Source organism: Paraburkholderia sp. (genome assembly GCF_036488795.1).
Lineage (GTDB): Bacteria > Pseudomonadota > Gammaproteobacteria > Burkholderiales > Burkholderiaceae > Paraburkholderia.
In genome coordinates this window covers 1-54,983 of sequence record NZ_DASXHA010000171.1, presented here as the reverse complement: position 1 = coordinate 54,983, position 54,983 = coordinate 1, and the positions used below count along the sequence as shown (strand labels likewise).

Sequence of the window (54,983 nt, the reverse complement as noted above, 5' to 3'; positions counted from 1 at the left end):
TTGTGTTCCATGCTGGCCTCCGTGCCGGAAATCGCCGGGTGCGGCCCCTGTCCGCACCGTGCGGCTCTGGCAGTCATGCTAACCCGCGTCTGATTCCTCGCGGTGGGCCAGCCTCTGCCTCACGGAGTCATACTGTCTAGTGAGGCATGCGAATGAGACTCGTGTCGCACGACACCGGCTAGCGCTTACGCGGACGTCCTGTCGTGCCGCGCACGATCAGATCGGTTGGCACGATGTTCTGCGAACTCACCGGGCGCCCTTCGATGCACGCCAGCAAATACTCCGCGCTGCGTGCACCGATTTCATCTGCGGCAAGGCGCATCGTGGTCAGCGGCGGCGTGGTAAAGCTGGAAAATTCAATGTCGTTGATGCCCGCGATGGACAACTCGCCCGGCACGTCGATGCCCGACTCGCGCGCTTGCGCCAGCGCGCCGATCGCGAGCAGGTCGGTGCCGCAGATCACGGCGGTTGGACGGTCGGGGCCGTTCATCAGCGCCTTCATCGCCATCTGACCTTCAATGATCTTGTGCGGCATTTCGATCAGATGCTCATGGCGCAACTGCAGCCCGCGCGACTGCAACGCCGCCCGTACGCCGACGATACGATCCGCGGCGCGGTCGCTGTGCTGGGTCATTTGCGTAATCATACCGAAGCGCACATGCCCGAGATCGAGCAGATACTCGGCAAGCCGCCTTCCCACCGCCACGTTGTCGAAGCCCACATATGGATGATCGTGATCGACCGTCCAGCCGTTGACGAGCGGAATCTGTTCTTTTGCGATCAGCTCATAGAGTGCCGGCGAATGGCTGCGACCCACCAGCATCAGCCCGGCGATGCCGTCGGCGATCAGCGCGCGCACCTGCTTGAGCTCATCGTCCTGGTCGTAGTACGAGCATCCGAGCAGCAACGTATAGCCCGCCTCGCCGATGCGCTTTTGCAATGCGAATACGCCGATGGCGAAGTTCTGGTTTTCCAGCGACGGAATCACCGCGCCGATGGTCTTCGAGCGTTGCGAAGCCAGTGCGCGTGCGGCGGCATGCGGCGTGTAACCCAGTTCCTGTGCGATCTCGCGCACGCGGCTTTGCAATGCGGGGGCGACCGTTGCCTTGCCGTTCAACACGCGCGAAACGGTCGCCGTCGATACCCCGGCGGCACGCGCAACATCCATCACGGAAATTGCATTCGATTTGCGACGCGGCGCTCTTTTCTTTGTCTCTGTGCTCAACTTGCACCCTGCCCGGTGTCGAGGCGCACCATCGCGCCATCCCTGTGCCGCATTCTATAACGTGCGGCTGGCAGCGATGGCGATAACCGGGTCAGGGTGGTGGCTAGTCGATCCGCCCGGGTGCGCCGTCGAACTCCACGAGACAGCCGAAGCCGCCGTGAAAGAGTGCTTCGCGCGCGTCTTCGATCTGCCCGCTTGCCGCGATTTTTGCGGCAGACAGTTCGGCATCGTCTTCTGGCGCATAGCCGAGCCGGCGCACGTTCGCATTGTCCCAGCGGTTGCGCGCATTGCCCGATACGCCGTACACGATCAGGAAGTGGTAGTCGGGATAGTCGATACAGCGCTTCGTCAGCTGCACCATGTCGCGATGGCTGATCCACGTGAACAGGTGGCGTGGCGCGGTGGGCTGATTGTCCGGACGGAACGAGCCGATCCGCATACATGCGACCGACATGCCGTGCTTGTCCGCATACATGCGTCCAAGCGCTTCGCCGAACACTTTCGATACGCCATAGCGGCTATCGGGACGTGGTGCGACGGTATCGTCGATCATGCGGTCGCGGCGATGAAAACCCACCGCATGATTCGAACTGGCGAACACCACGCGTTTGACGCCGGCCTGCCGCGCCGCTTCGAACACGTTGTAGCAGCCTTCGATATTCATATCGCGGATCTTTTCCCAGCAGTCCTCATCAGGAATGCCGGCCAGATGCACGACGACGTCCACCCCTTGCATCACCGGCACGAGCGCTTCGAGCTTCGTGATATCGGCGCTGACGACTTCTTCATTGTCACCCGCGGGAGCTTGCGGCGCGATGTCCGCAAGACGCAACTGATACTGGCCGCGCAAACCGGCACGCAACACGCGGCCAATCTGGCCAGCCGCACCGGTGATCAAAACCCGTTTCATTCGATGTCTCCATTCCCTGTGAATGAGGCAAACGTCGCCGCAGCGGCTGAGCGCTGGTGATACGCGTTCAGATAGGCGTCGCGCGAGGGCACCAGATGCGCACGGCACAGCGCGATCAAACCCTCGCGATCGCCGCGCCGCAAAGCGTCGATCATCTGATGATGTTCGGCGCGCGCTTTCTCCAGGTGCGGCGGAAATACGATGGATACCGAGCGGATTGCGTGCGTGCGCCGCTCGTATTCGTGAATCGCATCGACGAGCACCTGGCTGCCCGACAAGGCGAAAAACGCGCGGTGAAATGCCATGTTGACGCGAAACACCCGGCGCAAATCGCCCTCTGCCGCGGCGGCGTCGTGCTGTGCCTGCAGCGCTTCGAGTTCATCAAGGCGCGCCGCGTCGACAGGAAACACGATGCGGTTCGCCGCGTCGGTCTCCAGCAACTCGCGCAATGCATACAGTTCCGCCACTTCGCGCGCGCTGAACGACTTCACCAGTGCGCCCACATGCCGGCGGCGTTCGATCAGCCCACGCCGTTCGACTTCGCTCAGCACCTGTCGCGCCACGTGACGCTTCAGGCCGAATCGCTCGCACAGGTCGTCTTCAACCAGCCGTTCGCGCGGATGCAACAGGCCGAGCACGATCTGCTCTTCGAGCTGATCGGCGACGCGCCGCATCGTTTCGTCGGTGTTGCGGTCGCGCACGATGGGCGCGGCTGCGCTTGCGCGCCGCTGCGCCGCGCCGCTTTCGACGGCGGTGGGCGTGGCCATTTTCGCGCGTGCGCCTGTAGTGCGTTTCGAAGTGACGGCGTTGCTCATACCGTAGGGGTCCACACGGATCGGGAAGCCACGGAGCGTAGCATCACGGCTTGTTTCCAGGTACCGTGGCAACCGTTCGGGATGCCTTCAGGAAATCGAAGTCACATCCTTCGTCGGCCTGCGTGATGGTGGTCAGGAACAGCTTTCGATAACCGCGCGCTTCCGGATCCGCGACGCGCGGCGGCACGGCCGCAAGACGTGTGGCGATTTCCGCGTCGCTCACCAGCAGTTCGATCGACCGCTTCGCCACGCTCAAGCGAATCCGGTCGCCGGTACGCACGATCGCGAGCGGCCCGCCGATCGCCGATTCCGGCGTCACGTGCAGCACGATCGTGCCGGCCGCCGTCCCGCTCATCCGGCCGTCGGAGATGCGCACCATGTCTTTCACGCCCAGCCGTCCGAGCTTGCGCGGAATCGGGATGTAGCCCGCCTCCGGCATGCCCGGCGCGCCGACCGGTCCGATCTGCTTGAGCACGAGCACGTCATGCGCTTCGACGTCCAGATCCGGATCGTCGATGCGACGGGCGAGGTCCTCCGCATTTTCGAACACCACCGCGCGGCCTTCGTGCTCCATCAAGTCGGGGTTCGCCGCCGACTGTTTGATGATCGCGCCGCCCGGCGCGAGGTTGCCGTGCAGCACCGCAATGCCGCCTTGCGGGAAGATCGGCTTGTTGAAGGGGCGCACGACTTCTTGCGGGAAGCTCGACGGCGCAGCGTCGAGTTCTTCGCCGAGGGTGCGGCCCGTGACGGTCAGTGCATCCAGATGCAACAGGTCCTTCATTTCGCGCATCACGGTGGTGAGGCCGCCCGCGCGATGCAGGTCTTCCATATAGTGCTGCCCCGAAGGTTTCAGATCGACCAGCACCGGCGTCTCGCGCGCCATGCGGTCGAGCGCGTCGAGATCGATCTTGATGCCGAGGCGCCCGGCGATAGCGGTCAGATGGATGATGCCGTTGGTCGAGCCGCCAATGGCGAGCAGTACGCGTAGCGCGTTTTCGATTGCCTTCGGCGTGAGTATTTTGGCAGGCGTCAGGTTCGCGCCGATCATCGCCACCGCCTGGGCGCCGGTGCGCTCGGCAATACGGATGCGGTCCGCGCTGACGGCCGGCGGCGAGGCGCCGCCCGGCAACATGATGCCCATCGCTTCGGCGATGCACGCCATCGTGCTCGCCGTGCCCATCACCGAGCACGTGCCGACCGTCGCGACCAGCTGGTTGTTCACCGCGTCGATTTCATCCGCGTCGATCTGGTCGCCGCGAAAGCTCGCCCAGAAGCGGCGGCAATCGGTGCACGCGCCGACCCGCTCGCCGCGATGCGAGCCGGTCAGCATGGCGCCGGTCACGAGCTGGATGGCGGGCACGCCGGCCGCCGCGGCGCCCATCAGCTGCGCGGGCACCGTCTTGTCGCAACCGCCGATCAGAACCACCGCGTCCATCGGCTGCGCGCGGATCATCTCCTCTGTGTCCATGGACATGAGGTTGCGCAGATACATGCTGGTGGGATGCGAGAAGCTTTCCGCAATCGAGATGGTCGGGAATTCGACCGGCAAGCCGCCCGCCAGCATCACGCCGCGCTTGATTGCTTCGACCAGTTGCGGCGCGTTGCCGTGACACGGGTTGTATGCGCTGCCGGTGTTGGCAATCGCAACGATGGGCCGCGACAACGCGTCGTCGGTATAGCCCGCGCCTTTGATGAACGCCTTGCGCAGGAACAGCGAAAAGCCTGCGTCCCCGTAATTCGTCAGACCCTTGCGTAAGCCGCGCTGCGAAGCGTCGCCCGGCTGGTCGTCCCGCTGGTCGTCATTGAGCTTGTCTGCCATTGTGATGCCCTCGGCTGGATTATCGATAATGTTGACGATGATTCTATCGGGACTTATAGTGCTCCGCAAGTAAGCGCTTTCCATAAATTTACGCTGCATCTCCCCTTCTCTCTTTTTTAAGCGGATGTCCCGATGAAAAAACGCGTTGTCGCCTATCGCAAGCTGCCTGCGGCGGCTCTCCGAATCCTCGAAGCCGCATGCGACGTGACCTTCGCCGACGCCGATGCCCAGCGCGACGCTTTCCTCGCCGCGCTCGCCGGCGCGCATGGCACGATCGGCAACAAGCTGAAGCTGACCCGCGACCTGCTCGACGCTGCGCCCAACCTCGAAGTGGTGTCGACCATCTCCGCGGGCTACGACGATTTCGACGTGCCCGAACTCACGCGCCGCGGCATCGTCCTGTGCAATACGCCCGACGAAGTCACCGAAACGACCGCCGATCTGATGTTCGCGTTGATCCTCGCTGCCGCGCGCCGCATCGCGGAGCTGGACGCCTCGACTCGCCGCGGCGAATGGCAGGCATCGTCGGGACCCGCGCAATTCGGTGTCGACGTGCATCACAAGACGCTCGGCATCGTGGGCCTCGGGCGCATCGGCGCCGCCGTGGCCCGGCGTGCGGCGCACGGCTTCGGCATGAACGTGCTGTATGCAAACCGCTCGCGCAATCCCGCGGCGGAAGAGGCGTTCGGCGCGCAGTGGCGGACCTTGCCCGCCTTGCTCGCCGAAGCGGACTTCGTGTGTATCCTGGTGCCGCTTTCGCCTGCGACTGAAAAGCTTATCGGCGCGGCCGAACTGCGTCTGATGAAGTCGAGCGCAATTCTCGTCAACTGCGCGCGTGGACAGATCGTGGATGAAGCCGCGCTGATCGAGGCGTTACGCGAAGGCCGTATTCTCGGCGCCGGTCTCGACGTGTTCGAACGCGAACCGCTGGCTGCGGATTCACCGCTGCTCACGCTGCCGAATGTGGTGATCGTGCCGCATATCGGTTCGGCGACGGCTCAAACGCGTGAAGCGATGGCGCGCCGCGCGGCGCAAAATCTGGCCGACGCGCTGCAAGGGCAGCTGAGCGAAACGTGTGTGAATCCGGCGGCCGTCGACGCGCGGGCGTTGCCGTAGTCTGATGTGAACCGCGTAAGCGCGTCGTCTTTAAAGCATGGTCCTGGCGTTAAAAGCGGCGCGCCTCGTTCAACCCGAAGCGGCCGCTTCACTTGCTCAATTCGGCGAATGCGCCGCTACCACCGGGCTCGCCTGCGGCCGGCTGTTGATGAACGCCAGCATCGCCAGCACGCCCGCGAAATCAATCAGCGCACCGAACATGAACGCGCTGTGATAACCGCCAAAGTACTGGATCAGGAAACCAGTCAGCGCAGGCCCGATAATCCCCGACAGATTGCTGAGAAAGTGGATGAAACCACCTACACCGCCCTGGCGGTGCAGCGGCAGGATCTCGTGCTGAATGGCCCAGATCGACTGGCACGATCCGGTCAGGAACAATAGCGCGGCGGCAATCAGCGCCACGGCTGCCGTCAACGAACCCGCCGACGTAATGCTCAGCACCGCGACACCTGACAGCGCCAGCGGAATCGTGGCGACCAGCTTGCGCGCCTTGATCGGATCGTCCATGCGCTTGTAGACGAAATCGCCCAGCAGGCCGCCGCCGAAATAACCAATCGCGCCGCAGACCCACGGAATCGACGTGATGATGCTCATCGACCTGAGGTCGAGATGCATCACGTTGGTCAGATAACTCGGCAGCCATGAGATGAACACGTACTGCGTGTAGTTCACCGCGAACAGACCCGCGCCGAGGGCGAGCGTGCTCGGGCGGCGCAGATACGAACCGAGCGTCATGCCGTCGTCTTCGACGTTGCGCGCTTCCGCAATGGCGCGGCTGTCGTTGATCAGTTTCGCCTCGCCCGCGCCGACGCGACGGTTTTCGGAGGGTTTGTCGGTGGCGAAGAAGCGCCAGCTCAGCAACCACAGGAAACCCAGCACCGCGATCACGATAAACGATGCGCGCCAGCCGAAGCCAAGCGCGATCAGTCCGACCACCGGTCCCGCGATCGCATTGCCGAGCGTCTGGCCGGAGAAGGTGAAGCCGATCATCGTCGCGGTTTCATGGCGGGGAAACCAGTTCGAAATCGTACGATTGGTATTCGAACTCATCGGCCCTTCGCCGATGCCGAAGAACACGCGGCACATCAGCAGCGAAACGAACCCGGTGGCTGTCGCGGTCAGCCCGCAAAACAGCGACCAGAGTCCCATCGACCACGTAAACACGCGCAGTGTGCCGAACTTGTCCGCAAAGTAGCCGCCCAGAAACGAGAAAATCGAGTAGCCGATGAAGAAGCTGCTGAAGATGACGCCGAGCTGCGACGGCGAGAGCGCCAGCGTTTTGCCGACGATCGGCGCAACAATACCGAGCGCCGCCCGGTCCATGTAATTGATCGCACCGGCGACGAATAGCAGACCGGCGACCACATAACGATATTTACCGGAGTTCATGTGTCTCCAACCATGGGTATCTGATTGCGATGAGGGGCCGCATCTTCTGGTGGATGCGTGCGTCGAAAAGCCTGGTCCTGCGTGGTACTTCTGCGGCACCAAAGCGCCGCCGCCCCGTCAACTCATGATGCCGATTTGCCAGGGCACGAACTCGTGGTCGCCCAGTCCGAGCAACTCGCTCTTCGTGCGCTCGCCCGACGCCACTTTCAGCAGCGCCTCGAAAATCGCCTCGCCGGTGCTGTCGATCGAAGCGACGCCGTCGAGAATGCCGCCGCAATTCAGGTCCATGTCTTCGGTGAGGCGCTCGTACATGGGCGTGTTCGTCGCAAGCTTGAGCGACGGCACCGGTTTCGCGCCGAACATCGAACCGCGCCCGGTGGTAAAGGCAATCAGATTCGCGCCGCCGGCAATCTGCCCCGTCGCGGACACCGGATCGAAGCCCGGGGTGTCCATGAACACGAGGCCGTGCGCTTTGACGGGTTCGGCGTAGCGGTAGACTTCCATCAGAGGACCCGTGCCGCCTTTCATCGACGAGCCGATCGATTTTTCGAAGATGTTGGCGAGACCGCCCACCTGATTGCCCGGACTCACCTTGCCGTTGATCTGCACGTCGCGGTTCACCGAATACTCGTCCTTCCACCAGCGGATGCGCTCGATCAGTTTTTCTCCTATCGCGCGGCTTGCCGCGCGACGCGTCAACGTGTGTTCGACACCGTAAATCTCCGGGGTCTCCGACAGGATGGCGGTGCCGCCGTGGCGAACCAGGCGGTCCATTGCCGCGCCAAGCGAAGGGTTCGCGGTAATCGACGAGAAGCCGTCCGAGCCGCCGCATTGGAGCCCGACTTTCAGATGACTCGCGTCGACCGTGGTGCGCTGGATGCGATTGGCTTGCGGCAACAACGCCTTGACGGCTTCAATGCCCGCTTCGATGGTTTTGCGCGTGCCGCCGCTCTGCTGCATCGTAAACGTGTGCAGACGCGCGCTGCGCTCGAGCCGCTCATCGGCGAGCAGTTCGTGCAACTGGTTGCGCTCGCAACCTAGTCCGACAATCAGTGCCGCCGCGAGATTCGGATGGCGTGCGTAACCGGCCATGGTGCGGCGTAGCAGCGCCATCGGCTCGCCGCTCATTTCCATACCGCAGCCAATCGAATGACTGAATGCGACGACGCCGTCTACATTGGGATAATCGGCGAGCCGCTCCGGGGTGAACCACTCGGCGATCTTGTGCACGACGGTGGCCGAACAGTTCACCGTCGACAGAATGCCGATGTAGTTGCGCGTTCCGACTTCACCGTCGGCGCGCACGATGCCCTGAAAAGTCGCACGCTGCGCCTGCGGCAAGAACTCGACCGGCTGATAGTCGACGGCGAACGCGTAGTCGCGATCGAATTCGCGAAACTCCATGTTGTGATCGTGCACCATCGTGCCCGGCGCAATCTCGCAGGCGGCAAAACCGATCACGACGTTGTATTTGCGGACCGCCTCGCCGCGCGCGATCCGGCGTGCCGCAAGCTTGTACCCCGCCGGCACCTGGCTGCGGCTGACCAGATCTTCAGACGGCACCGGCGTGCCGATCGACATCTCGACGCGCGCGATCACGACGTTGTCGGCGGGATGCAGCCGGATCACCGGCCCACTGATGGTCTTGCTGGACAGCTCAATCATGAATTCACAGCCTCGTTGAGTCGCACACGGGCGCCGCAGCGCACCGCGAACTCACGTGTTTTAAGTAATCGCTTTCTCTGATGAATGAAATCGCCCAGCCGGGTCAAGGGAGAGCGTCATAATTTGAGGCACTGTATGGGAAAGTCTGCCGGAACACAAGAGAAAGCGCTTACTCGTTTTGCCGTATACTGGGCTGATTCCGTGACCTCGCAAGACGTCCACCCCACCCCAGCACCGGAGACAGACTTATGTGGCAGCAGGCTGAGCGCTATCCCGATCCGCGCATCATTTCGCTCGATCCTTCCTTCGATAAATACCGCGTCGCCTTTTCGGCGGTCGAGCGTCTCGCCACCGGGTATCGCTGGACCGAGGGTCCGGTCTGGTTTGGCGACGGCCGCTATCTGCTGTGGAGCGACATCCCGAATAACCAGATGCTGAAGTGGGAAGAAGAGACGGGCGCAGTCAGCGTATTTCGCAAACCGTCCAACTTCGCAAACGGCAATACCCGCGACCGTCAGGGGCGCCTCGTCACCTGCGAGCATGGCCGGCGCGTCACGCGCACGGAGTATGACGGCAGCATTACCGTATTGATGGATTCGTTCGAGGGCAAGCGCCTGAATTCGCCCAACGACCTGGTGGTGAAATCAGACGGGTCAATCTGGTTCACGGACCCGCCGATGGGGATCGCCGGACATTACGAAGGCATCAAGGCGGAGCAGGAACTGCCTCACTCGGTGTACCGGATCGACGGCGTCACCGGTGAGGCGTCAGTCGTGACGCGCGATCTGAAAGGTCCCAACGGTCTGTGCTTTTCGCCGGACGAACGGCTGCTATACATCATCGAGTCGCGCGCCGTGCCCGAGCGGCTGATTCACGTCTACGAAATGGAGGCGGACGGGCGGCGGATCGGCGGCGGGCGGGTTTTCTTCAATGCCGGGGTGGGCACGATCGACGGCATGCGCGCGGATATCGACGGCAACCTCTGGTGCGGCTGGGGCATGGGCAGCGACGAACTGGACGGCGTCATGGTCATTTCGCCCGCCGGCAAGATGATTGGCCGCATCGCGCTACCGGAGCGTTGCGCGAATCTGTGTTTCGGCGGCCGCGCCCGCAACCGCCTGTTTATGGCTTCGTCGCAATCCATTTACGCCGTGCACGTGAACACCCAAGGTGCGGTGGGCGGTTAAGCGCATCCCCGCCCACGAGCTGAACCCTGATGCGATGCCGGAGTCTAGGTCTCGGCTCCGGCATGGGGCGCCATGGGCTGCGGCTGGCACGCGGCACCGGCTGCAGGGTCTTTCTTTTCGCTCTTGCGATACCAGCTCGGAATCGTCGCGCCAAACAGCGCGCCAATGGTTGCACTCATCAGGACCGGCGGCCAGAGATTGGGGATCGCGCCTCCCGGGTGAAGCGCCATCTGGTCGGGTAGCAGCAACTGCCTGACGAACCCGCCCGCAGCCGCCATCAACAGCGCGAGCAAGGCGCTTTCGAGCGGGCGCAGCCAGCTCGGCTCGACGCGCTGGCGCAAAAAGTCGTCGCACTCGAATGCCAGGGCCGCCGACAACACCATCGACAGGATCAACCACTTGCACTGCGCCGCGAACGGCAGAAACGGGCCGCTGTCGAGCAGCGCCACCTGCCGGTACACATAGAACGCGTACATCACGGGCAGACAGATTGCGAACGTCGCTAACGCGGAAAGAAGATAGGCGAGGTAAGGCCGTTCGTTCGCGCAGCGAATGTCGGCAAAACCCCATTTCTGTTTTGGCAGTAGCGCTAGCGCAGCCGCAATACAGTGATTGATCGCCACCATCAGGCCGATCGTAAGGGCTTTGCCAAGCGGCATGTCTTTCGAAGAGAACAGCGTCGCGATCAAAAAGATCGCGATCACGCCGACCAGATCCGCGCATAACAGGTTGACCGGTATCACGACGATGCGCGGTTTGTCGATTTCAAATCCCATTGCCTGCAGCTCGCCCACCATCGACGCCTCGGTCTTCCCGCTATATAACAGCGTGCGCGCCAGCATGAGCCGGATGTCGCTGTCTGCCTCGGCGATGCGCTTTCTAAACCGGTCGTCGATGTCCGGCGCCGGGCGCATATCGAGCGGGGCGAGCTGGGCAGCGATCGCAAAGTAGCCGACAGCATCCGCGAAGAACGCGCTCATCGCTTTCTCGAACGACTGGATGTCGTCCTTGAAATCGTCTTCGAAGTCCGGGCGGCCGGCCAGTTTCGATTGCGCGACATAGACCACCATCACGCGGCTAAACGCGTAGGCAGTCGCGTTCGACACCTCGTCACGCGTCAGTTGCGCGACCAGCGCGTTCGGCAAGATCGGCGTGTCGCGAATATAGCGCTGTGTGTCCGTCAGGATCGATTCGCTGATCTTGAAGGAGGCCTGCCCCATTCGTTGAGACCAGCGCACGGCATTGAGGGGAATCGCACCAAGCTTGTGAAAAGCTCGCAACATCCACGCGTCCACTTTATGCAGGACCGGAAAGGTCGGCAGCAGAGCGGTCAGGATCAGCGCCGACACGAGCGGCGTTTGCAGCCCCGCGAGATCCTGGGGGATGGTCGCGTTGTCTTCACCGAGCAGCGTCGAGACCACCGCCGGCTCCTGTTGCAAGAGCCACGTGAAGCACAGCATCAGGGCTTCGCACGACAGGACATAGACCGCGAGACTGCTGTAGTACTGGACGCGGCTCGTTTGAGATCGGACGGCCCGCGGCGTATTGAACCGGTTTGCCGCGTACACGCAAACGAGTACGGTGGCGACAAGGTAGCTCGCGTCCGCCTGGAGCACCGAAAACAGGGATTCGATCATCGCGCTTCTCCTCGTCAAGACGCGGTTTGCACACCGGGCCTCGTTTAACAAGGATTAGACGATTGAGCGATGCGGCTTTAAAAAAGCGATGCGATTGCGATTCAGGGTCGGCGCCGACCGGTTTCAGACCGTCGTGCGCGAACCCGGGAGCGCGCCACCGCGCAACCTGCTAGAAGCGATGCTCGCGGCGCACGCGACTTCACGCGAGGCAGACCGGAGCCGGATCCGGCTATCCTTGAGCTTCCGCTTCGCAAACGACGCGGCCATCCCTTCAGTCACCTCGTGGAGAGATCGTTGAAGCTTTCAACCGACCCGGAATTTTTCCAACTCTTGTCAGAGAGCTATGAGCGGCTTTTGCAGCGGCCTCTGACGCCTGCCGGCATGAGCATCGAAGAGGCAGCACAGTGGCTATATGAAAGTGCGCCATTCGGAATCCTGGCGCACAACACCGACGCGGACCCGATCTTTGTCTACGGCAACAAGACCGCGCAGCGACTGTTCGACTACAGCTGGAGCGAACTCACTGCCCTGCCCTCGCGACTGTCGGCCGAAGCGCCGGAGCGCGAGGAGCGGCGTGCCTTTCTGGAGCAGGTTCAACGGGACGGATTTGTCGCGGGCTATCGCGGCATTCGTGTCACGCGGAGCGGGGAACGCTTCTGGATTGAAAACGCCATTGTCTGGCAGTTGATGGACCAGCACGGCGTGTATCGCGGCCAGGCCGCGCTGCTGCCTGAAACCGCGCCGGTGGCCTCGGACTGACACATCTGTAACGCGGCCGCCTATAACGTAGCAAAAAACACCAAACGTGTAGCTGCCGCTACATTTTTGGTGAAATCGGCTGCGTGGCACCGTAAAACCATCCAATTCGCTTTATTTGGCGCGTCTGAGGCGCGGGCAAGCCGTCTCACCGTGAAACATTCCTGCAAATCAGCCGGATAACAACGCATAAACAATGGGTTATACGTTTTGCGGAATTAATCCCGTTGTTCCACGAAAGTCGCGTTCGACCCCTCCAGACACCGTGCAGAGCGCCCCAAGGATGGTGTGGCCCTGTCTCGAAACCCATACGGCACGGCGCTCACCTGGAGGCGCGCAATCACAATCTTAAGAGTTTACTTGAGGTTTACCGGTTTGCCGTTTATTCTTCGGTCAGCCACGCTTTACACACAAACCGAAGAATTTCCAGAAATCCCAGGATATCACTGTGACCGCGAACACTTTGCTCAGTGCCCGCCTGCCGGAGGTGGACCAGTCCGTGTCCATAGAAACCCTCCTTGGCGTCGCCGCTCAAGCCACGGACATCTTGAATCAGATTCGTGACGCGATGCTGGAGCCCTATCCGCGCAAGCACCCGCCGACCTTTACGAGCGCGCAGGTGGCCTCGCTATGCGGGTTGGACAAGCAGCGCTTCCAGTATCTCACGACCAAAGGCGATCTGCCGTCCGGGACATCCCGTGGCGCGGGGCGCAGCAAGGAGTTTTCGCTCGAAGAGGCGCTCACCTGGGTGGGCGCGACGTCTGAGCGCCCTGCCCGTCCGGAAGGCAGACGCGGTCGCGTTCTCACCATTGCCAATTTCAAGGGCGGCGTCGCAAAAACGACCACCGCGGTGTCGGTCGCGCAGGCGTTGACCCTGCTGGGCCGCAAGGTGCTGGTGATCGACTGCGATCCGCAGGGCACCGCCACGCAACTGTGCGGCTGGGCACCGGACGCCGAGATTTCCGACGAGCAGACCCTGCTCCCGTTGATCTACGGCGAGCAGGACACGCTGCACTACGCGGTTCAATCGACGTACTGGCATAACCTGTCGCTGATTCCGGCCTCCTCGTCGTTGTTCGACGCGGAATTCGAAATCCCGGCCAAGGTACTTAAAGACAGCACCTTCGAGTTCTGGGACATCGTCCACAAGGGTCTCGAGCCGCTCACGTACGACTACGACGTGGTGGTCATCGATACCCCGCCGGCACTGAGCTACCTGACGATCAATGCGCTGCTCGCATCCGACGCGATCATTCTGCCCTGCCCGCCTGAAGGGCTGGATTTCGCCAGTTCGACGCAATTCTGGCATCTCTTTTCCGACATCGCGAAAAAGCTGCCGGGTGTGATGCAGACCAAGCGTTACGACTTCGTGAACGTGGTGCTGACCAAAGCGAAGAGTGACGACGTCTCGCGCGTCGTGCGCGGCTGGCTGCAGAAGGCGTATGGCGACCGGGTGCTGCCGTTTGAGATTCCGGAATCGACCGTTCCAAAGGGCGCGTCCGCGCAGCTTTCGACGGTGTACGACCTGTCGAAACCGGATGGCAGTGCGGCTGCCTACAACCGCTATAAGGAGCCGATCGACCGTCTGGCCGATCATCTCGACGCGCAATTCGTCCGTGCATGGACTCAACCGGAGGCTTAAATGGGAATCGGGGACAGATTACTCGCAAAGACCGCGGGAGTTGGGACCAAGGGCCCGGAAGCCAGCCCGGTTCGGCCAGCATCGACTGAGGCGAGAACTTCGCCCGGCCGTCTGATGGACGCGCAGAACACCATCAATCTTGCTCACAATCGGATCAAGGAGCTCGAAGGGCAACTCGCCCAGCGTTCCGCGCGCGAGCTTGACCTCGACCTCCTCGTCGAGGTGCCCGGACGAAGGCGCAAGTTGACCGCGGAGCAGTTCGGCGAGTTGAAGAGCAATCTTGCCCAACATCCGCTCTCGACGCCGATTCTGGTCCGCTCGCTGTCCGACGGGAAGTATGAACTGGTAGCCGGTCACAACCGGGTGTCGGCGTATCGCGAACTGGGCCGCAAGGCCATCCTCGCCAACGTCATTACGGTTGACGAGCGCGAGGTCGAGTTCGCCGCGTTCTTCTCGAACCTGCTCTCCCCTTCGCTCTCCGACTTCGAGAAGTACTGGAACTTCAAACGACTCCAGGAGATTTCTGGGCTGTCGCGCACGGAGATCTCTGAAAGCGCTGGCTTGAGCAAGAGCCACGTCACTCGAATTTTTTCGTTCGACGCTCTCCCTGATGACGCAAAAGCAGCGCTATCGGAGAAGCCCGAACGGCTGGGCAGCAATGCGGCACAAAAACTCGCCGCGTTGGTGGCGGCAGGGAAAGCAGAGAAGGTGGCCGAAGCAGTGCAGAAGCTTGTAACGGACAGCAGCTTCACGCAGGATCAAGCGGTCAGTTTCGCAACGCAGAAACCGGTTCGCGCAGCAAGCAGCCCTGCCACGGTGATCAGATCGGGAAAGAAGAAGTACTGTGAAATATCGGCTCGAAACGGCGTGGTGGGAATTCGCTTCTTCGACGGCGACGCCAAGGCGATCGACAAGTGGGCTGAACGTATTTCGCAGCTGATTCAAGCAGAGATGGGCAGCGAATCCGAGTGAATCTAGTAGAGTTTTCAATGAAATCAATGACTTACGATTTCAGGAAAACCTCTTACGGCAAGAACCTAGTAGAGTTTGCTTAAAAATCAATGACTTACGATTCAATCATCACGAGGCCAACGATGGCGTAAATCGGAAGCTGTAAAGACAAAAGCCTTCGGCGGGAACCGAAGGCTTTTGAATATTGGGCTTGCTGTCGCTCACCCACTGCACTTCCCCGACGGGAATCGGGAACAGGCCAGACACCTGGAAGTGTAGCGGATTGAGATAGGCAGTCAAGCGTTTGTCGTCCATTTTTTCGAATGGATAGAGACGTATGCTTATCGCGCAACACTTCGTTGCTGGCGAGGGTCAAACTCGCCTCATCACAGATGAGAACGCTCACAGCGTCAGCATTGATCCTCCGTCGCACGCGCTCCAGTGCGACACCACGAACCTTCCGTGGGTGATCCTTCGAGCCGTACATCGCGCCACTAATCTGGATGGCCTGTCTGCCCGAGCACGCGCCGTGCTCGCCGCACTCGCACGTACCGTCGATGCACACAATCCATACGGCGCCATCTTTGCCCGCCGCGAATTGCTCACTGGCCGGGCCCTGCAATCCATGCGGACCTTCTACCGAAGTCTGGACGATCTGGAAGCTGCTGGGCTGGTTCACCGTCCCTCCCAACGCCGCTACAGCCAGGCGGGCCTATTCGGTCGTGCGTACCTTCATCTCACCGAAAAGGCCGCGGCCCTCCTCGGTCTGGTCGAAGTTCCCGAGACACAGCCGTCTGCAGAGAACGCACCCCAGGAGGCTTCGCTCGACACCCACCCGGGACTTTCTGTTAGCCCGCCGAATGCCAGTGTGGCAGACGGAGCTATATATAAGGATCTTTACCCTAAGACTCAAAAGAGACAACCCGCACGCGTCCCTGAAGACTTGCAACGCTTGCTGTCCTTGGGATTTCGTGAATTTCTGGTTTTCAAACTCATGCGTGAAGCTCGCCAGCACGGCAAGCTTCTCTCCGACGTCGTCGAGGCAACATGGGAGCACCTCAAGGCCGCCAAGGCGCCCATTTGCTACCTGCGGGCTCTGCTGCGATCCACCGCCGACTTCCGTCATCAGACCATCCGAAAACGTGCCCTTGAGACCGAGAAGGCGCTGCAACTGCAGGCGATGGACGAAGCCAATGCCGTCACGCACCAGCACGCCGGTCGTGTATTTTTCGATCAGGACCACACCCGCCGGCTTGCGCTGTCCGACGATGGCAGTTCCCTCACCGTGCATCACCGGTCGGAAGCTTCGCCCCGACGTGCGGCGGGGGACTGGCAGACGTCATTCGCGAAAGCCCTGCGCAATGGGCTCATCCAGCCGGCCACGCCAGAGGCAGAATTCGCATTCTCCGGACGCGCGCCATCCGCTTTCATGCAGCCCGGTCATCACGCCGCCGAAGCGCCAGATGCCAACCCGCACCCGGGCAACATTCGTCAGCACCTGTCGCAACTGAAGGCCATCCTTGGCATGCGCACACGGGACATCCATTCGGACGGTCCGCAGCATCAGGAGGCGCTCGGACTAGATCCATCACCTTGCACCTCAGCGACATGATTCGTCGCCAGAGACTTATTGGACGATGAGCGGATCTGCCCGAAAAAATCCGCACGCCGGTCAACTCCGCGCGAGCTTTGAGTCCTCGTGGAAAAGTCAACTAACTAGGACAACTAAATTTTGCAATCAATCGGTAAGCAGATTGAACACATTGTCCATGAGCCCACCGATCCGGCTCGAAGACGCCGCCGGACCGCGAACGCCTGAGAAATTTAACCTGGCGATCACTCAGCGATCCATCGACCATAGGTCGCCAGGGAGATTTGACGTGATCCAGAGACGCACCGACTTCACCCGCGTGATTGCCGGCGCCAAAGTCCAGAAGGGCATCAAGTGGGCGGATGTCGCCACGAGTGTCGGGCAAAGCAAGGAGTCGACGAAAGCTGCACGCCCCGGACAAATGACGCTGGATCAAACTCAGGGATCGACGCTCGGCAAGATCGTCGGCCTGCTGGACGAAGCTGCTGCGTGGTTGCAGATCATTCCGGACAAAGGTTCGATGCCGAGCGCCGTTCCGACCGATCCGCTGACTTATCGCTGGTATGAAATCGTCACCGTCTCGGGCACCACGATCAGGGAGCTGATCCACGAAGAGTGCGGCGATGGCATCATGAGCGCGATCGAGGTTTCGCTCGATATCCAGCGCCAGGCCCATCCGAAGGGCGACCGCGCCCAAGCCCCGCTGTCGAGAAAATTCCTGCCCTATAAAGCGTCTTGATTCGACGGGCCGGCACGCGCTCGTTCGTGGCGAACCACCCTCAACAGAGCGCCGCGGCAATCCGGCTCGCCATGCGGGCTATACCGGTGGCGATCTGCTTTTCCCGTCGAGTATCAAGCCGCGCGATGGGTACGCTGGTGCTCACCGCAACGCGTTTGCCGAGCGGCGTCACTCCGACATACGCCGCAAAGCAAGCGAGCCCGATACTGACCTCTTCGCGCTCGCTTGCCAGACCGCATGCCCGCACGCCTGCGAGTTCGCGCAGCAGGGCAGTGCGCCGGGTGGTCGTGCGCGGTGTCAGAGCTTCGAGACGTTCCGGCAGCACGGCCGCCACCTCTGCGTCCGGGAGGCTGGCCAGCAATGCCTTACCCAAGGCACAGCAATGTGCCGGCAAGCGCGAACCGAGATCCGACACGAGCCGCACCGGCCGCTGGGCATCTTCGCGCGCAATGTAGACCACCTCAGCGGCATCCAGCACGGCAAGCTGCACCACTTCGTTATGCGTTGCGACGAACGCGCTCGCTTCGTTGCGGAACGCCGACTGCAAGCCGTCATGCCGCACGTACGCACTGCCCAGTTCAAACAGTTTCAGGCCGATGATGTAGCCGTCGCTACGCTTTTCGATCCAGTGACGGCCCTCAAGCGAATCGAGCAGCAAGTAAAGTGTGCTGCGCGACAAACCGGTCGCCTCCAGCAGTGCCGACGCGCGTACCGGACTCTGCGCCTGGGCGAGGATCTCGAGAACGTCGTGTGCGCGCTTGACTGCGGGGACTTCGTAAGCGGTTTTCATGGGCGGTACGTCCGGCTAGATCGGCACGGGAGATTGTCCAACAGGTTGAATGGAACATCAACATGATGGACACTCGCCGGATGCGTGGCTACGATCGATTTTCCTGCCACGAACGCTTCCTGATCCCATGCAACCTGATCCCGCCTCTTGCCTTCCTGACGACCTCGATCACGCGGTTCTGATTGGCCGTGTCTGGCGAACCGCGCCTGTGGAGGGCCCGTGCGTCGTTGCCGTCCGTGGCGGCCAGGTCTTCGATATCACCGCGACCGTTCCCACCACGGCGGACCTGTTTGACCGCGACGACGCGCTGGCGATCGCCCGTGACGCACCCGGCGAAGCCCTCGGACCCGTCGCGGCACTCGTCGACGCGAGCTTCGCACCGGCTCATCAAACCGGCAGGCGCCTCCTCGCGCCGTGCGACGTGCAGGCTATCAAGGCCTGCGGTGTCACATTCGCCGTGAGCCTGCTTGAGCGCGTGATCGAAGAGCAGGCGGGGGGCGACGCAGCCAAAGCGCTCGACGTGCGACGCACGATTACCGAACTGATCGGCACCGATCTCGCCAGGATCAAACCCGGCTCCGACGCCGCCATGAAACTCAAAGCCGAGCTCGAGCGTCGGGGTGCCTGGTCGCAATACATGGAAGTGGGCATCGGGCCGGACGCGGAGGTGTTTTCCAAATCGCAGCCCATGTCCTCGGTTGGCCTCGGTGCGACGGTGGGTTTGTATCCCACTTCGGCCTGGAACAACCCGGAGCCCGAGATCGTGCTCGCCGTGAATAGCGCGGGGCGGATTGTCGGCGCGACGCTGGGCAACGACGTGAATCTGCGCGATATCGAGGGCCGCTCAGCGCTGTTGCTTGGCAAGGCCAAAGACAACAACGGCTCGTGTGCGATCGGACCGTTTGTACGCCTGTTCGATGAGCGCTTTACGCTCGACACGGTACGGGCGGCGAGTCTGTCGCTACGCATCGAAGGCCCGGATGGCTTTGTGCTCGAAGGCGTGAGCCACATGAGTGAAATTAGTCGCGACCCGGCTGATCTCGTCGGCCAGACATATGGTCCACATCATCAGTACCCCGATGGATTCATGCTGTTCCTCGGCACGATGTTCTCGCCGATCAAGGACCGCGACGCGCCCGGTGCAGGCTTCACGCACCATCTGGGCGACGTGGTGACGATTGCCACGCCGTCGCTCGGCGCCCTGGTGAATACGGTGCAGCTCTCCACGAACATCCCGCCGTGGACGTTCGGGGTGAGGGCGTTATACGGAAGCCTCGCAAAACGCGGCCTGCTTTGAACTGCTGATGAGAGGCGCTGGGCCGCCTAGTCCAGCGGCTTCCACGCCGTCTCACGAAAAGCGATGACAGCGGGCAAGGAAACCGCGGCACCGAGAATCACGTAGTACGTCACCGAGATCGGCGCGCCCGTGCTCGCGATCAGCCACGTGGCAATGAAAGGCGCGAAGCCGCCGAAGATCATCGATGCCAGGTTGTAGGCGGTGCTCAAGCCCGTGAGACGCCGCCGGGTCGGGAACATCTCCACCAGTGCCGCCGCCATGCTGCCGATGAACAGACCGCAATTGGCGCTGAGCAAAGCCTGAATGAACGCGCATAGCGCGAAGTTGTGGCTGTGCAGAATGACCCACACGAGCGGATACGAAAACAGCAGAAAGAAGATGCAGCTCGTCAGCAGAACGGGCCTGCGTCCAATCAGATCGGAGAGCGCGCCTGACGTCACCACGGCTACACCCGTAGCGACTGTCGCAATGGCAGTCGACCACAATGCGCGACCGGCACTCCAGCCCACGTAATGCTGCAAAAAGGTCGGAAAATACGAGAGATAGATATAAATCGCGACTGACTGCACTGCCACAAACGCGAATGCAAACATCATCTTCCTGATGGGCAGGCGCGTCGTTGCGTCGACTGGTGTTTCGGCTTCTGCTGCACGTTCGAACACCGGCGTCTCACCAATCTTGTTGCGCGCGATGACGCCAAGCGGCCCGACAATCGCGCCGAGCAGAAACGGAATGCGCCAGCCCCAGTTCGCCATGAGTTCCGGTCCGAGGCCGGAACTCAGCAATGCAGTCACTGCCGTGCCTACCATCTGACCAAGAAAAATGCTGCCTGGATGGAAACTGCCGTAGAGACCTCGGTGACGCGAGGGCGCCCATTCAACCAGATAGGATGCCGAACCACCCCATTCCCCGCCAGCGGAAAAGCCCTGCAAAATGCGGGCAATCACAAGCAGCACCGGCGCGCCGATGCCGATGGTCGCGTAGGTGGGTAGCAGTCCGATCAGACACGTGCCGGCTGCCATCAGCCCGATCGTCAGCAGTAGCGCAGGTTTGCGGCCTTTCGCATCGCCGTAGATGCCGATCAACAGGCCGCCGACCGGGCGCGCCACAAAACCGACGCCAAACACCGCAAAGGTGGAAAGCAACGCGACAGTTGGCGTGGAGTTCGGGAAAAAGTGTCTGCTGATGATCGTGGCGAGAAAGGCGTATACCGTGAAGTCGTACCACTCCAGCGCATTGCCGAGAATCGACGCGAGGATGACGCGCGCGCGCATGGGTTGCGTTTGCGCCAGCGTGACGGCGGCGGGTGAAGTGGCATGCATTGTTGTCTCCTGATTCTGGAATGTCGTGCTTCGGGTCAGCCCGTCGCGCCTGCGCCGCCGTACGAGCTAGGACGCATTGCATCGGCAAAATTATTAATAATCACGAATACGCACGTCAATCGCACGGTTGAAAGAAGCCATAAAAATAGGTGTAAACACCGTTCTTCTTGACCGTAAGACCATGCATTATCAATAATGTACCCAGGAAATCTGAACCGTGCAGACGCACTGATGTGGAGAAAGGTAAATGTTGAGAGTGGGTTTGATCGGGGCTGGCTGGGTGACACAGCATCACCTCGCTGGCTGGCAACGGCTGGCGCCGCGCGCAAAAGTGGTCGCGATCGCCGACCCTTCGCGCGAGCGCGCGAGTCGCCGGGCAAGCGAGTTTGGCATTGAACGCGTGTACGAGAGTGCCGAGGCGTTGCTCGACGCAGGCCAGCTCGATGCCGTCGATATCGCGGCGCCACGCGAAGTCCACGCGACGCTCGTCAGAATGGCTGCGGCGCGCGGCCTGCCGGTTCTGTGCCAGAAGCCGCTTGCGCCGACCTACGACGAGGCCTGCGCGCTGGTTGCAGAAGTGGCCGGCAAAACCCGCTTGATGGTCCACGAGAACTGGCGTTTTCGCGCTTACTACCGGCAGATTGGCGCATGGCTGAAAGCAGGGCGAGTGGGCCGCGTCACTCAGGCGCAGATGACCTTGCTGACCTCCGGCCTGCTGCCCGATGCGCAAGGCAAGTTGCCTACGGTCGAGCGTCAGCCTTTCATTGCGACGCTCGACAGGGCGCTCGTGATGGAAGTGCTGATCCACCACATCGACGCGTTACGCTTCCTGCTAGGTGATCTCACGCTGGTACATAGCCGGCTCGGCAAGCAATGCACGGGTATCGTCGGTGAAGACCGGGCTGCGTTGACCTTTACCAGCGAGAGCGGGGCGGTCGTCAATCTGCTGGCCAATTTCTGTGTGTATGGCGAGCCGCCCGCTCAGGCCGATCAACTGCTTGTGATCGGCGAGCAGGCCACCGTCCGTCTGGCAGGTGCTACGCTGAGCCGCCACGGTGTCGAAGCCGAGCAACTGAACTACGATCTGGGCGCGTGCTACCTCGATTCGTACGCGTCCGCCATCGCGCACTTTGTCGACGCCCTGAGCGCGGACACGCCGTTCGAAACGTCGCCTGAAGACAATCTGCGCACGCTCGCGCTCGTCGAACAGATCTATGCGCGTGGTTGATTCCAACATGGCCGGCTCAGACCTCGCAATGACGACGTCCACATGAATTCCAACAGTAAGCCCGATACCGAAATAGCGAAGGCGCGCTCTGCGCCCATGCAGATCGAGGACATCGCACACGCGCTGCGCGAGGACATCATTTTCGGTCGGCTCGCGCCGGGAACCCGGCTGGTGGAAGACCATCTGATGGCTCGCTTTGCAGCCAGCCGGCACTTTACGCGCCAGGCGCTTTATGAACTGGAGCGCCTCGGTATCGCCGTGCGGGAAAAGAATAAGGGCGTGTCAGTGCGTGTGCTGACGCCAGCCGAAGTGCGGCAGATCTACGAAGTGCGCGAGTTGTTGCAACGGCAGGCCGCGCTACGCATTGCGTTGCCCGCATCCGCAGAGCTGATCGCCTCGCTCGAGCGGCTGCACAAGGACTATCAGCGCTTCCTGCGGGCCCGCGATTTCGGCGCGCTGCACGAGACCAACGATGCATTCCATATCACGATGCTGTCGGCGTGCGGCAACCAGTACCTTGTTGAATCGATCAGGCACTACATGCGTTTGAGCTTACCGGTCCGTTCAACCAGAACCGCCGACCTCGCGCATGCGCAGCAATCGGCGCGCGATCATCACATGATGATTCAGGCACTGAAGGGTACCGATAGCTGGGCGGTCGCCCAGCTATGCGTCGACCATCTGCAGAGCGCGAAGAACGACTATCTGCGTGACCGCGATTTGTCCCGGCTGATTTCGCCCTCCGCCAAACCGGTTTGAAATCCACCACGGCGTTGGCGCTTATTTACTGTCCTTATTGCTCGCAGCGAGGCTGCGAAATGCTGCGGATTCGGCCGCGTGCCGCGGCCGGACGAACAGGACGGTTACCACTAGCGCCGCAGCACAGAATGCGGCGAGGGCGCAGAGTCCATCGGCGTAGCTGTCCGATGAGCGCTTGAAGAGACCGACGAGATAAGGTCCCGCGAAGCCGCCAAGATTGCCGATCGCGTTGATGAACGCAATCCCGCCCGCAGCCGCCGGGCCGCGCAAATAGACCGACGGCAGCGTCCAGAAAGGTCCCTTGCAACCGAAGATGCCGACAGCGGCCACGCTCAGCGCCGCAATCGACCAGGCCGACGCCCCCAACGCGCCGGCCGCGACGAGACCCGCGGCGGCTAGCACCATCGTACCGGCGAGGAACCAGCGCCGCTCATTGAAGCGATCGGACAGGTTGCCGATCACCAGCATGCCGACACAGCCGGCAATATAGGGAATCGATGTGATCAGCCCGACGCTGAGGTTGCTATAGCCTTGCTGCTTGATGATTTGCGGCAGGAAGAACGACAACCCGAGGTTCGCGCCCGTCGCACAGAAGTAGATGAACGCGAGCAGCAGCACGGTCGGATTCGCGAGCGCCTTGCCGAGACCAGCGATCTTGCCGCTGGACGAGGGCGCGGCATCATCAGCGGCCAGTTCCTTTTTAAGCCATGCCTGTTCGTCCGCGGTCAGCCACGCGGCATGCTCCGGGCGGTCGGTCAGCAGTCGCAGCGCAATGAACGCGCCGACCAGCGCGGGCAAGCCTTCAATGATGAAAAGCCATTGCCATCCCTTCACGCCCAGCGCGCCGTTCATCTGCAGAATCAGCGTGGAGACCGGCGCACCGACCGCAATCGAGATGGGAATGGACAGCATGAACGCCGAGACGATCCGCGCCCGGTAGCGCTCCGGAAACCAGTAGGTCAGATAGAGAATCACGCCCGGAAAAAAACCCGCCTCGGCGATTCCCAGCAGAAACCGTAGTGCAATGAAGCTCACGGGTCCGGTCACGAGGGCCATCGCGCACGCCAGCACGCCCCATGTCAGCAGGATGCGCGCAATCCAGATACGCGCGCCGACCCGCACCATCATCACGTTGCTGGGAACCTCGAAGATGAAGTACCCCACGAAGAAGATGCCCGCACCCCAGCCGAACAGATAGGGCGTGAGGCCGATATCCCTGTTCATGGTCAGGGCCGCAAAGCCGACATTGATCCGGTCGACGAACGAGATCACATACAGGACCATCAGAAGCGGGATCACGCGCCAGAAAATCTTGCGTATGACGGTCTTTTCGCTGAGCTCTTGCATGATGTTCCAGGAGGCTGGCGTTGAAATACCGGAAGGGCCGAGCCGCGCTAAAACTGCAGCGAGGTTTCAAGGCGGGGTCCGCGCGCATGCGCGGCGCCGTCCACCTTGAACACCGCTACCGCGTTGCGCAGCAGTTGAGCCTGCTCGGCCATGGATTGCGCCGCCGCCGTCGCCTGCTCGACGAGCGCCGCGTTTTGCTGCGTGACCTGATCCATCTGCGTGACGGCCTGATTGACCTGGTCGATACCTGTGCTCTGCTCGTCGGAGGCCGCCGAAATCTCGTTCATGATGGCCGTGACACGCGCCACCGAGCGGACCACTTCGTCGATCGTGCTGCCGGCTTCCTCAACCAGCTTCGAGCCCGAACCGACACGCTCGACAGACTCGCCGATCAGCTGCTTGATTTCTTTCGCAGCCGTGGCACTGCGCTGCGCGAGCGTGCGGACCTCGCCCGCCACCACCGCGAAACCGCGTCCCTGTTCGCCGGCACGCGCTGCTTCGACGGCCGCGTTGAGGGCGAGGATGTTGGTCTGGAACGCAATGCCTTCGATCACGGTGATGATCTCCGCGACTTTCGACGAACTGTCGGTGATGCCCCGCATCGTCTCGACGACGCGTCCCACCACTTCGCCGCCGCGCTGCGCGACGCGCGAGGCGTCGCCCGCAACGGAAGTGGCCTGGCGCGCGTTCTCGGCGTTATGGCGGACCGCGCCAGTCAGTTGTTCCATGCTCGACGCGGTTTCCTGCAACGACGCAGCCTGTTCTTCAGTGCGGCGCGACAGGTCGGTGGTGCCCGAGGCAATCTCGTCGGTCGCGGTGGCGATCGAATCGGCCGACACCATGATCTTGCCGATCGTCAGCGTCAATTGTTCCTGCATCTGCTTCATCGAATACAGCATGCTGGCGCTGTCGCCGGGCGCCGTCACGACCATCGCGCTCAGGTCGCCACGGGCGATCTGTGTGGCAATGCGCGCGGCGTCCGACGGATCGCCGCCCAGGCTCAGGCGCACGCTGCGGCTGATCCACAGCATCGCCGCCGACACGACCGCGCCGATGACCAGCACGATCAGCAGGTATTCGAGCAGCAAGCGCTGAAACGCAGCGGCAACATCAGTCAGATAAAGACCCGAATCGATGTACCAGTCCCACGGTTTGAACTGTTTGACAAAGGCGATCTTGGTCTCGTAATCGAAGCCGGCGCCGTTCGGCACGCGTCCTTCGAACTGCGCGTAGCCTTCGCCGCTCGGGTTTTGAGCGGCACGCACCTGTTCGACGAACAGCAGCTTGCCGGTTGGATCCTTGGCGCCGCTCACATCCTTGTTGAGCAGGTCGGGAAGCACCGGATGCATGAGCACCCGCGGATACGAGTCCAGGATGAAGATGTAGCCGCCCTTGCCGTAGCGCATCGCCTTCAGGCGTGCGATGGCCTCCTTTTTGGCGTCATCCACGGTGATCTCGTGACGGTCGGCCTGTGCGGCCAGATCGGCGACAATCGCCGCCGCCGATTCGACCACGCTTCTGATGGTGGCCTTGCGCTCTTCGAGCATGGTTTTGTGCGATTCCATCACCGCACTTCCTGCGAACAGAAGAAGTCCTATCCACATGACGGCGAGTGCCGCCCACAACTTCGCATTCAGACTCAGGCGACTCACTTCCGTTTTCTCCGCGTTATCTCGATCGACATACTGACCTCTCGTAGGGATCTGCCCTGGTTGCTAAGGCTTCCTTTGAGTTATCGGTAGGAGGTTCAGCATTCTTTAGACAAAACTGACGGAAGTTTTAATTCAATGCTAAAAGTTTCATCTATGTGATTGCACGTTGCTTAAGGGTTCGCTCACCAACGTAGGAATCCACATTAACGACAGCAGGAAGGAGCGGGAAGATGAATGGCAAAGGCATTCGCACCCGGCATGTGCGAGTGCAGGTCATGAGATGCACGGGCGCCCACCGCCCGCGCATCTCCGCTTTGCTACAACGATTAAAGCAGTTCGCCAAGGCGCTTCGTCTGTCTTCTGACGAGGCGTTCGATATCGACGAGGTCGGCTGCCGACAGTTTCGGACCCGGTTTGCGCAGTGCCGCCGAAGCGATCACGCCGCGTTGCGCCATGAGGTGTTTGCGCACGGCGAGGCCAATGCCCGACTGCTGTTCATAGCGGGCGAGGGGCAGATAGGCGTCGAACAGATCATGCGCCCGTTCGATATCGCCGTTCGCATGAGCCGCGCACACGTCCACCATCATTTCCGGGTAGGCAAAACCGGTCATTGCGCCATCCGCGCCACGGCTCAGTTCTTCGGGCAGGAAGAGTCCGCCGCCATTGCCTGTCAGGATCGACACACGCTTGAGCTCGCCTTTGTCGCTCGCCGCGCGGAGGGCCGACAGTTTGGCGAGTCCCGGCGAATCTTCATGCTTGAGCATCACGCAGGCCGGCGAGTTCTTGAGAATTCGCAGGATCACCGGTGTGGACATCTGCACGCCGGTCGAGACCGGATGGTCCTGCAAAACCCACGGGCAGTTCTCGCCTAACGTCTCGTTGACCATGTCGAAGTAGGCGACGATCTGATCGTCGGTACGCAGCGTCGGAGACGGTGCCACCATGACGCCGGAGGCGCCCATCTCCATCACGCTCGCGGCCAGTTCGCCCATGGGCGCGAAACCCGCCGCAGATGCACCGACCACCACCGGCACACGATCAGCGACGCGCGCCAGCACCCGCTTGACGAAGGTGCGCGATTCGTCGGCGGTGAGCTTGGTTGCTTCGCCGAGAATGCCGAGAATCGTCAGACCGGTCGCGCCGCGCTCCAGATAGAAATCCACCATGCGGTCGGTGCTCGCCAGATCGAGGGCGCCGCTGTCGGTGAACGGCGTCACCGCGATCAGAAAGACGCCTTTGGCAGTGGGGTTCAGCAAGTTGCTCATAGTCCGGCTCGTGGTTTCGATTGACCTGATGATGCCCGCGCGTCAACGCGTCACTTTTTCGCCTGTTTTGCCAGCTCCGCTTCGTAACGCGCTTTCGTCTCGGCGTTAGGCGGATAGAGGCCCGGCAGCGTCGCGCCCTTGTTGACCTCCTGCAGCACCCATTCCTCGAAGCGCTCCTTGCGCAAAGCGAGTTCGACCACTTCTTCGAGCAGGTCCGCGGGGATCAGCACAGCGCCGTCGGTGTCGGCTACCACCACATCATTCGGAAACACCGCAACGCCGCCGCAGGCGATCGGGTCTTGCCAGCCGACAAACGTGAGCGCGGCCACCGAGGCGGGCGCCGCGGTGCCGCGGCACCAGACCGGCAGGCCGGTCTCGACCACGCCCACCACGTCGCGCACCACGCCGTCCGTGATCAGCGCGGCAACGCCGCGCTTTTGCATGCGCGCACAGAGGATGTCGCCGAAGATACCGGCATCGGTGACACCCATGGCGTCGACCACGGCGATGCAGCCTGCCGGCATCGACTCGATGGCGGCCCGGGTCGAAATGGGCGAGGCCCACGCAGCGGGCGTCGCCAGGTCTTCGCGCGCCGGCACGAAGCGCAGCGTAAATGCGCGTCCAACCTGACGCTTCTGATTGCCGGTCAACGGCGCCGGGCCACGCATCCAGATCTTGCGAATGCCTTTTTCCAGCAGCACGGTCGACAGCGTCGCGGTGGTAATGCCCGCAAGCGCGCTGGCGATCTCGGGGTTCAGGGGCAGTGTCTCGGTAGTCATGTGAATCACTCCGTATTCAGTTGCGGGAGGGCGCTCATCGGGGCGTTCATCGGGACGCTCAGATGCTGGCGATCAGTCCGCCGTCCACGCGAATCACCGAGCCGGTGATGTAAGCCGCCTGCGTGCTGGCAAGGAACGTCACCGCCGATGCGTACTCGCGCGGCTCGCCATAGCGTCCGACCGGAATCGACGCCACGCTCTCGGCGCTCACTTCCGCGACGCTGCGACCTTCGCGTTTGGCCTTCTGCTCATCGAGGAAGGTGATGCGCGGTGTCGCGATACGGCCCGGCAGCACGATATTGGATGTGACACCGTCGCGGCCCACTTCACGTGCGAGCGTCTTCGACCAGCCCACCAGCGACATGCGCAGCGCGTTCGAAATGCCGAGCCCCGCAATCGGCGCGACCACGCCCGACGACGTGCTGGTGATCACGCGGCCCCACTTGCGCTCGCGCATGCCGGGCAATACCTGGTCCGTAATCGCAATCACCGACAGCACCATCGACTGGAAGCTCTTCGTCCACAGATCCACGGACTGTCCCGCAGCCGGCGTCGGCGGCGGCCCGCCGGTGTTGTTCACCAGAATGTCCACGCCGCCAAACGCTGCGTTGATGGCCTGGATCCGGTTTTCGACGATGCTCAGGTCCGCCAGATCCCATTGCAGCGGCAGCGCTTCGGCGCCGGCGGCGCGGATCTCGGCGACGGTCTGCGCCAGCGCGTCTTCATTGATGTCGGCGACGGCGATGCGCGCGCCTTCGGCTGCGAGGGCTCGCGCAATGGCGCCACCTAGCCCGCCAGCTGCGCCGAATACGAGCGCGGTCTTTCCAGCAATTCCTAGATCCAAGGTGCGACTCCCAAGATGGACGGTGATGAGTGGACGGTGCTGAGGCAGCCGGCGTCGTAGCGGACGGCCCAGTGACGGGTTAGTATAGGAAACTAGAAGTTCGATACAAAACGGATAGTTTTTTGTCTAAGCATAGAAAAGATTGATACATGATTCGCTATCTCCGAACCTTCGTCGTGGCTGCTGAAACCGAATCATTCTCGGCGGCGGGCAACCGGCTTGGGCTGACTCAATCCGCGGTCAGCACGCAGATCCGCCGCCTCGAGGAAGAGCTGGGCTACGCGTTGTTCGACCGCACGGGCAAGTCGGTCACGCTGAGCAGCGAGGGCCGCGAGGTGCTCGAACAGGCAGCGCGCATTCTCGAGTCGTTCGAAGGCCTGAAGCAGAAGCAGGGCGGCACGGGCCGGGTCGCCATCAACCTCGGCGCGATTTCCACGGTACAGCACAGCTTTCTGCCGAAGGCATTGCTGCGCTTTCGCCACGAACAGGCCATGGCGCAAATCAATATCGTGCCGGGCACCTCGATCCAGTTGCTCACGCGCGTCGATTCGCACGACCTCGACGTCGCGGTGATGATCAAGCCGCGGCTCGGTTTGCCGGCGGATCTGAAGTGGATTCCGCTGATGCAGGAACGCTACGTCGGCGTGGCGCCCGAAGGTTCGCCCACCGATCTGGGCGAGCTGTTCCGCGAGCGACCCTTCATCCGCTATGACCGGCGCTCGCACGGCGGCCATCTGGTCGACCGGTTTCTGAAGCGGCACAGCCTGTGGACCATGGACAGCATCGAAGTGGACGAACCGTCCGTGATCCTGAAGATGGTGAGCGAGGGCCTGGGATGTTCGATCATTCCCGGCGAACTGGTGCCTCTGGCGCGTACGGCGGGAATCATGGTGATTCCGCTGCCCGGGCGCCCGCTGCTGCGCGAGATCGGCATTCTGATCAGACTGGCGGCAATGAACCGGCAGCCCGCCATGACGCTCATCGAAAGTCTCGCTGCGGAAGCGCAGCTCATTCAGCAGGATCAGCACGAGTAGAGCCGCCTCACCGGCTATCGTCGACCGTTGAAGCTTATATACTGAATTTGCGGCCCCCGCGCCGACCTGCGAATCTTCGATTCGTGATCGTCTTCAGGAAAGGGGCCTTGCCCGCTTCACTGCGTCGCGCCCGCCGCGTGCAACGCATCGGCTGCCGCCGTATTGTGTTGCGCGATCGCCATTTGCAGCGCGGTTCCGCCACGCGCGTCCACGTGATTCGGGTTGGCGCCGTGCGCCACCAGCACCGGGATCATGTCGAGGCGGCCAAACAGCGCGGCAAACGACAGCGCGGTTTCGCCGGCGTTGTTGGTTTGATCGATATTGCATCGCGTATCCAGCAGGATCTTCGCAATGTTCGTCTCGCCCTTGAAGAGCGCGCCCATCAGCGCGGTATTGCCGTGTTGATCCGCGGCGCACGCATTGGCGCCGGCGGCAAGCAAAGTCTCGAGCGTATCCGGATGATCGTCATACGCGCTCAGAATCAGCGCCGTATAGCCTTCGGGCGTTCTGGTTTCGAGCGGGTAGTGCGCGTCGATCAGCAATTTGACGATGTCGGTTCGTCCGGCGCGCGCTGCGGCGAACCAGTCGTCGGTGTACTTCGATGCGGCCGCTGTGTTATCCGCACCCGCATATCCTTGCGACAGGTACATATGCTGCGCGCAACCCGCCGTGATCAATACGGCTATGGCCGCGGCCGCCGCGCTGCGAATCCTGCGCCCTGCGGTAGAAAGGCTTCGCATGTGTGCTCCATCGAAAGTGGTCTGTGGCCGTAGTGATGAGCCTGCTCGCGCAGGCTCATCGTGATGGCTTAGTTGTCGCTCAGGTGCGCCGCCATGCTCTGCACGCGCGACACGTCCGCGTTAGTCGCGTGCGCGAGACGGCTGCCGTAGTCGGAATCAGCCTTGTAGAAGTACGACAGCATCGTGTACTTGTTCGCGTCGTTCGTAACGTGTGACAGGTCGGCCGAGAGGGCCGTCACCAGATCCGTCTTGTCCTGCTCGGACAGGCTGCGGTAGTACTCACCCGCCTGGCGGAAGTCGAGCGTCTTGTGGATCGCCTGTTGCTGGATCGTCCCCGACAACGGCGTACGCACGGCCTTGTACTGCGGCTGCTCGGCCAGTTCGTTGATACCGGACGGCTCGTAGTTGACTTCACCCTTGCGGTCGCCGGCATTCATCAAGCCGTCCTGGTTGTTGTTGTTCACCGGCACAACAGGACGATTGACCGGCAGATCCATGTAGTTCGGTCCGAGGCGGTACATCTGCGTATCGGCGTAGGCGAACAGACGGCCCTGCAACATCCGGTCTTCAGACGGCTCGATGCCCGGTACCAGACGCGACGGCGCAAACGCGGACTCCTCGGTGGACTGGAAGTAGTTATCCGGAATACGGTTGAGCGTCATGGTGCCGACCTTCTGCTCAGGAATCGAGGTCGGCCATACCTTCGTGTCGTCCAGCGGGTCGAAGTCGTACTTGGCCAGATCCTTCGGCGACATCACCTGGATGTACAGGTCCCATTGCGGATACGAACGCGCCTTGACCGAGTTGTACAGGTCGTCGGTCATCATGTTCCAGTCCGCGCCGATCGAATGCGGGATGTCCTGCGGGCGGATGCCCTGAACGCCCTGACGGCTCTTCCAGTGGAACTTCACGTAGTGCACTTCGCCCTGGGCATTGACGAACTTGAACGCGTGCACGCCGAAGCCATCCATGTGACGGTACGAGTCAGGCATGCCCTCGTCCGTGTACAGGTGCGTCAGCATGTTGGTCGCTTCGGGCGTGTGCGCGAAGAAGTCGAAGGCGAGATTCGGATCCTGCACGCCCGTCACCGCGGACGGCTTGTTCGCGTGCACGAAGTCCGGGAACTTGATGGCGTCGCGAATGAAGAAGACCGGCCAGTTGATGCCGACCATGTCCCAGTTGCCTTGCTGCGTGTAGAACTTGATCGCGAAGCCGCGCGGGTCGCGAGCCTGTTCAGGCGATCCGCGATAGCCCATCACGGTCGAAAAGCGCACGAAGACCGGCGTTTTGGTGCCCGGCGTGAACACCTTGGCCGTGGTCAACGAACTGATGTCGGCAGTCGGCACGAACTCGCCGAACAGACCTGTGCCGCGCGCGTGAACCACGCGCTCCGGAATGCGTTCGCGGTCGAAGCGTTGCAGTTTCTCGATGAGATTCGAGTCCTGCAGCACGACCGGACCTTCGGGACCGGCGGTTTCGGAATTCTGATTGTCGGCGACCGGCGCGCCCGTATCACGGGTCAACATGCCGTCGGCGCGGGCGACTTGCGTGACGGCAAGGGCGGAGCACAGGGAGAGAATGCTTGCTGCGATTTGTGTCTTGGATATTTTCACGGTGTTTTCCTGCTTCGGTGGGGACCGCGCGTATCGTAGGATTGGGAGATTTAAATCGCCAATCTATTTCTTCTATTCTTTCGATAGCGGCGCATTTGCAGAACGATAAACACGCTAATAGAAAATGAGAATTGGATTTCTAATGAGTTTTTATATGATATACGCGCGAGAACCCGCCAGACGCCCGTGTGGCTTGGCTCGGACAGGATTTAGGGCAGCCAGATATGACAGGACACCAACAGATATCTGTGCTTTCAGGACAGAACCTGATTAATAAAAGTCGGGGAGGAGATTAATGCGGGGAATGCGACGCACCGGGTTATTGCGTTTTATATGCGTCGTATTGAGGATTATTCTGAAAAGTGCAATGCCGCAATGACACCGGGTCATGCGGCTTGCCCCAATCAGACGTTTTAGTTCGTGGCGGGTGTCGTCGCCGTGGCGACGAGTGCGGGCGTTGCCGCCACTTGCGCGAGCTCGTCGCTCGACCAGCCACCACCGAGCGCATCCAGAAGTTGCACGTTCGCGCTGAGCTGGCGCGTCTGGATATCGAGCACGCCGAGCTCTGCCTGGAGTTCGACCGTCTGCGCCTGCACGACATCGAGGTAGCCCACGGTGCCTTGCTTGTACTGGCTCAACGCGAGATTCACCGAATACTGCGCGGCACTCGCGGCGTCCTTCTGCTGGCCGAGCGCCGTGCCCAGGTAGGACAGCAGCGCGAGGTTGTCCTCCACCTGCTGGAAAGCCGCCAGCACGACGCTGCGGTAACGTTCACCCGCCTCCTCGGTTGCCGCCTTGGCTGCATCCAGCTGTGCGCGCCGGAAGCCGCCGTCGAACACGTATTGGACGAGTTGCGGGCCGATTGCCCAGAACAGATTGGGCGCGCTCACGAGGCCCGAGTAGGCTGCGCTTTGCACGCCGCCCTGCAGGCCCAGCGTGATGTCGGGGAAGTAGGCCGCGCGCGCCACGCCAATCTTGGCATTGGCCTCGGCAACCCGGCGCTCGGCCGCCGCGACATCAGGGCGGCGTTGCAGCAGCGTCGAAGGCAGACCGGTTGGGACCGCGGGCAGGGGGATCACGGCAGTCTGCTGCGGCAAGCTGAATTCCGATGCAGACGTGCCTACGAGTACCGCAATGGCGTGCTCGATCAGCGCGCGTTGCGCGAGGTTTTGCGACAGCTGCGACTGTGCGGATGACAGTTGCGTCTGCGCACGCGACACGTCGAGACCCGAGACGATGCCGCTGTTATGCAAGGTCTGCGTGAGCTGCAGCGCCTTTGCAAAAGCGATGACCGTCTGGTTCAACAGGTCGGTTTGCTGGTCGAGACCGCGCAGGCGGACGAAACTGTCCGCCAGTTCGACCTGCAGACTTAGCTGCACGGAGGCCAGATCGGCCTTGCTCGCCTGCGCTTCATCCTTGCCGGCCACGACCGAGTCTCGCACACGGCCCCACAGGTCGAGGTCGTATTTGACGCTGGCCCCGAGCGTGACCGAGTTGTAGTCGGCCGGCCCGTTTCCGCGTAACGGTGCGGTGTCGGACTGACGCTGGCGCAGCGGCACGGCGCTTGCAGTGACGGTCGGATACAGCCCCGACTCGACCTGTGCGACGAACGCTTGCGCTTGCGCATAGTGGGCGTAGGCGGCGCGCAAATCCGTATTGTTGGCGAGCAGCCGTGTTTCCAGATCGTCGAGTTGCGCGTCGCCGTACATCTTCCACCAGCCGTTGCGGTCGATCCGGTCGGCGGGCTGCGCGCTGGTCCATGGTCCGACCGTCTTGTACTGCGCGGCAACCGGTGTCGACGGCACCTGGTATTTTGGCGCGAGCGAGCAGGCGGACAGCGCGACGACGCTCGCCAGCAGCGCGGGAAGTCGAGCCGGCAGAGGAGTGCGGCGAGGCAACCGAAGCGACACCTTAAGCATGTCCGGCCGCCTTCTTGTCCGTGGCCGTCGCAACCTGCACGCTGTCGCCGTCGGCGAGTCCGTCAGGCGGCGTATCGATCACGCGGTCCGTTGCAGCGAGGCCCGAGCCGATCTCCACGGAGTCGCCCAGATCGCGGCTGATCTTCACCTGCTTGAAATGCACGTGACCATCCGCACCCAGCGTGGCCAACACCGTCCCGCGGCTGTCGAACACCAGTGCGCTGGCCGGCACACGCAGCGCATCAGGCGAAGCCGGCAGCGTGAACTTCAGGCTGGCGAAACCGCCCGGCAGCAGCTTGCCGTTCGAATTGTCGACCATCAACTGCACCAGCGTCGTGCCGGAACTCGAGTTGACCGAACCGGCCGCGGCGACCACGCGCGCGGTGAACTGCTGATTGGGATACTCGGGTACGGTCAGCGTCGCGCTCGTGCCGTCGTGGACCGCCGGGGCGTAGTTCTGCGGAACCTGCACGTAGACGCGCAATTGCCTGACCTCGGACACCGCGAACAGCTCCTGGCCCACGCCGCCGCTGCCGGCGTTTACCAGCGCGCCGACGTCGGTGTCGCGGGCGGTCACCACGCCGTCGAACGGCGAGACGATGCGCGCAAACGCCTTGGTGGCGACGAGGCGGTCCACATTGGCCTTCGCCGAGGCGACGATCGCCGCCTTCGCGGCGTAATCGGCCGTGCGTTGATCGACGTCCTGTTGCGCGACCGAATCCGTGCCGCGCAACGCTTCCCAGCGCTTGGCAGTGGTACCCGCCACCAACGCATTCGCTTGCGCGGTCTGTAAATCTGCACGCGCCTGCAGGATCTGCTGATCGAGTTCGGGCGTTTCGATCTCAGCCATCAGCTGGCCTGCCTTGACCGGCGCGCCGATATCGACATTCCACGACTTCAGATAGCCGCTCACCTGCGCAAAAATCGGCGCACGCGTAAACGCTTCGAGACGGCCGGGCAGTTGCAGCGAGGGCCCGTTCGCATCGCGGATGGGTTGGATCAGGTTGACGGTCGGCACAGCCTGGGCGTCGGTCCAGGTCTTGAGCTTGTGCGCGTCTTGCGCACGCAGCGCGAGACCGGACGCGACAATGCCGAACACGATCAAAAGGCCAACTGCACCGGCTACGACCAGCGGACGGCGTGACGGCGGATTAGTGGGGAAAGTGGATTCAGACGACATGAGCGGGACCTCCCGAGACGGATGCCGGGGTAGTGGCGCGCCCAGGGCGCGCGTGCACGATACAAAAGATGACAGGAACGAGGAACAGCGAAGCGGTAGTGGCGAACAGCAGGCCGCCGATCACGGCACGGCCGAGCGGCGCATTCTGCTCGCCGCCTTCGCCGAGGGCGAGGGCCATCGGCGCCATGCCGATGATCATCGACAGCGCGGTCATCAGCACCGGCCGGAAGCGCGTAAAGCCCGCCTCCAGCGCGGCCTTGAACGGATCGCCATGCTCGGCGAGGCGCTCGCGGCAGAAGCTGACCACCAGAATCGAGTTGGCGGTCGCCACCCCCATACACATGATGGCACCGGTGAGGGCCGGCACCGACAGTGTCGTATGGGTGGCGAACAGCATCCACACGATGCCTGCCAGCGCGGCCGGCAACGCCATCACGATCACGAACGGGTCGGCCCACGACTGGAAGTTGACGACGATCAGCAGATAGATCAGCACCACCGCGCCGAGCAGGCCGAACAGCATCCCGGCGAAGGCGCTGTTCATGGTCTGCACCTGACCGAGCAGCGCGACCGTCGAACCCTTCGGCAGCGTGCCGGCGTTCTCGTGCACGATGCGCTGGATGTCTGCCGCCACGGCGCCGAGATCGCGATCCTGGGTGGTCGCGAAAATCTCGACCATCGGCTGGATGTTGTACTGGCTGAACACCTCGTTGCTGCTGGTGCGTTGCACCGTCGCGAGGCCGCCGAGGATCTGCGGAGTGCCGCCGCCGCTTGCGGTGATCGGCAGGTTCTGCAGCGCGGCGAGCGAATCGAGGCTGTATTGCGGCGTCTGCATCACGATCGGATACGACACGCCGTTCGCATTGTTCAGCCAGAAAGTCGGCGCGACCTGGCTCGAACCGGCGAGGTTGACCACCATGCTGTTGGTCACGTCGCGCTCGGTAACGCCGACCAGCTGGGCACGCGTGCGGTCCACATCCACGTTGAAGGTCGGGTTGGCTTGCGACTGCGCGATCCGCGCGTCGACCACGCCCGGTACCTGGCGCACCTGGCGCAGCAGATGGTCGGCGTAGGCGAAGTTGGCGCTCAGGTTGTTACCGCGAATCTGCAGGTCGATTGGCGCGGGCGAGCCGAAGTTCAGGATCTGACTGATGATGTCAGCCGGCGGGAACGAGAAAGTCACACCCGGGAATTCGCGCGGCAAGCGCTCACGCATCTCGCGCACGTATTCGTCGGTCGGACGATGCCCTTCGTTCAGCGCAATCTGGATGTCGCCATCCTGCGAGCCGACCGTGCCGGTGTTGTTGTATGCGGTATTGATACCGCTGACCGGCAGGCCCATGTTGTCGACCACGGCGCCGAGATCTTCCGGCGGAATGATCTGGCGAATCGCGCCTTCGACATTCGCAAACACCTGCGCGGTCTTCTCGACCCGCACGCCGACCGGCGCGCGTACGTGCATCAGAATCTGGCCGGCATCCACGGACGGGAAGAAGTTGCGTCCCAGGAACGGCACCAGCGCGAACGACAGCATCACAAAGCCGAGGAAGCCGATCACGAACGGACGCCGATGGTTCAACGCCAGTTCGAGCAGACCGTGATAGCGGGCGCGGACCTTCTCGAAGCGCGCTTCGAAGCCGCGCTGAAAACGTCCGAGCGGACCCGGGCGCTTGGTCTCGTGTTCGTGTTCGCCGAGCGTGTGCTGCTTCAGCAGATATTTCGCCATGGTCGGCACGAGCGTTCGCGACAGGAAGAACGAGGAGATCATCGCGAAGATCACGGCCTCGGCCATCGGCACGAACAGGAAGCGCGCGACGCCGTTCAGGAAGAACATCGGCACGAACACGATACAGATACACAGCAGCGAGACGAACGCGGGCGTCACGATCTGCGCGGCGCCGTCGAGAATCGCCGTCTCCACCTCCTTGCCGTGCTCGAGGTGCCAGTTGATGTTTTCGATCGTCACGGTGGCATCGTCGACCAGAATCCCCACCGCGAGCGCGAGTCCGCCTAGCGTCATGATGTTGAGCGTCTCGCCGAGCGCGGACAGCGTCGCAATGGAGCCGAGAATGGCGAGCGGAATCGAGGTCGCGATGATGATGGTCGAGCGCCAGCTGCCGAGGAACAGCAGGATCATCAGGCTCGTCAGCACGGCCGCGATCACGCCTTCGCGCGCCACGCCGGTGATGGCGGCCCGCACGAAGATCGACTGGTCGCCGATCGCGTCGATCTGCAGATTATCGGGCCACGAGGCCTTGCCCGCTGCAACCTGCGCCTTGATGCCGGAGATGATCCCGAGCGTCGACACCGAGCCGTTCTTGAGCACCGACATCAGCACCGAACGCTTGCCGTTCACGTGCACGATATTGGTCTGCGGCGGGCTGCCGTCGCGCACGTTGGCAATGTCGCGAATGTAGACCGTGGTGCCGTTGGCCGCCTTGACCGGCAGATCGCCCAGGGCCTTGATCTGCGACGGCGCGTCGTTCAGCTGCAGCGTGTATTCGTAATCGCCGATCTTTTCCGTGCCGACCGGCGTGATCAGGTTCTGACCCGCGAGCGCATTGGCCACGTCCTGGGCGGACAGGCCGCGCGCCTGCATGGCCACCGGGTCCACATCGATCTGGACCTCACGCGTCTTGCCGCCGAACGGATACGGAATCGCCGCGCCTGCGACGGTGGTGAGCACCGGGCGCACCGCGTTCAGCCCAAGGTCGCCGAGGTTCTGCTCGGTGAGGCCTTTGCCCGACAGCGCGAGCTGGATGATCGGCACCGTCGACGCGTTGTAGTTCAGGATCAGCGGCGGCGTCGTGCCGGGCGGCAGCTGGCGCAACTGCGTTTGCGCGACGGCCGTGACCTGCGCATTCGCCGTGCTGATGTTCACGCCCGGCTGAAAGAAGATCTTGATGATGCCGAAACCGGCCACCGATTCCGCCTCGATGTGCTCGACGTCGTTCACGGTGGTCGTCAACGTGCGCTCGAACGGCGAGGTGATGCGGCCCGCCATCTGATCAGGCGGCAGACCCGTGTACTGCCACACCACGCTGATCACCGGAATCTTGATGTCGGGGAAGATGTCGGTGGGCGTCTTCATCGCGGACAACGGTCCGATGATCAGGATGAAGATCGCCAGCACGACGAAAGTGTAGGGTCGCCTAAGGGCTATACGGACTAGGCCGAGCATGACAATTCCAGGGCTTTGGGGGAAAACGTAATTGCGGCTGGGTACATACCGGCGGCTAGCGCGGCGTGCGACGGGCGCGAACTGCGTGCTTGCGCACGCCACGGACACACAACGCTGCCCGCGTCACTGCGCGCGCAGCGGCTGGTTCGAACGTGACGGAATGCTGGCTAAGGCTTCGAATAATCTGCATCTTTCGATAATCGCAACACGGCTTCTGATCAATCAAACAGGCTTGCACGTCTTTCAATCGACAGGCCGGTTATCCGGCTCTGTAGCGAAAGACTTCTGCAACGAAGGGGATTACCTTTGGAACATGTGTAAATGCGCCGCAATGAAACCCAAGCGGGAATGTACACAAAGCACTGGATTCTTGCTGAACGTCAAAAACAGACTTGAGGCATTGGAATACGACTAACCGGGGTCCGCTTGAGTGACGTATCAGGCAACCACGCAATGGCCATATGCGCGGAGAGAAGTGCCGATGCTGCATCCGTCACGCGCCGGAGCGACCGCCCTGGGTGGCGCCAATGCCTGCTAACGCCGTGTCTAAAGGGTTTCGTCGCGCCTGGACTGATTAGTCAGCGAAACACTTCGGGTCTTAAGGCGGGTATGGGTGCCATAGACGCGTTGACGAGCCGACGCAGATTAACGGTCGACTACGCGTTATGAAAGGGATCATTTGCGCAAAACAGTCGTGCGCAAAACGGAGGGAGTTTCGTTCGCGGAATGGAGAATTTATCCGCGCCCAGCAAGAAATGACTGTGCGCCGTTGTCATTCGCACGCCATATTCGCATGCCGTTTGAGACGTACAGCGCGTCTGCAACGAATGACGCAAATTGGGCCGGCTTCTTGAGGCGAAGCCGCGCTGGGATTTACAAAATGCTGCTCGAGAGGAAATCCGCGGTGCTTGAGCACTGTTGCAGCAGATTCGCGGAAACCGGCCGATTGAGATTGCCGCGTGGACTGTTCTCACGGTAACGGGTCACCACGAAGTCCACGAAGCGGCGTACGGCAACGGCCATATGCGGCTGCCCGGAATACAGGATCCACACGGTACGCTCGTCACCGTCGAGCGTAAAGCCGCCTAGCAGCGACTTGAGTGTGCCTGCGGCGAGCTCTTCCTGCACGATCGATTTCGACAGGCGGGCGATGCCCAGTCCCGCCAGTACCGCGCGCTTGACGATGAACGGACTCTGCGGGTTCATGATCGGCTTCACGACGATGCGATGCGTGCGCTCGCGCTCGCGGAATTCCCAATACCGGCTCGGTGCATCCGAGGCGAGCAGCACATCGTGGTGCGCGAGCGCCTCCGGCGTGTTTGGCGTGGGATGGCGGCTGAGATAAGCCGGTGTTGCGACGATCACGTCGCGGGTGCGGGCGAGCGGCCGGCAGACTAGCGACGAATCGCGCAAGCGGCGCTCGGCGCTGAAGCACACATCGAACTCGGTGACCGCGACATCGGCCAGATTCTCGAACACGGTCAGCTCGAAATTGGCGCGCGGTTCTTCGGCGCGATACGCCGCGAGGACTTCGGAGAGTTCGGTGTTCGCATAGGCGGAACAGGTTGCAATCCTGAGCGGGCCGCCCGGCTGGCTGGACGCAAAAGCAATCGTCTCGTCCATGCTGTCGAGCTGCTTCAGGACCTGTACGCAGCCCTGAAAGTAGCTCTCCCCGGCGGGTGTCAGCGCGACGCGCCGGGTCGTGCGATTGATCAGCCGCACGCTGAGGTGCTGTTCGAGCGTCGCAATGCTGCGAGTCACGACGGAGTTCGAAATTCCGAGTTGCTTGGCGGCTTCAGCAAAGTTCAGCGATTCCGCGACCTTGACGAAGATGCGTAGCGAGGCGAGCTGATTCATGGCGTGCTCCAGAAAGCGTGTGACCAGCTTGCCTATGCACCAATGACATCAACGTAGCGCGTTCATTACATTTTGGTCATGCACGCGTCTGGTGCGCGACGCGATGAAGTCACCCGCCTGCGATCAGGGTTTACGTTGCCGAACCGATAACCAACGGGAATCGCTCGCGCGGAATACGCAATTGGATAAGGCCTGGCGGCCTTAATAGACTTGGCCTGGAGCGGGTAACGTCCGCGCTTCCGCTCGTCCTTGTGCTTCAGAATCTTTCAAATACCAGAACGGAGACAGCACGTGAGATCGAATGTGGCCTGCGGCATTCTTGCCGCCATGGTGTGCATCAGCATGGCCAGCCCAGCCAGTGCTCAGTTGGCGACCGGCAGCACGTCGTCAGAAAAAATCGCGCTCTCGAATAACTACGCGGGCAACAGCTGGCGCCAGTCGATGCTCAAAAGCTGGTCGGAGGTCGCCGACGACGCCGTCAGGCAGAAAGTGGTCGCCGCCGCGCCGACCTTCACCACCGCTGAGAACCAGGCCACCGAGCAGGTCCAGCAATTGCAAAACCTGATCCTGCAGGGCTTCAAGGGCATTGCCGTGGATGCCGTCTCACCCAGCGCGCTTAACGGTGTCATCAAGCAGGCGTGCGGCGCAGGCGTGACCGTCGTGTCGTTCGACGGCATTTCAACGGAGCCTTGCGCGTATCGCATTACAGTCGACTTTCGCCAGCTCGGTTCGATGCAGGTCGACTACATGGCGAGGCGCCTGAACGGCAAGGGCAATCTGCTAGAGATCCGGGGCCTGGCCGGCGTGTCGGTGGATGACGAGATCCACCAGGGCATCGTCGACGAACTCAAGAAGTATCCCGGCCTGAAGATCGTCGGCTCCGTGCACGGCGACTGGACGCAGACCGTCGCGCAAAAGCAGGTGGCCGGCGTGCTGCCGACGCTGCCGAAAATCGACGGTGTCGTGACGCAAGGCGGCGACGGCTTCGGCACAGCCAAGGCGTTCGCCGAGGCGGGTCGTGCGACGCCGATCATCATTCTCGGCAATCGTCAGGAAGAGCTGGCGTGGTGGGCCGAACAACGCAAGGCGAACGGCTATCAGACGTTGTCCGTGACGATTCCGCCGGGCGCATCGACGTTTGCCTTCTGGGTGACGCAACAACTGCTGGCGGGCAAGAAGCTGCCGCACGACATCCAGATGCCGCTGCTCGAAGTCAAGGCGGATGAGCTCGACTCCGTGCTCGCGAAGACCCCGCCGGGCCAGCTCGCCAACAAGGAATACACGCGCGACGAAGTGCTCAAGATCGTCGACTCCAAGTAAGGCACGCGGCCAGCGGCGCCGCGCGCGCGGCGCCGCTGGCCGTGGCTGGAAGCAAGAGAGACTCTATGGCTTCACTCGCTGCATCATCTGGCGGCACATCGGACGAGGCCTTGATCGGGCTTGCCGGTATCGGCAAGACTTTCGGTCAGGTCAAGGCGTTGAGCGGCATCGACTTCGCGTTCCGCAAGGGCGAATGTGTCGGCGTGGCCGGCCACAATGGCGCCGGCAAATCCACCTTGATGGCGGTTCTGGCAGGCGTGTATACGCCGGACTCCGGCACGGTAACGGTAGAGGGACAGGCGGTTCGTCATTACGACGCCAACGCCGCGCGCGAAGCCGGCGTGCGCTGCGTGTTCCAGGAGTTGTCGCTGTGCGCGAACCTCTCGATTGCGGAGAACATGTGCATCCTGCATCCGCAACTGAAGGGGCGCGGCTGGCGCAAGAAAGCGACCGCGTTGATGGTCGAACAGCTCGACGCGATCTTTCCGGGTCACGGTTTGAAGGGCAATGAACTGGTCGCGGACCTGACGCTCACGCAGCGTCAGATGGTTGAGATTGCGCGAGGCTTTACGGTGGTGGCCGCGCCGGTGAAGCTCGTGATTCTGGATGAACCGACTTCCAGTCTCGATGCGCACACCGCCGACCAGTTGCTGGTATTTATCCGCGCGGCGGCGGCGCGCGGCATCACCTGCATTCTGATCAGCCACATGCTGGGCGAGATCGAACGGGTCGCGGACCGCGTGCTGGTGATGCGCGACGGCATGTCCGCCGCCGTATTGCCGCGCGAAGCGTTGACGCAAGACGCGATTGTCCGCGCAATGGGACAGCACGTCGAAGTCGAACGCGAAGCGCGCCAGACCGGTCGCGCGCGACACGGCGCGGCGGACTTTTCGTGGCAGGTCGGCCCTGTCGCAGCGAAGCGCTCGACGATCAGCGCGGCGCGCGGCGAGATCCTCTGTTTTGCCGGGCTGGCCGGTCAGGGCCAGACGGCGGCGCTGTTGTCGATCTACCGCGACTCGACGCGCCGCGGCGCCGCCGCGCGCGTGGCATTCGTCGCGGGCGATCGCGCCGACGACGGCGTATTCCCACTGTGGTCGATCAGCGAAAACCTCGCGATCCGCTCGCTCTACGGTGCCTCCACGCCGCTGCGGCGCCGCTTTCTGGTGGACGCCGAGGGCGTGCGCAAGCTCGTGCAGGACTGGCGCGCGAAGATCGGCATTCGTGGCGCGGCGACCAGCGCGGGCATCCTGTCGCTGAGCGGCGGCAATCAGCAGAAGGTGTTGTTCGCACGCGCGCTGGCTTCGGATGCCGACCTGATCGTGATGGACGATCCCACACGTGGCGTCGACATCGGCACGAAGCGCGACATCTACGAACTCGTGCGCACCGAGGCCGCGAACGGGCGTACCTTCATCTGGTACACCACCGAAAACGACGAACTTGCCTGGTGCGATCGTGCTTACGTGTTTCGCTCGGGCCGCGTGACGCGTGTGCTGCACGCCGACGAATGCACCGAAGAGGCACTGCTCGCAGCCAGCTTTGAGGAGCAAGCCGCATGACGCCCCACTCCGCGACAATGCGCACCGTCACGAATGGCCGCAACGCACGCAATGTACGTTTGAGAGCGCTGTTGCCGGTGTTTTCGCTGATCGTGATTCTGGTGCCCATCTTCATTCTGCAGCCCGCCACGTTCAGCTATTTCGGTTTGGGACTGCTGCTGAATCTGGCGGTGCCGATCGTGTTCGCCACCCTGGCGCAGCTCGCCGTGATCACCGTGAACGACCTCGACCTGTCGATCGGCGCATTCGTCAGCCTCACGGCGTGCATCGGCGCCACCTTGCTGGTGCGCGAGCCCTGGCTCGGCGCGGCGGCGCTGCTTGCGTGCGTCTTGCTGTATGCGGCGATCGGCGCGCTGATCGAATACCGTCTGATACCGTCGATCGTGGTCACGCTCGGCCTGTCGTTCGTGTGGACCGGACTCGCGGTGCTGCTGCTGCCGTCGCCGGGCGGCACGAGCCCTGGCTGGCTCAACACGCTGATGACGTATCAGACGCCGCTCATTGCCGCGCCCATCGTATGGTCGGTGGTGATCGCCCTGGTGGGCCATCTGCTGCTGATGCGCTCGTCGGCGGGCGTGCGCGTCAGGGCTGCAGGCGGTAATCCGCGTGCCATGACCCGCTTCGGCTGGTCGATGGTCAAAAGCCGCGCGATCCTGTACGGCGTGGCCGGTATTTTCGGCGTGTGTTCGGGGCTGTCGTTGCTGGGTCTCACGACCTCGGCGGACTCGAATCTCGCGTTGCGCTACACCTTGCTGTCGATTGCGTCGGTGATCCTCGGTGGCGGCGAGTTCGTCGGCGGACGCGTGTCGGTGTGGGGCGCCGTGCTGGGCGCGATCACGCTGACGGTGGCCGCCTCGTTCCTCGCGTTTCTCAACATCTCGCCGGACTGGCAAGTGGGCATGCAAGGCGCCATCCTGATTGCCGTGCTATCGCTGCGCGTGCTGCTGCAACGCACGGGGGATCGCCGATGAACCAGCCGTCACCGCTTCACTCCACCGCGTCGTCCGCCGCCGAGCCGCGGCCTACGCTGACAGCCAGACTCAAGGGTGCCCGCGCGCCGTGGGCGTGGTCGTTTGTCGGCGCCATCGGCGTGGGCATCGTCACGGCGAGCGTGTTCGGGCTGGGCATTGCCGGCAACGTCGTGCTGACGGCGCTCGTGTTCGGCGTCTTCATGGTGCTGGTCGGCCTCGGGCAGATGGTCGTCATCACCTCGGGGCCCGGCAATATCGACCTGTCGGTGCCGTCCGTGATCGCGCTCGCCGGCATGGTCGGCGTGCACGTGATGGCGGCACAGGGCGTGATCGCCGGCTTTGCCGCGGCGCTGGCCGCGGGGGCTGTGGTCGGCCTTGCGAACTATCTGCTGATTCGCGTGCTGCGTATTCCACCGATCATCGCGACCTTGTCGTCGAGTTTCATCATCCAGTCCGTGGCGATCACGCAGAGCCGGGGTATGAACGCGCCGCCGCCCGCGCTGGAAGCCTTCGCCAACGGTCACCTGCTCGGCATTCCGCATCTTGCGTGGATTGCGCTGGCGCTATCCGTGGTGATTGCGGTTCTGCTGCACCTGACGGTGTTCGGCCGCGGTCTTTCGGCGGTCGGCCAGAATCCGCGCGCGGCATGGCTCGCGGGCGTCGGCGTCGAGACCACGCGCTGCAAGGTGTACATGCTCTCCGGCGCCATCGCGGCGCTGACCGGCGTGCTGCTCGCGGCGGTATCGGGCGGCGCGACGCTGGATATGGGCGTCGAATACATGCTGATTTCGATTGCGGTCGTGGTGATTGGCGGCACCCAGGTGACGGGCGGCCGCGCGACGGTGATCGGCGTGTGGGGCGCCTCGATGTTTCTGTTTCTCACGAACGCGGTGCTCAACGCGTTGGGTGCGGGTGCCGGCGTGCGCTCGATCGCCTATGGTGTGCTCATCATCTTCGTCGTGGTGGCGGCAGGCGGTCGGTCTGCGCGTCAGTGACAGCGCCGGACTCATTCCGGCTTAACCTCAAGTGCAACGGGAAGACAAAGCGCATGGACCCGAAAGACTTTGAAGTTCACGACGCGCGGTTTCGCGCGTTACTGCAGCCCAACGCGGCGCTCGAAAAGCTCTACGGCGGTTGTTTATGGGCGGAGGGCCCGGTGTATTTTCCCGCCGGCGATTACCTCGTCTGGAGCGACATTCCCAACAGCCGCATGCTGCGTTTCGTGCCGGGAATGGGGGTGGGCACGTTCCGCGCCAATTCGCATTTCTCCAACGGCAATACGCGCGACCGCGAAGGGCGGCTCGTCACCTGCGAACACGGCATGCGGCGCGTGACGCGCACTGAACACGACGGCAGCATCACGGTGCTGGCTGCCTCGTATCTGGGCAAGCGGCTGAATTCGCCCAATGATGTGATCGTCAAGTCCGATGGGTCGGTTTGGTTCACGGACCCCGACTACGGCATTCTTAGCGATTACGAAGGCGGCCGCGCCGACAGCGAGATCGGCCGCTGCAACGTGTACCGCGTCGCGCCCGAAAGCGGCGAAGTCGCGCTGGTGGCGGACGACTTCGTCAAGCCGAACGGTCTCGCGTTCTCGCCGGATGAGCGGCGTATCTACATCGCGGATTCCGCGTCATCGCATATCGAAGGTGCGCCGCATCACATCCGCGTGTTCGACGTGCAAGACGGCACGCTGCGCAACGGCCGCGAGTTCGTGGAGATCCAGCAGGGCGTGCCCGATGGCATGCGGGTCGACGAGTACGGCAACGTCTGGACCAGCGCGCTCGACGGCGTGCATTGTTATTCGCCTGACGGCGAACTGCTCGGCAAGATCCTGTTGCCGGAAGTGGTCGCCAACCTGACCTTCGGCGGCGTGCATCGCAACCGGCTGTTCATTGCCGCGAATACCTCGCTGTATTCGCTCTACGTGGCCGTGCGCGGCGCGGCCGTTTGAGCTTACGCCACGACCGTGACCGCGACATGGCCATGTTCATCCGGGCTCGGAATGCACGAGGTTGACCGCGTCGCGTTGGGCGTCGGGGGACGGCGCGTGATCGCCCAGACGCCTGGCGGCGGCGCGCAGGATGGCGACGAATTCCTGGGTCGCTTGCGAGGGAATTTCGTTCTTGCGGGTGATCACGCCGTAGTGCGTCATGGTGCGCCGGATGGGCACCTCAAGATGTCCGAGCAGGCCGTTCTGGACGTACTTCTGGACTGCGGCGCGCGGCTGCAGCGAGATCATGTCGGTGGCCTGCAGCAGTTCGAGGGTCGAAAAGATCGAGGGCGTTTCCACCATGCCGACCGGCGCCACCATGCCGGCCGCAGTGAAGGTTTCGTCGAACAGCTGGCGGATCGCCGTCGCACCCGGGTAAACAATCCACGGCCAGCCGCCAAGATCCGCGATCTCCAGACGTGCCTTTTCCAGCAGCGGATGATGCCGCCCGACCACGACCCACACCGGCTCGGCGGCGAGATCTTCGACCTGGAAAAGACGCTGCTGATGCGCCTGCGTGAGACGTCCGATCATCACGTCGAGTTTTTTCTCCTCCAGCCAGACCGCGAGCTGGTCGCTGCTTTGTTCGACCAGACGGATGATGAGGCGCGGGCGCCGCTGCTGGATTTCCTTGATCGCGGCCGTGACGACCTGGGCGGATGATGCGGTGATGGCGCCGACCGCGAGCCGCCCGTATCCGCCGTTTTTCAGGGCGGAGAATTCGCCGGCGAACTTGCCCAGATCGGCGACGGCGGTGCCGGCGTATCGCAGGGCCAAAACGCCCAGATCGGTGGGCCGCATTTCGCGCGGCAGCCGCTCGAACAGCTGCGCGCCGAACATGCTTTCGATGTCGCCCAGGATCTTGGTCGCGGCGGGCTGGGTCATGTGCATCTGCTCGGCGGCAATGCGCAGATTGCGCGTGCGTCCGAGGATATCGAGCAGCTGAAGATGTCTGAAACGCAAGCGCGTCAGAACGTTTGAGGCAGGGACGGCTGGAGATCTGGACATAGGGTAAACGCCGATTCGCTCATAACCATATGGAATCGATTGTACTCAAGCTGCGATTGGCGCTTTATGAGTGACCGGCCTAGAGTGGCATGTGCCTTCGCGGATGGGCGCCTACGCGGTGGTTACCGCGCAGGCAAAAAAGTATGAAGACAGCATTTTTATGGGAGACAGGATCATGACGTTCGAGGCTGAGAAAACCACGGCCAAAACCGCCGGCGCTACGCCGGTCAGTGCAGACCCGGTGGTGCGTCTGCATCCGGATGACGACGTCGTGATTGCCCGTCAGCAACTGGTCGCGGGCATGCAGATTGGCGGCGATCTGACTGTGCGCGGGCTGATTCCGGCGGGACACAAGCTCGCGGTGCGTGCCGTCGATGCGGGTGCGCCGGTGCGCCGTTACGGGCAGATCATCGGCTTTGCGAGCCGCGCGATCGAAGCGGGCGAGCACGTGCATACCCACAATCTGTCGATGGGGCAGTTCGATCGCGACTACGCCTATGGCGTCGACGCGAAGCCGGCCCGCGAGGGCACGAAGCGTGCGCATTTCATGGGCATCGTGCGGGCCGATGGACGGGTCGCCACGCGCAACTACATCGGCATCCTGACCTCGGTGAACTGCTCGGCGACGGCGGCGCGCGCGATTGCCGACTATTTCCGCCGCGATATCCATCCTGAAGCGCTGGCAGCGTTTCCGAACGTGGACGGGGTGGTCGCGCTCACGCACGGACAAGGCTGCGCAGTCGATGCGGAAGGCGAGGCGCTCGGTCTGATTCGCCGCACGCTGGCGGGTTACGCACGGCATCCGAATTTCGCGGCAGTGCTGATTGTGGGGCTGGGTTGCGAGACCAACCAGATCGACGGTCTCATGCAGAGCGAAAACCTGACGGCCGGCGCCGCGCTCAAGACCATGACGATCCAGGCCACGGGCGGCACGGCACGCACCGTGGCCGCAGGCATCGAGACGGTCAAGGCGATGCTGGTCGAAGCGAACAAGGTGCAGCGCGAACCCGTGGACGTCAGCCATCTGGTGATCGGCCTGCAATGCGGCGGCTCCGACGGTTACTCCGGCATCACGGCGAATCCCGCGCTGGGCGCCGCAGTGGACCGTCTGGTCGCACATGGCGGCACCGCGATTCTTTCCGAAACACCGGAGGTGTACGGTGCCGAGCATTTGTTGACGCGCCGCGCGGTATCACGGGCAGTGGGCGAAAAACTGGTCGAGCGGATTCATTGGTGGGAAGCCTACTGCGCGCGTATGGAGGCCGACCTCAACAACAATCCTTCGGCGGGCAACAAGGCAGGCGGTCTCACGACGATTCTGGAGAAGTCGCTTGGCGCGGTGGCCAAGGGCGGCACGACCAACCTCGTCGAGGTGTACCGCTATGCAGAGCCGGTTTCCGCGCATGGTCTGGTTTTCATGGATACCCCGGGCTACGACCCGGTCTCGGCGACCGGCCAGGTCGCGGGCGGCGCGAACCTGATCTGCTTCACGACCGGGCGCGGCTCGGCGTATGGCTGTGCGCCGTCGCCATCGTTGAAGCTGGGGACCAACACCGCGTTGTGGCGGCGCCAGGAAGAAGACATCGACCTGAATTGCGGCTCGATACTCGAAGGCGAGCAAAGCGTGGATCAGGTCGGGCAAGCCATCTTCGAACTGATGCTAGCGACTGCGTCAGGTTCGATGTCGAAGAGCGAGCTGCATGGTTACGGGCAAAACGAGTTCGTGCCCTGGCAGATCGGCGCGATCACGTGACAGCATTTTCGCTGCACCGCAGCCGCCCGGACGCGCGGCTCGCGGTTGTGTCGCGCAGACGGTGAGCATGCGGGCCTCATGGCCCGCTCGCATCCGCTTTCTTGCGGATCAGGCTTATTTCGCCATTTCGCTCGAGGTTGGCACTCCGCAGTGTGCTGAGATCCCGCGTGCCGATTTCGCAGCGAACCGCCTCCAAAATATCCGCGCGAGTGATCAGCGCCGCGGACATTTCCTTTTCGTTGAACTGGCCGTCACGGAATAGCTCTCGCTCCACGCCGACCACCAGCACTTCGAGCTTGCGCGACCGCACGCACGCCCATGCAAGGGCGCGATGGATCAGCACGATGGCAAGCGCAGCGACCAGCGTGGGAACGGCTGGCGAAGCGCCGACGATGACGCGGCTGAGTGTTGCACCCAGCAGCACCGCAACGACGTAATCGAAGGGCGAGCGCTGGCCGAACGAGCGACGCCCGGAGATGCGGATCAGTACGAGCGTCGCGAAGAAGACCGCGATGGCACGCATGCCCATCTGCAGGGAATTCAGATTCTTGCCTTCGCCGAAGAGTGCAACGAGAAGTGCCATTTGTCCGCCTCCTCCGCGACCGTGCGGTTGCCGATTGTCGCCTGTCGGCTTGCATGCTGCGGCAGCAAATACCATTCCAGACGATGCGCGACGACGCAGGCACAAACCCTGCTCAACCACGCTTGGTATGGGCTGGGCACCGCAATGGATGCGCAGCAGCGGTATGAGTCGAAGGACACGCGGATCATGTTGCCGGCAAGCGAAGTCGGGCAAGAGATGAAGGGGCCGGACGAGATCCCGGCCCGTTCGTGGGCCGCGGATCTGGGTCCGGGGCTTGCCTCCGTGGCGACGGATAACGACCCTAGCGGCATCGTCACCTATTCGCTGGCCGGCGCGCAGTTCGGTTACGACATGCTGTGGGCATGCGTGCTGTCGTATCCGTCGATGGTTGCGTTCCAGCTGGTAGCGGCGCGCATCGCGATCCTGACCGGCAAGGGGCTCACTGCGAACATGCGCGAGCATTACTCGCGCTTTCTGTTCTACCTCGCCGTCGCGCGCTTTCTCATTGCCAATACCTTCAATATTGCCGCCGACGTGCTCGCGATGGGCGTGGCCGCCGAGTTCCTGTGGCACGGGCCGGTCGCGCTATTTACTGTGGTTGGCGGGTTTTTGTCGTTGGCGCTTCAATGGTTCGTCCCGTATGCGCGCTATGCGCAGGTGCTGAAATGGCTTACGGCGATCCTGTTCGCTTACGTCGGCGTGGCCGTTATGTTGGATCTGCCGTGGCGAATCATCGCGCTTCGTTCTCTCGTGCCTCACATCACCTGGACGACCGGGTACTTCACGATGCTGCTCGCAGTGTTTGGCACGACGATCAGTCCGTACCTTCTGTATTCGCAGGCGCAGCAGCAGGTAGAGGAATTGCGCGAAGAGCGGGGCGGGCCCAGCGGGCAAGATCGCGCGCGGCGCCAGCACCGGTTGCAGAAGATGCGCAAGGACACGCTCGTCAGGACAGCATTTTCCAACGTGGTGGGCTTTTTCATCATTTGCGCCGCGGCAGCGACGCTTCATGCCACGCAGTACCGACTGCATGATTCCTTCGATGCCGCGCGTGTGATCGAACCGCTCGCGCACGGATTTGCCGCGCCGGCCCTCGGGCTGGCGTTCCTCGGAACGGCGCTGCTTGCGCTGCCGCCGCTCGCCGGCTCCGCCGCGCAAGCGGCGGCGAGCGCGTTCGAACCTCGCGCTGGCGATGAAGGTAATCGCACCATCGCGCTGGCACTGGTCGTCGTCATGACGCTTGGCATCATGACGGGCGTGTCGCTCGCATTCATGCAGATCGAACCCGTGCGCGTGCTCTACTGGGGCGCCGTCATCAACGGTTCGACCGCGACGCCGGTCATGGTGCTGCTCGTGCTGCTGAGCACGAAGCACGCGGCAGTCGGCGATCTCAGCGCGCACTGGACGCTGCGCGCGCTGTGCTGGCTCGCTACCTCGTGCATGGGCGCAGCACTGCTCGCGGAGTTTGCGTGCAGGTGGCTTTCGTGAAGCAGGCAAGGGCGTTTTCAAGTTGCACGTGCTTGCGCGCATCGCGCAGGTGTAACGGGCCGTTGCACACTGCGGATCGGGACTTCGATTGGTCTCCTTAGCGTTGTAAAGGCATCTATATAGCGGTGCGTTGAACTGCGGCAAATCGACTGGCGGGTGACGTTATGTCTCGCGCGCGGCGAGCGTTCTGGATACACTTGATCGCCGGCCTTAAACAAGGCGTTCTTAATCGTCGCGCGAGCGCACAACACCAGCAAGGAGATCACAAATGCGAACCAGTGCCCGGAACCAGTTTGAAGGCGACGTGGTTGAAGTCAAGCACGGTGCAGTCAACGACGAGATCACGCTGCGTACCAAAGACGGCCTCGAGGTCGTCGCGGTCATCACGCATGGGAGCGCGACTTCACTCGGCTTGACGCAAGGCAAGTCGGCGTTTGCGCTAGTGAAGGCGTCGTCGGTGATCGTCATGGTTGATGTCACCAGCAATCAGGTGTCGGCACGCAATTGCATTGCCGGTACGGTCTCCGCGGTGACCAAAGGCGCAGTGAATGCCGAGGTGACGATCGCCGCTGCGGGCGGCGCGCAGATCGCGGCCATTATCACCAATGAAAGTGTGGATCGGCTCGGACTGGCAAGCGGCAAACCGGCTACGGCGATTTTCAAGGCATCGAGCGTGATTCTCGGCGTCGCTCAGTAAGCGGCCGCTGTTGTCTGGGCACTGACGCTCGTAGGGAGTTCGAAGCAAAACGTCGCGCCAGTGCCCACGTGTTCGACAAGACGTATCTGGCTGTGATGCAACTGCAGCATGCGCTGCACGATCAGCAGCCCGAACCCGCCGCCACGGTGCGTGCCCCCGGAGCTAAAGGGACGTTCGAATAGCCCGTCGCGCAGGTTCGCCGGAATGCCAGGGCCGGTGTCGCTGACGGTGACTGCAACCTTGTTGTCGCGATACGCCAGATCGACGCTGATGGTGCCTTCAGCGGGCGTATGACGGACCGCGTTATCGAGCAGGTTGGTCAGCACGCGCTCGATCATGCCGAGGTCGGCGCAGACGCTGGGCAGGCGCTGCGGAATGTCGGCGCGCAGATGGATACGCCGCGCTTCCGCAGGCAATTCAAACTTCTGGAATACGTCCTGCACCAGATCGACCAGCGAGAATTCCTCCCACGCCGGCTGGACGTTGCCATGTTCGAGTCTTGCCAGCTCGAACAATGCCTGGGCAAGCCGCCCAACCTTGACACTTTGCGCAAGCGCGATCGCCAGATAGCGTTTGCGCTCGGTCTCGCCGAGTGTGTCCGCCTTGAGCGACAAGGTTTCGAGGTAGCCATGCAGCGACGTCAAGGGCGTGCGCAAGTCGTGCGAAATATTGGCGAGCAATTCGCGCCGCTGCTGGTCCTGCCGCGTGAGTGCGCGCCATTGTTCGGCGATCCGCGCGGCCATCTGCGCGAAAGTCGTCTCGAGTACCGCGATTTCATCACGCGGTCCCGCCGAGGACGAGCGCGGCACTTTCGGCTGCGTATCGGGCTCGCCATTGGCGTCAAAGCGCAGCATCGCGGCAGACAGGCGCCGCAACGGACGCGTGATGAGCCCGAACGCCGTCAGGCCCGCGAGTAGTCCCAGCAAGGTCACGAGCGCCGTGTACCACAGCGTGGTGCGCAATACCGAACTGGCGCTCACGCGCGCGGCGAGCCGGTCGTGCGCCTCGCCGAGCAGCACGACGTAGATATAGCCCGATGGCGCCTGTCCAGCCGCTTGCAATGGCGCGGCACTGAAGACCTTGCGGGCGTCGGCGCTGCGCGGATCGTCGCCGAGGATCGGCAGCGCGTCGCCGGCGATGAAGCGGCGGATCGGTGCGAGGTCCACCTGCTCGCGCTTCAGATGTCCAACGGGTGCATCGTCACCTTTGATGCGTCCTTGACTGTCGAGCAGATAGACTTCGACGCTCGGGTTGACCACCATTAGCTGGCCGAACAGTTGCCGCACCGCATCGGGGCGCAAGCCGTTCGCATCCATCAACGGCGCACTACGGGCGATGTGACCGGCGAGGTCGCGCGACAGCCCTTGTACCACTTCCTTGTCATGCAGATCGCTGGAGCGGATTTGCAGCCACGCCGACGCGCCGCAGCACGCAAGCAGTAGCGCGGCGAACACGATCGAAAGGCGCTGGGTGAGCGTGAGATTCATGGCGCATCCGTGGCTGGAGTGTCCTGCGCCGGGGCGCCGTCAGACGACACGGCGAGCTTGTAGCCGCGGCCCCAGACGGTCAGGATCCGGGTGGGCTGGGCCGGATCGGCTTCGATCTTTGCCCGCAACCGGTTGATGTGGGTGTTCACGGTATGTTCGTAGCCTTCATGCTGGTAACCCCACACCGCGTTGAGCAGATCCATCCGCGAAAACACCTTGCCCGGCTGCTGCGCGAAGAAATACAACAGGTCGAATTCGCGCGGCGTCAGTTCGATGCGGCGCCCCTCGACGGCGGCCTCGCGCGCAAGCGGATCAATCGTGAGGCCGGCGATCTGCAGGCTGCCGGCGTCGATCCGTGAATCTTTCGCCATTGCTTCGACGCGCCGCAGCAGCGCTTTCACGCGCGCGACCAGTTCGAGCACGGAGAACGGCTTGGCGAGATAGTCGTCGGCGCCCAGCTCGAGGCCGAGAATCCGGTGTACCTCGCTCGAGCGGGCGCTGGTGATGATGATCGGGGTGTAGCGGGTCATCGCCCGGGCGCGCCGGCAAATCTCCAGGCCGTCGACGCCAGGCAGCATCAGGTCGAGGATCAGCGCATCCCAGCCGCCCTGTTCCAGCAGCCGCAGCCCCTCATTGCCGTCGGCGCTGTGCACGACCTCATAGCGTTCGTCGCGCAGGTGCAGGGCCAGCACGTTGGCAATATCGATGTCGTCTTCGACGATCAGGATGCGCTTGGAATGATCCATGGAGGTCGCGATCTGGGGCGGTTTGGGCCGGCTTCGGGTGTTTGGGTGAACCAGCGCCGGCAAGCGGCCGATGCGCCATTGTGCAAAATTTCCGGGCGGCGAGTTATCACATTTAATTTAACTTTTCGTGAGGACTTTGACACCGGCGGCGGCCTACGATGAAGCCATCGTTCAGCAGATTGTCGCCAGGGAGCACATCATGCAAAGTCGTAGACGGTTCCTGTATGTGGGCGGTGCCGCGGTGGCGGCACTGATCGGGGTGAGCCGCTGGCCGAAAGTGGCCGCGGCGCCGGCGGATGCCGGCAAACCCGCCGCAAGCTTCGAATTCACCCGCACCGACGAGCAATGGCACCAGCTGCTGACCCCGGCACAGTACACCGTGCTGCGCGAAGAAGGCACCGAGCGACCTTACACCAGTCCGCTGAACAATGAGCATCGGGCGGGCGTGTTCGGGTGCGCCGGCTGTCGGCTCGACCTGTTCTCGTCGCGCACCAAGTTCGACAGCCACACCGGCTGGCCGAGCTTCTGGGCGCCGCTCGAACACGCGGTACAGACCCGCGAAGACAGTTCATTTGGCATGTCGCGTACGGAAGTGCATTGCCGCCGCTGCGGCGGCCACCTCGGGCATGTCTTCGACGACGGCCCCAAGCCGACCGGCCTGCGTTATTGCATGAACGGGCTCGCCATGAACTTTACGCCAGCGGCTGCCTGAGTCCGAACGACACCCACATAAAGCCTAAAAACAACGCCTGGAACAGTCATGCTACTCATCGTTCTCGCCTACCTCGGGGGCGCCCTGACGATCCTCAGTCCGTGCATCCTGCCGGTGCTACCGTTCGTGTTCGCGCGCGCCGATCAGCCCTTCGTGCGCAGCGGCCTGCCGCTGCTAGCCGGCATGGCGCTGACCTTCGCCCTGGTGGCGACGCTCGCCGCGGTCGGCGGCGGCTGGGTCACCCAGGCGAACCAGTACGGCCGCTGGCTTGCCATCGCGCTGCTCGCCGTGTTCGGTCTGACGCTGCTGTTGCCGCGGTTTGCCGATCATCTGATGCGGCCCCTCGTCAGCGCCGGCAACCGGCTGTCGAACTTCGCCCAGGCCGACGGCCAGCAGGTGCGCGCGGGGTCGTCGTTT

General features: G+C 62.6%; 46 protein-coding genes. 21 read left to right on the top strand and 25 right to left on the bottom strand.

What is annotated here, in order from left to right; all coding sequences use genetic code 11:
- Window positions 1-178: 178 nt before the first annotated feature.
- The 4 genes from VGH41_RS25315 to VGH41_RS25300 form a co-directional block, all read right to left on the bottom strand.
- Window positions 179-1,168, bottom strand: a complete 990-nt coding sequence (locus VGH41_RS25315) for a LacI family DNA-binding transcriptional regulator (protein WP_331600403.1) — start codon at window positions 1,166-1,168, stop codon at window positions 179-181.
- A 160-nt stretch (window positions 1,169-1,328) separates the two neighbouring features.
- Window positions 1,329-2,135, bottom strand: coding sequence for an NAD(P)-dependent oxidoreductase (locus tag VGH41_RS25310; RefSeq protein WP_331600402.1), 807 nt, complete (start codon window positions 2,133-2,135; stop codon window positions 1,329-1,331).
- Complete coding sequence (locus VGH41_RS25305; RefSeq protein WP_331600408.1) at window positions 2,132-2,809, bottom strand: GntR family transcriptional regulator; 678 nt, start codon at window positions 2,807-2,809, stop codon at window positions 2,132-2,134. Before VGH41_RS25305 ends, VGH41_RS25310 begins: the two co-directional genes overlap by 4 nt.
- A 184-nt stretch (window positions 2,810-2,993) precedes the next feature.
- The gene (locus VGH41_RS25300) at window positions 2,994-4,769 is read right to left on the bottom strand and encodes an IlvD/Edd family dehydratase (RefSeq protein WP_331600401.1); all 1,776 of its coding nucleotides are present in this window, start codon (window positions 4,767-4,769) and stop codon (window positions 2,994-2,996) included.
- Between the two features lie 132 nt (window positions 4,770-4,901).
- Here VGH41_RS25300 and VGH41_RS25295 point away from each other — a divergent pair, with 132 nt between their 5' ends.
- Window positions 4,902-5,885, top strand: coding sequence for a D-glycerate dehydrogenase (locus VGH41_RS25295; RefSeq protein WP_331600400.1), 984 nt, complete (start codon window positions 4,902-4,904; stop codon window positions 5,883-5,885).
- 96 nt (window positions 5,886-5,981) lie between these two features.
- Here VGH41_RS25295 and VGH41_RS25290 read toward each other — a convergent pair whose 3' ends face one another.
- Together VGH41_RS25290 and VGH41_RS25285 are read right to left on the bottom strand one after the other, a co-directional pair.
- Window positions 5,982-7,274 (bottom strand): MFS transporter, encoded by a 1,293-nt coding sequence (locus tag VGH41_RS25290; RefSeq protein WP_331600399.1) that lies wholly within the window; start codon window positions 7,272-7,274, stop codon window positions 5,982-5,984.
- A gap of 117 nt (window positions 7,275-7,391) precedes the next feature.
- A complete protein-coding gene (locus tag VGH41_RS25285) occupies window positions 7,392-8,939 on the bottom strand; it encodes an altronate dehydratase (RefSeq protein ID WP_331600398.1) in 1,548 nt (515 codons plus the stop codon).
- A 248-nt stretch (window positions 8,940-9,187) separates the two neighbouring features.
- On the opposite strand from VGH41_RS25285, the gene VGH41_RS25280 reads away from it, so the two are divergent.
- On the top strand, window positions 9,188-10,126 hold the full coding sequence (locus VGH41_RS25280) for an SMP-30/gluconolactonase/LRE family protein (RefSeq protein ID WP_331600397.1): 939 nt from the start codon (window positions 9,188-9,190) through the stop codon (window positions 10,124-10,126).
- 44 nt (window positions 10,127-10,170) lie between these two features.
- On the opposite strand, the gene VGH41_RS25275 is transcribed toward VGH41_RS25280, so the two are convergent.
- Window positions 10,171-11,763: a hypothetical protein gene (locus tag VGH41_RS25275; protein WP_331600396.1), complete on the bottom strand. Its 1,593-nt coding sequence runs from the start codon at window positions 11,761-11,763 to the stop codon at window positions 10,171-10,173.
- 294 nt (window positions 11,764-12,057) lie between these two features.
- On the opposite strand from VGH41_RS25275, the gene VGH41_RS25270 reads away from it, so the two are divergent.
- The 3 genes from VGH41_RS25270 (at window position 12,058) to VGH41_RS25260 (ending at window position 15,133) form a co-directional block, all read left to right on the top strand.
- Window positions 12,058-12,522 carry an MEKHLA domain-containing protein gene (locus VGH41_RS25270; RefSeq protein ID WP_331600395.1) on the top strand — a complete coding sequence of 155 codons (465 nt, stop codon included), beginning with the start codon at window positions 12,058-12,060 and terminating at the stop codon, window positions 12,520-12,522.
- Window positions 12,523-12,982: 460 nt separating this feature from the next.
- A complete protein-coding gene (locus VGH41_RS25265) occupies window positions 12,983-14,161 on the top strand; it encodes a ParA family protein (RefSeq protein WP_331600407.1) in 1,179 nt (392 codons plus the stop codon).
- A gap of 114 nt (window positions 14,162-14,275) precedes the next feature.
- Window positions 14,276-15,133, top strand: a complete 858-nt coding sequence (locus VGH41_RS25260) for a ParB/RepB/Spo0J family partition protein (protein WP_331600394.1) — start codon at window positions 14,276-14,278, stop codon at window positions 15,131-15,133.
- Between the two features lie 108 nt (window positions 15,134-15,241).
- Here VGH41_RS25260 and VGH41_RS25255 read toward each other — a convergent pair whose 3' ends face one another.
- On the bottom strand, window positions 15,242-15,427 hold the full coding sequence (locus VGH41_RS25255) for a hypothetical protein (RefSeq protein ID WP_331600393.1): 186 nt from the start codon (window positions 15,425-15,427) through the stop codon (window positions 15,242-15,244).
- Window positions 15,428-15,449: 22 nt separating this feature from the next.
- On the opposite strand from VGH41_RS25255, the gene VGH41_RS25250 reads away from it, so the two are divergent.
- Together VGH41_RS25250 and cynS are read left to right on the top strand one after the other, a co-directional pair.
- Window positions 15,450-16,724 (top strand): hypothetical protein, encoded by a 1,275-nt coding sequence (locus VGH41_RS25250; RefSeq protein ID WP_331600392.1) that lies wholly within the window; start codon window positions 15,450-15,452, stop codon window positions 16,722-16,724.
- 268 nt (window positions 16,725-16,992) lie between these two features.
- Window positions 16,993-17,442 carry a cyanase gene (gene cynS / locus VGH41_RS25245; RefSeq protein WP_331600406.1) on the top strand — a complete coding sequence of 150 codons (450 nt, stop codon included), beginning with the start codon at window positions 16,993-16,995 and terminating at the stop codon, window positions 17,440-17,442.
- A gap of 40 nt (window positions 17,443-17,482) precedes the next feature.
- Here cynS and VGH41_RS25240 read toward each other — a convergent pair whose 3' ends face one another.
- Complete coding sequence (locus VGH41_RS25240) at window positions 17,483-18,232, bottom strand: IclR family transcriptional regulator (protein WP_331600391.1); 750 nt, start codon at window positions 18,230-18,232, stop codon at window positions 17,483-17,485.
- Between the two features lie 127 nt (window positions 18,233-18,359).
- On the opposite strand from VGH41_RS25240, the gene VGH41_RS25235 reads away from it, so the two are divergent.
- On the top strand, window positions 18,360-19,529 hold the full coding sequence (locus tag VGH41_RS25235; RefSeq protein ID WP_331600390.1) for a fumarylacetoacetate hydrolase family protein: 1,170 nt from the start codon (window positions 18,360-18,362) through the stop codon (window positions 19,527-19,529).
- Between the two features lie 26 nt (window positions 19,530-19,555).
- On the opposite strand, the gene VGH41_RS25230 is transcribed toward VGH41_RS25235, so the two are convergent.
- Window positions 19,556-20,851 carry an MFS transporter gene (locus VGH41_RS25230; protein ID WP_331600389.1) on the bottom strand — a complete coding sequence of 432 codons (1,296 nt, stop codon included), beginning with the start codon at window positions 20,849-20,851 and terminating at the stop codon, window positions 19,556-19,558.
- A gap of 247 nt (window positions 20,852-21,098) precedes the next feature.
- On the opposite strand from VGH41_RS25230, the gene VGH41_RS25225 reads away from it, so the two are divergent.
- Together VGH41_RS25225 and VGH41_RS25220 are read left to right on the top strand one after the other, a co-directional pair.
- On the top strand, window positions 21,099-22,079 hold the full coding sequence (locus VGH41_RS25225) for a Gfo/Idh/MocA family oxidoreductase (protein ID WP_331600388.1): 981 nt from the start codon (window positions 21,099-21,101) through the stop codon (window positions 22,077-22,079).
- Between the two features lie 42 nt (window positions 22,080-22,121).
- On the top strand, window positions 22,122-22,838 hold the full coding sequence (locus VGH41_RS25220; RefSeq protein WP_331600387.1) for a GntR family transcriptional regulator: 717 nt from the start codon (window positions 22,122-22,124) through the stop codon (window positions 22,836-22,838).
- Window positions 22,839-22,859: 21 nt separating this feature from the next.
- Here the strand turns inward: VGH41_RS25220 and VGH41_RS25215 are convergent, their stop codons facing one another.
- From VGH41_RS25215 to VGH41_RS25195, 5 genes are all read right to left on the bottom strand, one after another.
- The gene (locus VGH41_RS25215; protein WP_331600386.1) at window positions 22,860-24,185 is read right to left on the bottom strand and encodes an MFS transporter; all 1,326 of its coding nucleotides are present in this window, start codon (window positions 24,183-24,185) and stop codon (window positions 22,860-22,862) included.
- Between the two features lie 47 nt (window positions 24,186-24,232).
- Window positions 24,233-25,750 (bottom strand): methyl-accepting chemotaxis protein, encoded by a 1,518-nt coding sequence (locus VGH41_RS25210; protein ID WP_331600385.1) that lies wholly within the window; start codon window positions 25,748-25,750, stop codon window positions 24,233-24,235.
- A gap of 413 nt (window positions 25,751-26,163) precedes the next feature.
- Entirely contained in the window at window positions 26,164-27,102 is a 939-nt protein-coding gene (locus VGH41_RS25205) for a dihydrodipicolinate synthase family protein (protein ID WP_331600384.1), read from the bottom strand.
- Window positions 27,103-27,152: 50 nt separating this feature from the next.
- A complete protein-coding gene (locus VGH41_RS25200) occupies window positions 27,153-27,881 on the bottom strand; it encodes a ribonuclease activity regulator RraA (protein WP_331600383.1) in 729 nt (242 codons plus the stop codon).
- Window positions 27,882-27,939: 58 nt separating this feature from the next.
- Window positions 27,940-28,725 carry an SDR family oxidoreductase gene (locus tag VGH41_RS25195; RefSeq protein WP_331600382.1) on the bottom strand — a complete coding sequence of 262 codons (786 nt, stop codon included), beginning with the start codon at window positions 28,723-28,725 and terminating at the stop codon, window positions 27,940-27,942.
- 149 nt (window positions 28,726-28,874) lie between these two features.
- On the opposite strand from VGH41_RS25195, the gene VGH41_RS25190 reads away from it, so the two are divergent.
- A complete protein-coding gene (locus VGH41_RS25190) occupies window positions 28,875-29,759 on the top strand; it encodes a LysR family transcriptional regulator (protein ID WP_331600381.1) in 885 nt (294 codons plus the stop codon).
- 116 nt (window positions 29,760-29,875) lie between these two features.
- Here VGH41_RS25190 and VGH41_RS25185 read toward each other — a convergent pair whose 3' ends face one another.
- From VGH41_RS25185 to VGH41_RS25160, 6 genes are all read right to left on the bottom strand, one after another.
- Complete coding sequence (locus tag VGH41_RS25185) at window positions 29,876-30,499, bottom strand: ankyrin repeat domain-containing protein (protein WP_331600380.1); 624 nt, start codon at window positions 30,497-30,499, stop codon at window positions 29,876-29,878.
- A gap of 68 nt (window positions 30,500-30,567) precedes the next feature.
- Complete coding sequence (locus VGH41_RS25180) at window positions 30,568-32,025, bottom strand: catalase (protein ID WP_331600405.1); 1,458 nt, start codon at window positions 32,023-32,025, stop codon at window positions 30,568-30,570.
- Window positions 32,026-32,525: 500 nt separating this feature from the next.
- On the bottom strand, window positions 32,526-34,031 hold the full coding sequence (locus VGH41_RS25175; RefSeq protein WP_331600379.1) for an efflux transporter outer membrane subunit: 1,506 nt from the start codon (window positions 34,029-34,031) through the stop codon (window positions 32,526-32,528).
- Complete coding sequence (locus tag VGH41_RS25170; RefSeq protein WP_331600378.1) at window positions 34,024-35,211, bottom strand: efflux RND transporter periplasmic adaptor subunit; 1,188 nt, start codon at window positions 35,209-35,211, stop codon at window positions 34,024-34,026. The genes VGH41_RS25175 and VGH41_RS25170 overlap by 8 nt, the downstream gene beginning before the upstream one ends.
- A complete protein-coding gene (locus VGH41_RS25165; protein WP_331600377.1) occupies window positions 35,201-38,392 on the bottom strand; it encodes an efflux RND transporter permease subunit in 3,192 nt (1,063 codons plus the stop codon). Before VGH41_RS25165 ends, VGH41_RS25170 begins: the two co-directional genes overlap by 11 nt.
- Before the next feature lie 873 nt (window positions 38,393-39,265).
- Window positions 39,266-40,249: a LysR family transcriptional regulator gene (locus tag VGH41_RS25160; RefSeq protein WP_331600376.1), complete on the bottom strand. Its 984-nt coding sequence runs from the start codon at window positions 40,247-40,249 to the stop codon at window positions 39,266-39,268.
- A gap of 327 nt (window positions 40,250-40,576) precedes the next feature.
- Here VGH41_RS25160 and VGH41_RS25155 point away from each other — a divergent pair, with 327 nt between their 5' ends.
- From VGH41_RS25155 to VGH41_RS25135, 5 genes are all read left to right on the top strand, one after another.
- Window positions 40,577-41,569 (top strand): ABC transporter substrate-binding protein, encoded by a 993-nt coding sequence (locus VGH41_RS25155; protein WP_331600404.1) that lies wholly within the window; start codon window positions 40,577-40,579, stop codon window positions 41,567-41,569.
- Between the two features lie 65 nt (window positions 41,570-41,634).
- Window positions 41,635-43,128 carry a sugar ABC transporter ATP-binding protein gene (locus tag VGH41_RS25150; RefSeq protein WP_331600375.1) on the top strand — a complete coding sequence of 498 codons (1,494 nt, stop codon included), beginning with the start codon at window positions 41,635-41,637 and terminating at the stop codon, window positions 43,126-43,128.
- Between the two features lie 17 nt (window positions 43,129-43,145).
- Window positions 43,146-44,099, top strand: coding sequence for an ABC transporter permease (locus tag VGH41_RS25145; RefSeq protein ID WP_414696714.1), 954 nt, complete (start codon window positions 43,146-43,148; stop codon window positions 44,097-44,099).
- Window positions 44,096-45,094: an ABC transporter permease gene (locus VGH41_RS25140; protein WP_331600373.1), complete on the top strand. Its 999-nt coding sequence runs from the start codon at window positions 44,096-44,098 to the stop codon at window positions 45,092-45,094. Before VGH41_RS25145 ends, VGH41_RS25140 begins: the two co-directional genes overlap by 4 nt.
- 53 nt (window positions 45,095-45,147) lie before the next feature.
- Entirely contained in the window at window positions 45,148-46,053 is a 906-nt protein-coding gene (locus tag VGH41_RS25135) for an SMP-30/gluconolactonase/LRE family protein (protein WP_331600372.1), read from the top strand.
- 36 nt (window positions 46,054-46,089) lie between these two features.
- Here VGH41_RS25135 and VGH41_RS25130 read toward each other — a convergent pair whose 3' ends face one another.
- Entirely contained in the window at window positions 46,090-47,100 is a 1,011-nt protein-coding gene (locus VGH41_RS25130) for a LysR family transcriptional regulator (RefSeq protein ID WP_331600371.1), read from the bottom strand.
- A 175-nt stretch (window positions 47,101-47,275) separates the two neighbouring features.
- On the opposite strand from VGH41_RS25130, the gene VGH41_RS25125 reads away from it, so the two are divergent.
- On the top strand, window positions 47,276-48,853 hold the full coding sequence (locus VGH41_RS25125) for an altronate dehydratase family protein (protein ID WP_331600370.1): 1,578 nt from the start codon (window positions 47,276-47,278) through the stop codon (window positions 48,851-48,853).
- 76 nt (window positions 48,854-48,929) lie between these two features.
- Here the strand turns inward: VGH41_RS25125 and VGH41_RS25120 are convergent, their stop codons facing one another.
- Window positions 48,930-49,436: a DUF421 domain-containing protein gene (locus VGH41_RS25120; RefSeq protein WP_331600369.1), complete on the bottom strand. Its 507-nt coding sequence runs from the start codon at window positions 49,434-49,436 to the stop codon at window positions 48,930-48,932.
- A gap of 186 nt (window positions 49,437-49,622) precedes the next feature.
- Between VGH41_RS25120 and VGH41_RS25115 the strand changes: the two genes are divergently transcribed.
- Window positions 49,623-50,924, top strand: coding sequence for an NRAMP family divalent metal transporter (locus VGH41_RS25115; RefSeq protein WP_331600368.1), 1,302 nt, complete (start codon window positions 49,623-49,625; stop codon window positions 50,922-50,924).
- A gap of 268 nt (window positions 50,925-51,192) precedes the next feature.
- Window positions 51,193-51,621, top strand: a complete 429-nt coding sequence (locus tag VGH41_RS25110) for a TOBE domain-containing protein (RefSeq protein WP_331600367.1) — start codon at window positions 51,193-51,195, stop codon at window positions 51,619-51,621.
- On the opposite strand, the gene VGH41_RS25105 is transcribed toward VGH41_RS25110, so the two are convergent.
- On the bottom strand, window positions 51,615-53,108 hold the full coding sequence (locus VGH41_RS25105; protein WP_331600366.1) for a HAMP domain-containing sensor histidine kinase: 1,494 nt from the start codon (window positions 53,106-53,108) through the stop codon (window positions 51,615-51,617). The genes VGH41_RS25110 and VGH41_RS25105 overlap by 7 nt on opposite strands.
- Complete coding sequence (locus VGH41_RS25100; RefSeq protein ID WP_331600365.1) at window positions 53,105-53,854, bottom strand: response regulator transcription factor; 750 nt, start codon at window positions 53,852-53,854, stop codon at window positions 53,105-53,107. Before VGH41_RS25100 ends, VGH41_RS25105 begins: the two co-directional genes overlap by 4 nt.
- Window positions 53,855-54,053: 199 nt before the next feature.
- On the opposite strand from VGH41_RS25100, the gene msrB reads away from it, so the two are divergent.
- Window positions 54,054-54,566: a peptide-methionine (R)-S-oxide reductase MsrB gene (gene msrB / locus VGH41_RS25095; RefSeq protein WP_331600364.1), complete on the top strand. Its 513-nt coding sequence runs from the start codon at window positions 54,054-54,056 to the stop codon at window positions 54,564-54,566.
- A 48-nt stretch (window positions 54,567-54,614) separates the two neighbouring features.
- A partial coding sequence (locus tag VGH41_RS25090; RefSeq protein ID WP_414696713.1) for a cytochrome c biogenesis CcdA family protein occupies window positions 54,615-54,983 on the top strand: 369 nt, incomplete at its 3' end.

Excerpts from the sequence above, each read along its gene's own strand:
- VGH41_RS25280 (WP_331600397.1), top strand. The coding sequence starts at position 9,188 with ATGTGGCAGCAGGCTGAGCGCTATCCCGATCCGCGCATCATTTCGCTC.
- VGH41_RS25175 (WP_331600379.1), bottom strand. The coding sequence starts at position 34,031 with ATGCTTAAGGTGTCGCTTCGGTTGCCTCGCCGCACTCCTCTGCCGGCT.
- VGH41_RS25275 (WP_331600396.1), bottom strand. The coding sequence starts at position 11,763 with ATGATCGAATCCCTGTTTTCGGTGCTCCAGGCGGACGCGAGCTACCTT.
- VGH41_RS25260 (WP_331600394.1), top strand. The coding sequence starts at position 14,276 with ATGGACGCGCAGAACACCATCAATCTTGCTCACAATCGGATCAAGGAG.
- VGH41_RS25100 (WP_331600365.1), bottom strand. The coding sequence starts at position 53,854 with ATGGATCATTCCAAGCGCATCCTGATCGTCGAAGACGACATCGATATT.
- VGH41_RS25170 (WP_331600378.1), bottom strand. The coding sequence starts at position 35,211 with ATGTCGTCTGAATCCACTTTCCCCACTAATCCGCCGTCACGCCGTCCG.
- VGH41_RS25315 (WP_331600403.1), bottom strand. The coding sequence starts at position 1,168 with ATGGATGTTGCGCGTGCCGCCGGGGTATCGACGGCGACCGTTTCGCGC.
- VGH41_RS25255 (WP_331600393.1), bottom strand. The coding sequence starts at position 15,427 with ATGGACGACAAACGCTTGACTGCCTATCTCAATCCGCTACACTTCCAG.
- msrB (WP_331600364.1), top strand. The coding sequence starts at position 54,054 with ATGCAAAGTCGTAGACGGTTCCTGTATGTGGGCGGTGCCGCGGTGGCG.
- VGH41_RS25305 (WP_331600408.1), bottom strand. The coding sequence starts at position 2,809 with ATGCGGCGCGTCGCCGATCAGCTCGAAGAGCAGATCGTGCTCGGCCTG.
- VGH41_RS25185 (WP_331600380.1), bottom strand. The coding sequence starts at position 30,499 with ATGCGAAGCCTTTCTACCGCAGGGCGCAGGATTCGCAGCGCGGCGGCC.
- VGH41_RS25125 (WP_331600370.1), top strand. The coding sequence starts at position 47,276 with ATGACGTTCGAGGCTGAGAAAACCACGGCCAAAACCGCCGGCGCTACG.
- VGH41_RS25295 (WP_331600400.1), top strand. The coding sequence starts at position 4,902 with ATGAAAAAACGCGTTGTCGCCTATCGCAAGCTGCCTGCGGCGGCTCTC.
- VGH41_RS25130 (WP_331600371.1), bottom strand. The coding sequence starts at position 47,100 with ATGTCCAGATCTCCAGCCGTCCCTGCCTCAAACGTTCTGACGCGCTTG.
- VGH41_RS25180 (WP_331600405.1), bottom strand. The coding sequence starts at position 32,025 with ATGTTGACCCGTGATACGGGCGCGCCGGTCGCCGACAATCAGAATTCC.
- VGH41_RS25105 (WP_331600366.1), bottom strand. The coding sequence starts at position 53,108 with ATGAATCTCACGCTCACCCAGCGCCTTTCGATCGTGTTCGCCGCGCTA.
- VGH41_RS25225 (WP_331600388.1), top strand. The coding sequence starts at position 21,099 with ATGTTGAGAGTGGGTTTGATCGGGGCTGGCTGGGTGACACAGCATCAC.
- VGH41_RS25190 (WP_331600381.1), top strand. The coding sequence starts at position 28,875 with ATGATTCGCTATCTCCGAACCTTCGTCGTGGCTGCTGAAACCGAATCA.
- VGH41_RS25135 (WP_331600372.1), top strand. The coding sequence starts at position 45,148 with ATGGACCCGAAAGACTTTGAAGTTCACGACGCGCGGTTTCGCGCGTTA.
- VGH41_RS25215 (WP_331600386.1), bottom strand. The coding sequence starts at position 24,185 with ATGCAAGAGCTCAGCGAAAAGACCGTCATACGCAAGATTTTCTGGCGC.
- VGH41_RS25140 (WP_331600373.1), top strand. The coding sequence starts at position 44,096 with ATGAACCAGCCGTCACCGCTTCACTCCACCGCGTCGTCCGCCGCCGAG.
- VGH41_RS25230 (WP_331600389.1), bottom strand. The coding sequence starts at position 20,851 with ATGCATGCCACTTCACCCGCCGCCGTCACGCTGGCGCAAACGCAACCC.
- VGH41_RS25165 (WP_331600377.1), bottom strand. The coding sequence starts at position 38,392 with ATGCTCGGCCTAGTCCGTATAGCCCTTAGGCGACCCTACACTTTCGTC.
- VGH41_RS25250 (WP_331600392.1), top strand. The coding sequence starts at position 15,450 with ATGCTTATCGCGCAACACTTCGTTGCTGGCGAGGGTCAAACTCGCCTC.
- VGH41_RS25240 (WP_331600391.1), bottom strand. The coding sequence starts at position 18,232 with ATGAAAACCGCTTACGAAGTCCCCGCAGTCAAGCGCGCACACGACGTT.
- VGH41_RS25300 (WP_331600401.1), bottom strand. The coding sequence starts at position 4,769 with ATGGCAGACAAGCTCAATGACGACCAGCGGGACGACCAGCCGGGCGAC.
- VGH41_RS25145 (WP_414696714.1), top strand. The coding sequence starts at position 43,146 with ATGCGCACCGTCACGAATGGCCGCAACGCACGCAATGTACGTTTGAGA.
- VGH41_RS25110 (WP_331600367.1), top strand. The coding sequence starts at position 51,193 with ATGCGAACCAGTGCCCGGAACCAGTTTGAAGGCGACGTGGTTGAAGTC.
- VGH41_RS25310 (WP_331600402.1), bottom strand. The coding sequence starts at position 2,135 with ATGAAACGGGTTTTGATCACCGGTGCGGCTGGCCAGATTGGCCGCGTG.
- VGH41_RS25150 (WP_331600375.1), top strand. The coding sequence starts at position 41,635 with ATGGCTTCACTCGCTGCATCATCTGGCGGCACATCGGACGAGGCCTTG.
- VGH41_RS25205 (WP_331600384.1), bottom strand. The coding sequence starts at position 27,102 with ATGAGCAACTTGCTGAACCCCACTGCCAAAGGCGTCTTTCTGATCGCG.
- VGH41_RS25200 (WP_331600383.1), bottom strand. The coding sequence starts at position 27,881 with ATGACTACCGAGACACTGCCCCTGAACCCCGAGATCGCCAGCGCGCTT.
- VGH41_RS25235 (WP_331600390.1), top strand. The coding sequence starts at position 18,360 with ATGCAACCTGATCCCGCCTCTTGCCTTCCTGACGACCTCGATCACGCG.
- VGH41_RS25290 (WP_331600399.1), bottom strand. The coding sequence starts at position 7,274 with ATGAACTCCGGTAAATATCGTTATGTGGTCGCCGGTCTGCTATTCGTC.
- VGH41_RS25120 (WP_331600369.1), bottom strand. The coding sequence starts at position 49,436 with ATGGCACTTCTCGTTGCACTCTTCGGCGAAGGCAAGAATCTGAATTCC.
- VGH41_RS25220 (WP_331600387.1), top strand. The coding sequence starts at position 22,122 with ATGAATTCCAACAGTAAGCCCGATACCGAAATAGCGAAGGCGCGCTCT.
- VGH41_RS25285 (WP_331600398.1), bottom strand. The coding sequence starts at position 8,939 with ATGATTGAGCTGTCCAGCAAGACCATCAGTGGGCCGGTGATCCGGCTG.
- VGH41_RS25160 (WP_331600376.1), bottom strand. The coding sequence starts at position 40,249 with ATGAATCAGCTCGCCTCGCTACGCATCTTCGTCAAGGTCGCGGAATCG.
- VGH41_RS25115 (WP_331600368.1), top strand. The coding sequence starts at position 49,623 with ATGTTGCCGGCAAGCGAAGTCGGGCAAGAGATGAAGGGGCCGGACGAG.
- VGH41_RS25210 (WP_331600385.1), bottom strand. The coding sequence starts at position 25,750 with ATGGAATCGCACAAAACCATGCTCGAAGAGCGCAAGGCCACCATCAGA.
- VGH41_RS25155 (WP_331600404.1), top strand. The coding sequence starts at position 40,577 with ATGGTGTGCATCAGCATGGCCAGCCCAGCCAGTGCTCAGTTGGCGACC.